The 57,671-nt window shown below is 45.1% G+C and carries 56 protein-coding genes, 3 pseudogenes and 1 riboswitch (1 of these 60 running past the window's edge); of the genes and pseudogenes, 13 read left to right on the plus strand and 46 right to left on the minus strand.

All coding sequences use genetic code 11. The features are described from left to right. The 5 genes and pseudogenes from N6H06_RS18040 to N6H06_RS18060 form a co-directional block, all read right to left on the minus strand. Positions 1–322: pseudogene (locus tag N6H06_RS18040) on the minus strand (T7SS effector LXG polymorphic toxin); the annotation flags it as partial. Further along, a complete protein-coding gene (locus tag N6H06_RS18045) occupies positions 285–548 on the minus strand; it encodes a YwqI/YxiC family protein (RefSeq protein ID WP_263707632.1) in 264 nt (87 codons plus the stop codon). The pseudogene N6H06_RS18040 and the gene N6H06_RS18045, both read right to left, overlap by 38 nt. Positions 549–566: 18 nt before the next feature. Further along, positions 567–950, minus strand: a complete 384-nt coding sequence (locus N6H06_RS18050; RefSeq protein WP_062750105.1) for a DUF5082 domain-containing protein — start codon at positions 948–950, stop codon at positions 567–569. A 503-nt stretch (positions 951–1,453) separates the two neighbouring features. Then, positions 1,454–1,639: a hypothetical protein gene (locus N6H06_RS18055; RefSeq protein ID WP_263707633.1), complete on the minus strand. Its 186-nt coding sequence runs from the start codon at positions 1,637–1,639 to the stop codon at positions 1,454–1,456. Between the two features lie 82 nt (positions 1,640–1,721). After that, a pseudogene (locus N6H06_RS18060) lies at positions 1,722–1,898 on the minus strand (GNAT family N-acetyltransferase); the annotation flags it as partial. A gap of 173 nt (positions 1,899–2,071) precedes the next feature. Between N6H06_RS18060 and N6H06_RS18065 the strand changes: the two are divergent. The 4 genes from N6H06_RS18065 to N6H06_RS18080 all read left to right on the plus strand — a co-directional run bounded on the left by N6H06_RS18065 (position 2,072) and on the right by N6H06_RS18080 (position 5,442). Then, positions 2,072–2,473: a hypothetical protein gene (locus tag N6H06_RS18065; RefSeq protein ID WP_095238088.1), complete on the plus strand. Its 402-nt coding sequence runs from the start codon at positions 2,072–2,074 to the stop codon at positions 2,471–2,473. Between the two features lie 74 nt (positions 2,474–2,547). Beyond that, positions 2,548–3,480 carry a hypothetical protein gene (locus N6H06_RS18070; protein ID WP_263707634.1) on the plus strand — a complete coding sequence of 311 codons (933 nt, stop codon included), beginning with the start codon at positions 2,548–2,550 and terminating at the stop codon, positions 3,478–3,480. 14 nt (positions 3,481–3,494) lie between these two features. Further along, positions 3,495–4,763: an ABC transporter permease gene (locus N6H06_RS18075; protein WP_263707708.1), complete on the plus strand. Its 1,269-nt coding sequence runs from the start codon at positions 3,495–3,497 to the stop codon at positions 4,761–4,763. Between the two features lie 4 nt (positions 4,764–4,767). Beyond that, on the plus strand, positions 4,768–5,442 hold the full coding sequence (locus tag N6H06_RS18080; RefSeq protein ID WP_263707635.1) for an ABC transporter ATP-binding protein: 675 nt from the start codon (positions 4,768–4,770) through the stop codon (positions 5,440–5,442). 856 nt (positions 5,443–6,298) lie between these two features. On the opposite strand, the gene N6H06_RS18085 is transcribed toward N6H06_RS18080, so the two are convergent. The 6 genes from N6H06_RS18085 to N6H06_RS18110 form a co-directional block, all read right to left on the minus strand. Beyond that, positions 6,299–7,357 carry an ABC transporter permease gene (locus N6H06_RS18085; RefSeq protein WP_213029484.1) on the minus strand — a complete coding sequence of 353 codons (1,059 nt, stop codon included), beginning with the start codon at positions 7,355–7,357 and terminating at the stop codon, positions 6,299–6,301. After that, on the minus strand, positions 7,354–8,580 hold the full coding sequence (locus N6H06_RS18090; protein ID WP_263707636.1) for an ABC transporter permease: 1,227 nt from the start codon (positions 8,578–8,580) through the stop codon (positions 7,354–7,356). Before N6H06_RS18090 ends, N6H06_RS18085 begins: the two co-directional genes overlap by 4 nt. 9 nt (positions 8,581–8,589) lie before the next feature. Beyond that, complete coding sequence (locus N6H06_RS18095; protein WP_263707637.1) at positions 8,590–9,519, minus strand: ABC transporter ATP-binding protein; 930 nt, start codon at positions 9,517–9,519, stop codon at positions 8,590–8,592. A 163-nt stretch (positions 9,520–9,682) separates the two neighbouring features. Further along, a complete protein-coding gene (locus N6H06_RS18100; protein WP_263707638.1) occupies positions 9,683–10,315 on the minus strand; it encodes a response regulator transcription factor in 633 nt (210 codons plus the stop codon). Continuing rightward, a complete protein-coding gene (locus N6H06_RS18105) occupies positions 10,293–11,405 on the minus strand; it encodes a sensor histidine kinase (RefSeq protein WP_263707639.1) in 1,113 nt (370 codons plus the stop codon). Before N6H06_RS18105 ends, N6H06_RS18100 begins: the two co-directional genes overlap by 23 nt. Before the next feature lie 16 nt (positions 11,406–11,421). Further along, complete coding sequence (locus tag N6H06_RS18110) at positions 11,422–11,937, minus strand: GNAT family N-acetyltransferase (protein ID WP_062750228.1); 516 nt, start codon at positions 11,935–11,937, stop codon at positions 11,422–11,424. 143 nt (positions 11,938–12,080) lie between these two features. Here N6H06_RS18110 and N6H06_RS18115 point away from each other — a divergent pair, with 143 nt between their 5' ends. Then, the gene (locus N6H06_RS18115; protein WP_263707640.1) at positions 12,081–13,028 is read left to right on the plus strand and encodes an ABC transporter substrate-binding protein; all 948 of its coding nucleotides are present in this window, start codon (positions 12,081–12,083) and stop codon (positions 13,026–13,028) included. A 139-nt stretch (positions 13,029–13,167) separates the two neighbouring features. Here the strand turns inward: N6H06_RS18115 and N6H06_RS18120 are convergent, their stop codons facing one another. The 13 genes from N6H06_RS18120 to purE form a co-directional block, all read right to left on the minus strand. Beyond that, positions 13,168–14,292 (minus strand): M20 family metallopeptidase, encoded by a 1,125-nt coding sequence (locus N6H06_RS18120; RefSeq protein ID WP_263707641.1) that lies wholly within the window; start codon positions 14,290–14,292, stop codon positions 13,168–13,170. A gap of 441 nt (positions 14,293–14,733) precedes the next feature. Continuing rightward, the gene (gene purD, locus N6H06_RS18125) at positions 14,734–15,999 is read right to left on the minus strand and encodes a phosphoribosylamine--glycine ligase (RefSeq protein WP_263707642.1); all 1,266 of its coding nucleotides are present in this window, start codon (positions 15,997–15,999) and stop codon (positions 14,734–14,736) included. Positions 16,000–16,009: 10 nt separating this feature from the next. Then, complete coding sequence (purH, locus tag N6H06_RS18130; protein WP_263707643.1) at positions 16,010–17,545, minus strand: bifunctional phosphoribosylaminoimidazolecarboxamide formyltransferase/IMP cyclohydrolase; 1,536 nt, start codon at positions 17,543–17,545, stop codon at positions 16,010–16,012. After that, complete coding sequence (gene purN / locus N6H06_RS18135; protein WP_062750232.1) at positions 17,542–18,126, minus strand: phosphoribosylglycinamide formyltransferase; 585 nt, start codon at positions 18,124–18,126, stop codon at positions 17,542–17,544. The genes purH and purN overlap by 4 nt, the downstream gene beginning before the upstream one ends. Continuing rightward, positions 18,123–19,160: a phosphoribosylformylglycinamidine cyclo-ligase gene (gene purM, locus N6H06_RS18140; protein WP_062750233.1), complete on the minus strand. Its 1,038-nt coding sequence runs from the start codon at positions 19,158–19,160 to the stop codon at positions 18,123–18,125. The genes purN and purM overlap by 4 nt, the downstream gene beginning before the upstream one ends. Before the next feature lie 23 nt (positions 19,161–19,183). Beyond that, complete coding sequence (gene purF / locus N6H06_RS18145) at positions 19,184–20,596, minus strand: amidophosphoribosyltransferase (protein WP_062750234.1); 1,413 nt, start codon at positions 20,594–20,596, stop codon at positions 19,184–19,186. Continuing rightward, positions 20,572–22,797 carry a phosphoribosylformylglycinamidine synthase subunit PurL gene (purL, locus tag N6H06_RS18150; protein ID WP_263707644.1) on the minus strand — a complete coding sequence of 742 codons (2,226 nt, stop codon included), beginning with the start codon at positions 22,795–22,797 and terminating at the stop codon, positions 20,572–20,574. The genes purF and purL overlap by 25 nt, the downstream gene beginning before the upstream one ends. After that, positions 22,781–23,464: a phosphoribosylformylglycinamidine synthase subunit PurQ gene (gene purQ / locus N6H06_RS18155; protein ID WP_062750236.1), complete on the minus strand. Its 684-nt coding sequence runs from the start codon at positions 23,462–23,464 to the stop codon at positions 22,781–22,783. The genes purL and purQ overlap by 17 nt, the downstream gene beginning before the upstream one ends. After that, complete coding sequence (gene purS, locus N6H06_RS18160; RefSeq protein WP_011245883.1) at positions 23,461–23,712, minus strand: phosphoribosylformylglycinamidine synthase subunit PurS; 252 nt, start codon at positions 23,710–23,712, stop codon at positions 23,461–23,463. The genes purQ and purS overlap by 4 nt, the downstream gene beginning before the upstream one ends. Next, the gene (gene purC, locus N6H06_RS18165; RefSeq protein ID WP_263707645.1) at positions 23,705–24,424 is read right to left on the minus strand and encodes a phosphoribosylaminoimidazolesuccinocarboxamide synthase; all 720 of its coding nucleotides are present in this window, start codon (positions 24,422–24,424) and stop codon (positions 23,705–23,707) included. Before purC ends, purS begins: the two co-directional genes overlap by 8 nt. A gap of 24 nt (positions 24,425–24,448) precedes the next feature. Further along, a complete protein-coding gene (purB, locus tag N6H06_RS18170) occupies positions 24,449–25,747 on the minus strand; it encodes an adenylosuccinate lyase (protein WP_062750238.1) in 1,299 nt (432 codons plus the stop codon). 19 nt (positions 25,748–25,766) lie between these two features. After that, the gene (gene purK, locus N6H06_RS18175; RefSeq protein WP_263707646.1) at positions 25,767–26,897 is read right to left on the minus strand and encodes a 5-(carboxyamino)imidazole ribonucleotide synthase; all 1,131 of its coding nucleotides are present in this window, start codon (positions 26,895–26,897) and stop codon (positions 25,767–25,769) included. Further along, a complete protein-coding gene (gene purE, locus N6H06_RS18180) occupies positions 26,894–27,385 on the minus strand; it encodes a 5-(carboxyamino)imidazole ribonucleotide mutase (RefSeq protein ID WP_062750240.1) in 492 nt (163 codons plus the stop codon). Before purE ends, purK begins: the two co-directional genes overlap by 4 nt. A gap of 113 nt (positions 27,386–27,498) precedes the next feature. Beyond that, positions 27,499–27,600: riboswitch (purine riboswitch) on the minus strand. Between the two features lie 206 nt (positions 27,601–27,806). On the opposite strand from purE, the gene N6H06_RS18185 reads away from it, so the two are divergent. Next, positions 27,807–28,544 (plus strand): hypothetical protein, encoded by a 738-nt coding sequence (locus N6H06_RS18185; protein WP_263707647.1) that lies wholly within the window; start codon positions 27,807–27,809, stop codon positions 28,542–28,544. Between the two features lie 143 nt (positions 28,545–28,687). Here the strand turns inward: N6H06_RS18185 and N6H06_RS18190 are convergent. Beyond that, positions 28,688–29,306: pseudogene (locus tag N6H06_RS18190) on the minus strand (RNA-guided endonuclease InsQ/TnpB family protein); the annotation flags it as partial. 553 nt (positions 29,307–29,859) lie between these two features. Here N6H06_RS18190 and N6H06_RS18195 point away from each other — a divergent pair. Next, a complete protein-coding gene (locus tag N6H06_RS18195) occupies positions 29,860–30,495 on the plus strand; it encodes a helix-turn-helix transcriptional regulator (protein WP_062750242.1) in 636 nt (211 codons plus the stop codon). Positions 30,496–30,611: 116 nt separating this feature from the next. Here N6H06_RS18195 and N6H06_RS18200 read toward each other — a convergent pair whose 3' ends face one another. The 10 genes from N6H06_RS18200 to N6H06_RS18245 all read right to left on the minus strand — a co-directional run bounded on the left by N6H06_RS18200 (position 30,612) and on the right by N6H06_RS18245 (position 38,899). Beyond that, a complete protein-coding gene (locus N6H06_RS18200) occupies positions 30,612–31,244 on the minus strand; it encodes a hypothetical protein (protein WP_213029491.1) in 633 nt (210 codons plus the stop codon). A 284-nt stretch (positions 31,245–31,528) separates the two neighbouring features. Beyond that, positions 31,529–31,894 (minus strand): YybH family protein, encoded by a 366-nt coding sequence (locus tag N6H06_RS18205; RefSeq protein ID WP_062750245.1) that lies wholly within the window; start codon positions 31,892–31,894, stop codon positions 31,529–31,531. A gap of 126 nt (positions 31,895–32,020) precedes the next feature. After that, the gene (locus tag N6H06_RS18210; RefSeq protein ID WP_035204807.1) at positions 32,021–32,227 is read right to left on the minus strand and encodes an NETI motif-containing protein; all 207 of its coding nucleotides are present in this window, start codon (positions 32,225–32,227) and stop codon (positions 32,021–32,023) included. A gap of 359 nt (positions 32,228–32,586) precedes the next feature. Continuing rightward, positions 32,587–32,937, minus strand: a complete 351-nt coding sequence (locus N6H06_RS18215; protein WP_404830363.1) for a type II toxin-antitoxin system death-on-curing family toxin — start codon at positions 32,935–32,937, stop codon at positions 32,587–32,589. Positions 32,938–32,990: 53 nt separating this feature from the next. After that, on the minus strand, positions 32,991–33,224 hold the full coding sequence (locus N6H06_RS18220; RefSeq protein ID WP_011245871.1) for an AbrB/MazE/SpoVT family DNA-binding domain-containing protein: 234 nt from the start codon (positions 33,222–33,224) through the stop codon (positions 32,991–32,993). Between the two features lie 260 nt (positions 33,225–33,484). After that, positions 33,485–34,996 carry a tripartite tricarboxylate transporter permease gene (locus N6H06_RS18225; RefSeq protein WP_213029493.1) on the minus strand — a complete coding sequence of 504 codons (1,512 nt, stop codon included), beginning with the start codon at positions 34,994–34,996 and terminating at the stop codon, positions 33,485–33,487. 12 nt (positions 34,997–35,008) lie between these two features. Continuing rightward, complete coding sequence (locus tag N6H06_RS18230) at positions 35,009–35,467, minus strand: tripartite tricarboxylate transporter TctB family protein (protein WP_062750248.1); 459 nt, start codon at positions 35,465–35,467, stop codon at positions 35,009–35,011. A 12-nt stretch (positions 35,468–35,479) separates the two neighbouring features. Then, a complete protein-coding gene (locus N6H06_RS18235) occupies positions 35,480–36,490 on the minus strand; it encodes a tripartite tricarboxylate transporter substrate binding protein (protein WP_153020569.1) in 1,011 nt (336 codons plus the stop codon). 148 nt (positions 36,491–36,638) lie between these two features. Beyond that, positions 36,639–37,310 carry a response regulator gene (locus N6H06_RS18240; protein ID WP_062750249.1) on the minus strand — a complete coding sequence of 224 codons (672 nt, stop codon included), beginning with the start codon at positions 37,308–37,310 and terminating at the stop codon, positions 36,639–36,641. Next, positions 37,307–38,899, minus strand: coding sequence for an ATP-binding protein (locus tag N6H06_RS18245; protein ID WP_193754530.1), 1,593 nt, complete (start codon positions 38,897–38,899; stop codon positions 37,307–37,309). Before N6H06_RS18245 ends, N6H06_RS18240 begins: the two co-directional genes overlap by 4 nt. Positions 38,900–39,560: 661 nt before the next feature. Between N6H06_RS18245 and N6H06_RS18250 the strand changes: the two genes are divergently transcribed. Continuing rightward, positions 39,561–41,015: a serine hydrolase domain-containing protein gene (locus N6H06_RS18250; protein WP_263707649.1), complete on the plus strand. Its 1,455-nt coding sequence runs from the start codon at positions 39,561–39,563 to the stop codon at positions 41,013–41,015. A 341-nt stretch (positions 41,016–41,356) separates the two neighbouring features. Here the strand turns inward: N6H06_RS18250 and N6H06_RS18255 are convergent, their stop codons facing one another. Beyond that, positions 41,357–43,354: an ABC transporter ATP-binding protein gene (locus N6H06_RS18255; RefSeq protein WP_062750251.1), complete on the minus strand. Its 1,998-nt coding sequence runs from the start codon at positions 43,352–43,354 to the stop codon at positions 41,357–41,359. Continuing rightward, positions 43,351–45,102, minus strand: a complete 1,752-nt coding sequence (locus N6H06_RS18260; RefSeq protein ID WP_263707650.1) for an ABC transporter ATP-binding protein — start codon at positions 45,100–45,102, stop codon at positions 43,351–43,353. Before N6H06_RS18260 ends, N6H06_RS18255 begins: the two co-directional genes overlap by 4 nt. Positions 45,103–45,836: 734 nt before the next feature. Between N6H06_RS18260 and N6H06_RS18265 the strand changes: the two genes are divergently transcribed. The 3 genes from N6H06_RS18265 (at position 45,837) to N6H06_RS18275 (ending at position 48,662) form a co-directional block, all read left to right on the plus strand. Further along, positions 45,837–47,123 (plus strand): MFS transporter, encoded by a 1,287-nt coding sequence (locus N6H06_RS18265; RefSeq protein ID WP_263707651.1) that lies wholly within the window; start codon positions 45,837–45,839, stop codon positions 47,121–47,123. A gap of 353 nt (positions 47,124–47,476) precedes the next feature. Beyond that, complete coding sequence (locus tag N6H06_RS18270; protein WP_062750254.1) at positions 47,477–48,523, plus strand: AimR family lysis-lysogeny pheromone receptor; 1,047 nt, start codon at positions 47,477–47,479, stop codon at positions 48,521–48,523. Between the two features lie 16 nt (positions 48,524–48,539). Further along, positions 48,540–48,662 (plus strand): hypothetical protein, encoded by a 123-nt coding sequence (locus N6H06_RS18275; RefSeq protein WP_263707652.1) that lies wholly within the window; start codon positions 48,540–48,542, stop codon positions 48,660–48,662. Positions 48,663–48,711: 49 nt separating this feature from the next. On the opposite strand, the gene N6H06_RS18280 is transcribed toward N6H06_RS18275, so the two are convergent. Together N6H06_RS18280 and N6H06_RS18285 are read right to left on the minus strand one after the other, a co-directional pair. Then, a complete protein-coding gene (locus N6H06_RS18280; protein ID WP_213029497.1) occupies positions 48,712–49,263 on the minus strand; it encodes an isoprenylcysteine carboxyl methyltransferase family protein in 552 nt (183 codons plus the stop codon). Further along, positions 49,260–50,360, minus strand: a complete 1,101-nt coding sequence (locus tag N6H06_RS18285; RefSeq protein WP_213029498.1) for a type III polyketide synthase — start codon at positions 50,358–50,360, stop codon at positions 49,260–49,262. The genes N6H06_RS18280 and N6H06_RS18285 overlap by 4 nt, the downstream gene beginning before the upstream one ends. A gap of 163 nt (positions 50,361–50,523) precedes the next feature. Between N6H06_RS18285 and N6H06_RS18290 the strand changes: the two genes are divergently transcribed. Next, entirely contained in the window at positions 50,524–51,279 is a 756-nt protein-coding gene (locus N6H06_RS18290; RefSeq protein WP_062750257.1) for a MerR family transcriptional regulator, read from the plus strand. A gap of 165 nt (positions 51,280–51,444) precedes the next feature. Beyond that, positions 51,445–52,071 (plus strand): GNAT family N-acetyltransferase, encoded by a 627-nt coding sequence (locus tag N6H06_RS18295; protein WP_263707654.1) that lies wholly within the window; start codon positions 51,445–51,447, stop codon positions 52,069–52,071. On the opposite strand, the gene uxaC is transcribed toward N6H06_RS18295, so the two are convergent. The 7 genes from uxaC to N6H06_RS18330 all read right to left on the minus strand — a co-directional run. Next, a complete protein-coding gene (uxaC, locus tag N6H06_RS18300; RefSeq protein ID WP_263707655.1) occupies positions 52,028–53,446 on the minus strand; it encodes a glucuronate isomerase in 1,419 nt (472 codons plus the stop codon). The two genes, N6H06_RS18295 and uxaC, sit on opposite strands and share 44 nt — an antisense overlap. Continuing rightward, the gene (kduI, locus tag N6H06_RS18305; RefSeq protein WP_213029502.1) at positions 53,447–54,277 is read right to left on the minus strand and encodes a 5-dehydro-4-deoxy-D-glucuronate isomerase; all 831 of its coding nucleotides are present in this window, start codon (positions 54,275–54,277) and stop codon (positions 53,447–53,449) included. It abuts the gene before it with no gap. Positions 54,278–54,327: 50 nt separating this feature from the next. Then, on the minus strand, positions 54,328–55,080 hold the full coding sequence (gene kduD, locus N6H06_RS18310) for a 2-dehydro-3-deoxy-D-gluconate 5-dehydrogenase KduD (RefSeq protein ID WP_263707656.1): 753 nt from the start codon (positions 55,078–55,080) through the stop codon (positions 54,328–54,330). Positions 55,081–55,179: 99 nt separating this feature from the next. Then, on the minus strand, positions 55,180–55,932 hold the full coding sequence (locus N6H06_RS18315) for a DeoR/GlpR family DNA-binding transcription regulator (RefSeq protein ID WP_213029503.1): 753 nt from the start codon (positions 55,930–55,932) through the stop codon (positions 55,180–55,182). A gap of 103 nt (positions 55,933–56,035) precedes the next feature. Next, entirely contained in the window at positions 56,036–56,575 is a 540-nt protein-coding gene (locus tag N6H06_RS18320) for a chromate transporter (protein WP_062750262.1), read from the minus strand. After that, entirely contained in the window at positions 56,572–57,162 is a 591-nt protein-coding gene (locus N6H06_RS18325; RefSeq protein ID WP_263707657.1) for a chromate transporter, read from the minus strand. The genes N6H06_RS18320 and N6H06_RS18325 overlap by 4 nt, the downstream gene beginning before the upstream one ends. A 54-nt stretch (positions 57,163–57,216) precedes the next feature. Further along, a protein-coding gene (locus tag N6H06_RS18330) for a 1,4-dihydroxy-6-naphthoate synthase (protein WP_062750263.1) crosses the window boundary here: on the minus strand, positions 57,217–57,671 show its 3' portion. Its footprint extends 376 nt past the window's final position; 455 of the gene's 831 nt are visible here — the last part of the coding sequence; the start codon falls outside the window, past its right edge; it ends in the stop codon at positions 57,217–57,219.

The following is a 57,671-nucleotide window of genomic DNA, read 5'->3' on the forward strand; positions in this document are numbered from 1 at the left end:
CTTTCAAAGTTGAGCAAATTCGAACGGATTTGCTTCAATTGTTCGATGTATTGGCCGATGAAAAGCTGGAACGCCGCCAATACAGGGAGATGGAGCGTCGCAAAATGGTCTTTGATTGCTTCGCCCCTTCGCCTTGCAGGGAATCGAGGTGGATGATCTTCTGGATGCTGGCCTGCAAGCGTTCGAGCTGGGCTTGATCGTGAAGCTTTTGTTCCACGATTTCGTCAAGTGCATCGAGTACTTCTTGTACGTCAAGTGTGTTCATCCGTCTGTTCCTTTCTCTATTATCCGCGGCTTGCCAGCATCTTGTCCACGACTCCATACGTTTGAACGAGTTCTTTCGTTTCTGCTTGTACGTTTTTCATGACGTCTAAGTAGCGATTGAATTGGTCGGCATACCCGCATTCTACTTCCAGCAATGAATGGAGAAAGGCCATCGAAGACGTATGGAGCGCAGGCTCGTGGTCCGACACGGAATAGCTGGCCTGTTCCCCCGTTTCGCTTAAAGCGCTGAGCACGGAGCTTTCGTCGATTTTGATTTCCGGCATCGGTTCTCTCCTCCTTTCCTATCTCGCCGCTTTTAACGTTTGGAGCGATTGTTGTTTTGTGTCGATCACGATTTGGCAAGAGGCAATCGTGGTTTGGAGACGGCTCGTTTCCATTTCAATCGCGCGCATCAGTTGTTCTGTTTCGTCTTGTACGTTCGTGTAAGCCAGTTGCATATGGCGGCGAATATCATCGTGCGTCGATTCGGCTTGGCCGCGCCATGCATCATAGTCTAGCTCTGGTTCGCTTCCCCATTTTTTATGATGATGAAGAGAAGCTTGTTCGGAAGCGAGCGCTTGTTTGGCCGCCCGCAACCGCTCCAATTGCGCTTCTGTCTGGAAAAGTTGCGCCCGCATCTGACTGATTTCATAGTGAAGCTTGGCTATTTCTGTCTGATCGGCCATAGGCCATCCTCCCTCCTGGTGGTTTCATCCTTCCGTCTTAAAAAAATGGCTATTCATTCCATTTTATTTTAAAACAACTGTTCGAAATCGTCTATTCAAATTTATAGAAAAAGTGTTTTTATCCATCCATAATTAAATGGGGGACGTTCCGATTGGATTAAAGCAAAAACTCGTACAAACTAGGACCGCATTTCTATAATCTCTCTGAACTAAGAATAATCTCATTGTTTTAGAATAAAGCTTCCGTTCATTTTTACAAATAAATTTGTTAGACTTAAAAAACTTGCTCTTTTTTAACGATACATCGTTCGGGAGGTTCTGTATAACAGTGAAAATAGTAGATTACTTGTTTAGGTTGTTAATTGTAACCTTTTGCTTGTTATCGCTCACTCTTTCAGCTCCTCTAGTCTTAAACGAGAACAGAAAATATCTTGTGTAAATGATGAATAAAAGACAGAAAAAAGGAAGCCTTTTTCTAGTAGAATTGAGTTACCACACCAAATTCACAGAAAAGAGGGCTTCCCAAAGCCGTAAAAGAACCCAATCCAGTAAGAACTGCATAAATTGACGAAGTTGGGGCCATAGCGATTCCCTTTCAAAACATGTCCATGGGCTTCATTGCTTTCTAAAACCAAACCCAACATTTCAGGTTCGGCAAAGATTACAAATTCTCCAATGCCAATATCCATTCTCTTCCTTCGAACATCATAACCGCTTTTCACTTGATCCTTTGCTCGATTTCTAGGGCCTAAAAACCGAGTTTCCCTGTTATTACACGAGCAATTTAGCCATTCGGTATAATGAAATAGCCGGCTTGTTGATTTCGCCCGTAATTTGATAGCCGAATCGCTTATATAGTTTAAAGGCACATTCGTTCTCCTTTTTGACAGTCAGGGAACTTCTAGTAAAACTATGTGAAAGGGCTTGCTCCTCTGCTTTCCGGATAAGTAGAGGCAATCTATTTTTCGGAATAAAAAATATTTACTTTATATTGATACAGTCAGACTATATGGTAATATATATGTAAATATTGTTTAATATGTATTTTGATAGTGTTTGAATAATACTGGGCAAAATGGTTGAAAACCGTTGCCATAAACATTTTATGAGGAGGGTTGATCATGAAAAAATTCTTTTTCTGTTCTACGATTCTAGTAACTGCTTTGTTTTCAGCTTCTGCTGTTCAAGCTGAAACCGGGGCTATAGGTGGATGGAGTGAGGAGGAAGGATACTGGGAGAAAGCGGATGCAGGAACGGATTTTTCCATTAATTCTACAGCAAGCCATAGAGGATGGCATACGTATTCTAATAGGGGTACTGCTACCTATAAAAGGGTACATGGCGAAACAGTATGGACTGGCAGACACTACACAAGGGCTCGCTTTGAAATGAGATTTACCGGTAAAATTTATCATGATTCTGGGCGAAAGTTTAATGTCGGCAATATAAGCAAAGCCAGTTCTACTGGGGAAGTGTTAGATGATGCTCTTGCACCAACAGGTAAGACATACTACGGAAGATAAAACTATCGGTTTTTAAAAATTAAACGCTAGTTATAACTAGCGTTTATACTTTTTTATTTGAATGGGGTTTCTCTATGCTTACTGCTAAACATTCTAGCAAACTGCCGCTTCTTCTGTTCTCTCTGTATATGGTCATTTGTCTAACTGGCCTTTACGTCATTTCTCTGTTCACTTATCTCGACCTTATCAATAATGGCTATATTGATGAAAAGGCTATCACTTTTGACGTACATAACGAAGAAAACATCGAGTTTATTTTTGATCTTGAAAATACAATTATATTGCAACATCATCCATCTTACATGCAAAAAAGAGTTTGGGTTTTAGGTAACATTAAATTACCGCCAATCAACGTAGAAAATGTGGGAATCTCCCATTCTCATGAACAAATTATATTAGGGAAAAATTACAATGGTCCCAAGCCTCCGAAAAGTAAAGTGTTTGGCTATTTTAACACGCCTAATTCCGAGGAACTTAATTCATCCTTATGGATTTTAAAGAACACGAATCGAATAGACTGGGAACAAGGAAACCGGTTTTCCATTCATTCCCCGAACCCTGTTACACGAAAAAACCTAGAAACAATGTTACGTTCATACTCGGGAATAAACGTTATAGAAGAAACAACATTGTCTAATTTAAACACGGTCTCTACCTATATAATTTACGCCACCATTCTTCTATTTACTTGGTTCATTATGGTAATGGAGTTGATTTACCTATTCAAACAAAAAGCACTTATGTCTATCCTCTACTTGTCCGGCATTAGACCTAAAATTATTGCTACATATCTATTAAAGCAGAGAGTACTGGGATATGCTCTATTATCTGCCTTTCTATTCCTTATTGGTATGTTGCTAAATAGAATGGAGATGTTCTCCCTTTGGGATAACAAATGGCTCACTCATTTTGCCTACTTAATTTTTAGCTTATTGAGCTTACTGACAATTAGCACCTTACTTAGCGTTTATAGGTATACAACCTTTAGAGGGGGGAAAAAAGGTTGAGAGAAATAAGAATATTGTTCAAAGCTAACAAAGGAAGCATCATTTCCATATTAACCACGTCTATCATTTTTTTCTCTTTGTTGTTTATTGTACTGGTAGGACTTAACATTAATAAATATCAAAATGACTCATTAGTGACTTTTCATGAAAAAAATATGTTTCAGTTTGTTGACGATTTAGTAGACGACAAAGAAACAGACTTTCTGTCCAATGATTCAAATTATGATACGTTATTCCATCTCTCGCAAATACTTATTGAGGCAGATGACTTCTTGTTTTACATCGTTAATGATCAACCCTTTGGAGTCAAAGATTTCAGAGGAACAGAGTTATTGACTAGTGGTTATGAAGACGGAGAAGAGCCAATTGTTTACAATATAGAAAACGAAGAATATACAGGAGTAAAAGCAGTTCAAGTCAATCAAGCCGTTTTTGATTTAAACCAAATACAACTTAGCGAGGGAGAATTTTTTACAGCTGACGATTACGTTTATGAAGACGGACAAAAACAGGTTCCGATTATTTTAGGTAGTGAATACAAAACAGATTATAAACTAGGTGAGACGTTAACAATTGAGTATTATACGGAAATGTTTGAAGCGAAAATTATCGGTTTTTTAGAGCCTGAACAAACGATTTTAAATTCATACGCTAGTCCTGAATTAATATTAGATAGATACGTTGTGTTGCCTGTTCCCTATCTGAATGAAAAGCCGACTACTTTACTTGGTCGTGGAACAACCGATCAACTGTTTATTCTTTATTCCCTGTTTACTTCAATAAATGGATTAGTATTGACCGATAAAGATGACTTAGAAACGAGGGTCCTATTCGAATCGATAGCCGAAGAAGTCCATTTTAGTGATTTTCAACTAATTGGCGCCAACACGGTAAAGCTGGACAGCTTATTGGCTCTTACCCAATTTCATTCCAGTATTTTTGTGACGGTTGTGATATTAGCAGCCCTTCTTGGCATTATAGCTTTTTTAATTATCATCCTTGTATCGGTTACTAGACACCTTGATACCTTTCTTATTTTCTTAATGGTTGGCCTAACGATAAGGAGAATTCAAAAGCTCATTCTTATTCAATTTTTGATTGTGTCTAGCATTGGTTGCCTGATCACCTATATCATTTTCTACCATTTTCTTGATTTTCAGTTTGCTGGGTACGGTTATGTATTGATTAGTATTCTAACATTATTATGTTTTTCATTCATCGTTTATCAATGGAGCCGCTATGTGTTAAAAAAGATTGATCTGATACAACGATTAAAAGGATGAGATTATGGACAAGTATATTCAATTAAAGAATGTGACAAAGACATTTTCAAGCCGTGTGGTTCTAAACAACATTAATTTGACACTTTCAAAAGGGGACATGGCCATCATAAAAGGAGATAGTGGCGTTGGCAAAAGTACATTGCTTAATATCATTGCCGGACTGGAGATGCCTACAAAAGGGCTTTATACGTTTGGACAAGTCACGATGAGTGCTCTCGGGAAAGGAGAACAAGCAGATATAAGAAATACACATATTGGTTATATCTCTCAGTACGCCCCTATGATTCCTAATTTAACCGCTTTAGAAAACATAAACATCTCTTTAATGTTTGAAGACGACAATGCAGTCATAAAAGAAGCCAATCAACAAATGATGCAGTTATCAAGATTGTTTGGCATTACGGATATTCTTTCCACTAAAGTGAAGAAACTATCCGGCGGCGAAAGGCAACGTGTAGCCATTATCAGAGCTTTAATAAAAAAGCCCGATGTAATTGTCGCTGATGAGCCTACGAATTCATTAAATAACAAGATGGCGGAGATTATCATCGACCATTTCGATCATTTAAGGAAGCAAGGCTGTACAATTATAATGGCCTCCCATAATGACTTAGCCGATCATTGCTGCGACTATCACTATACGTTATCTTCAACTGGATTACATTTGGATAAAAAATGATAGACACAGCTCCCGTAAGTTACTCCCTTCATTCAGGGACAAGCTGAAGGAGCAGAGCGTATATCAAACCCGCTGATACCGTAACCGTCCGCATCGAAAAACTGGGAAGTTTGACGAATCGGTTTGTTTGTAAAGAATAAGGAAATGCCTTCTGAATGTTAGATTTTCCTCTAACATTCGGGAGGTAGCCCTAAAACCGGACTCCTCCCCTGTTACCAATTTGCATTTTTCTTTCAAAAGCCATATCGCCGAAAGGCCATAAACAGAGGTCGTATTCTCTCATTTGAATCCTCCACTTTTCCATACGAGACACGATATAGCTTGATAAGTTTTCCTGCTCAATTTGTACCAATGTTTTTCCTATTTGGGATCCTTTACAATTAGTACTTCATTTAAACTTCTCTCTCTTAAAGTGAACCATTTAAGCACAAACATATTATAGCTGAGTATCGTATGATCTAAGGACCGATCTTCCGTTCATTTTTACAGATAAATTTGTTAGACTTAAAAAACTCGCTCGTTTTGATTTAACGATACATCGTTCGGGAGGTTCTGTATAACAGTGAAAATAGTAGATTACTTGTTTAGGTTGTTAATTGTAACCTTTTGCTTGTTATCGCTTACTCTTTCAACGCCTTTAGCCTCAACCTTCTTTGTGGCGATTTTGTTTTTATATTTTGTGTTCTTGTTTTTTAAGGAAAAGGATCGGAACTGGCGCTATTTGAATTTGGTTTTAAGTTATTTCTTTCTATTTTTGGTGTTGCTTTTCACTTAAAGAACCGCTCTGTCAAAGATATAAAAAAACGGCCTCTTCCTCTTTGCAACAGGATTCAGCCGTTTTTAAACGTATTTTTGCTTAGAGTGCTTTTCTTTCCATAAGCCGAATGCCAATTCCTGTTACGGTTAATCCGATAAACAACAGCACGGATGTCGGCAATAAAAATTCGGCTAGGCTTGCGCCTTGGTATGTGGCTCCTTTCATCATATCTAGCGCATGCCTAATTGGGCTTAGATATGAGAGGGCATGCATCGTTTCTGATTGGACAATTTCTAGTGGCCAGAAGGCGCCACCAATCATAGCAAATACGGTTGCGACAAGGGGAATGACGGCATTTAGCTGCTGGCTTGAACGGACAATGCCGCTAAGCAGTAAGCCAATCGCCATAATCGCAAACACGTATGGGATAAGAACAAGCGACAATTTCCAGAAGCCGCCATAATAGTCGTAACCGAACACAACGTTAAACAGCACGAGTGAAAGGAAGATTTGTACGTAAGCGAGCATAAATGAAAATAAAAGATTGCCGGCATATAAAGCTGTTTTTGAAGCTGGCGCTAAAATAAGCCGGTTCCAAATCCCCTCTTCTTTTTGTCTAAGTAAACTCATGATCGAAAAGCTCATTGTAAAAATAGCAAAGTAGAGTGCAAAACCGAATAGCGCTTGCAACGAACGATCAAAACTCGTTCCTTCTTGCATCGGCTCCGTTTTAATAGCAAAGCTCCCTTCGTCGGCCATATCCGTTACTCCTGCCTTGGCTAAGCGTTTGTTTGCATAATAACGGTTGAGTTCTGCTTGGGCAAAGGGAACAAATGCCGAGCCTTCATAGGCGACATGAAGCGTATAGTCGGTTTCCCCTGCATCAATCACGCCGTCTGCCTGCTGCTTGCTCAGAAGCTGCATCGCCTCTTCTTCGGAAACGATTTGCACATTCCAATTGTATTCTTCCCAATCCGTTGCTAAGTCGTGTAATGCTGGCTTGCTTAATTCCGTTGAAAACACATGCACGACTTGTGCGTTGCTTCCGCTTGTACCGCCTGCAACGAGGGCGAAGATGATCGTGAGGCCTAGCATCGCTAGCAGTTCAACTGGGTTGCGGATGACATCTCGAATCAATTGGTAAAGGACAGCTTTCACGATTCCGCACCTCCTTGCCGCGGGAAAAATAGCCAAGCGATTGCAAAACATAGACATGAAAATCCAGAAAGCATGAGAATAGCTGGTCGTACCTCTTCAAGAGCCGCCCCTTGAGCTGCTTGTAAAAAGGCAGTTAGCGCACGGCCATTTGGCGTCCATTGGCTTAGCTGGGCCAATAAAGGCGACAAGTCGCTAACTGGAAAAAAGCTGCCGCCGACAAACGCAAGAATGGTAAGGATAAAAAACATAAATAGGTTTGCGATTTTCTCAGAGCGAAAGCGAAACTGAATCGCTGTGATAAGCAAAGCGACGCTGGCAACAGCGGTGCCAAGCATGAGTGAAATGAGCAATACAGCGGGCCAATTGCCAATTTCGATTCGAAATAGGGCCAAGTTGACGGCAAAAATTAACGCCAATTGAATGAGCACAAGCAAAACAGTCGTCACGCCTTTGCCAACTAAGTATCCAGCTTGTGAGACATTGGCGAGAATGAGCCGAGCGTAAACGGATGTTTTCTTTTCCATATACGCATGAGAGGCCATAAATCCGGCTGTGTAGAACACAAACATGACGCCCATCGCAAACATGTAATATTCAAATGCGGATATAGGCTGGTTGCCTTGGTAAATAACGTCTCCGATTCCTTCTAACATACTTGATTCAAGACCGGCGTTTGCCAAAGCTGTCTGTGCATAAAATTGGTCGATAAACTGTTTCATAATCGCCTCGACAATGGCTGCTTGCTGCGGCTCGTTTGCATTGGCATAAAAAGTGAACGCGCCAGTCGATTCCCCACCCCCAAGAAATTGCTGTTCCCATATTTGCGCCCGGGAGCCTTCGCCAATATATAGAACGCCAGCATAATCCTTGTCCCTTGCTGCACTGAGCTCATTTTCGTAGTGAAACGTAATGCTGTCCAAGTCTTCTGTGCTCTCAACGGTTTCAATCAATAACTCAGGAACAGACAGTTGTTCAGCTAAGCCTAAAACGGCTGTTTTTTCTTGGGCAGGCCAATCATCCAGCTCGTTAGAAAAGTGCTGGATCGCATCCGCAAGCGTCTCATCTGAAACGACGCCAACGTCGATTTTTTCTGGCATGCCTGTAAACGTGTCCCCTAAGGCAAAACCAAGAATAAGAATAAGCACGAGAGGCATGAACAACATCGTGACAAGCGCGCCTTTGTCCATTAAAAGCTGTTTTGCGTCTTTTCCTATATAAAACATATATGCCTCCTAATCCCGCAACGACCGGCCAGTTAAGTGCAGAAATACATCTTCTAGCGTCGGCTGCTTGATATGGATGCCTTTTACAGTAGTACCGCTGTCTTCAACCATATGCAAAAGCACTGGAAACAAATTGTTTTTTGCTGAAACAATGCGGTAGCCTTCGTCTGTCTCCTTTAATGCCTGCACATGTTCATAGCTGACTAGCTGTTCTTTTAATTCCGCCGTTTTTACGGCAACTGTTAGCTCATAAGTCGATTGAGGGCTTATGATCCGCTTGATTTCCCTTTGCGTGCCTTCTGCAATCACAGAGCCACGGTCGACAATATAAATGCGGTTGCACAAAAACTCGACTTCTTCCATGTAATGGCTTGTATATAAAACGGTCAGCCCTTTATGTTCCTGGAGCTCTTTAATGAAATCCAGCAAATACCGGCGCGAGTGTGGATCAATGCCTACTGTCGGTTCATCTAATATTAAATACTCAGGCTTGTGGATGAGGGCGACGGCTAAATTCAAACGCCGTTTCATTCCCCCTGAGAACGTCCGCACAGGTTCTTTTTTTCGGCTTGTTAACTCCATCAAATCCAGTAATTCGGCTACCCGCTTTTTTAAAGCAGCTTTTTCAAGTTTATAGAGCTTCCCGAAAAACAATAAATTCTCTTCAGCCGATAATTCTTGAAACAGGGCGATTTCCTGAGGCACCACACCAATTCGGTTACGAAATGGCTTCAACTGGTTTGCGACTGGCTTGCCTTCAAACCGGATCTCCCCTGTTGTCGGCTTTGTTAGTGTCGTCAACATGTCAATTAACGTCGATTTGCCCGCTCCGTTTGGACCAAGGAGGCCAACTGCTTCCCCTTGCCGCACATGGAGATGGACATTTTTTACCGCTTCTACTGCGGCAAAGCTCTTTGAAACTCCTTCTAGTTCCAGCATTTCTTTTCCCTCCCTTGTCACCATTATCATACGCCTGCTGCTTCGTCATATCGATTCACTGCAGTCATAAAGTGCTTATCTCCTAGCATGACTTAAGTCATCTTTTTTTTGACAAGGGGCAACAAGCCGTGCTTATGCCCCTTTCGGCTTTTTGCACGGCTTGTTAAATATGATGTTTGACTGCAAAAATGGCTAGCTGCGTCCGGTCACGCACGCCTAGTTTGATAAACAATTGGCTAATGTAATTTTTAACCGTCCCTACACTTAAATAAAGTTTAGCAGCGATTTCCGCATTGTTGCGGCCCTGTCCCACTAGGCGAATGATCTCTTTTTCCCGCTCAGCTAAAGGCGGAATCTGTTCTTTCTCCTGCGGAGCTGAGTGCTGAAGAAGCTTTGGCATTACCTTTGCCGCCACTTGGCCATCTAAGACGAGTTCGCCTAAAAGTGCCTTTTCAATCGTAGCAAACAAACTTTCCATATCCGCATCTTTTAAAATATAGCCCTTTGCTCCAGCTTTAAGTGCTTCAATCGCATAACGTTCATCAATAAACGTCGTTAACATAACGATTTTTACATTTGGATCTCGTTCAATCATCCGCTTTGTCGCCTCAATGCCCGTCATCACTGGCATACGAACATCCATTAGCACGAGATCAATGACATGGCGGCCAGCCAAATCAACAGCCTCTTGTCCATTCTCAGCTTCAATCACTTGATAACGTTGACGATGCTCGATCATCATTTTCAAGCCTTGGCGGACAATTTGTTGGTCTTCAGCTAAAAGAATCGTTTTCAATTGCTGTCGTCCCTCCTATCGGAAAAGCACCTTCTACTATAAACATCCCGTCTTCATTGCTTGCCCGAAACCAGCCATGCAACTGTTCAAATCGATTGCGCAACTGCGTCAGCCCAAATCCTTCACGAACCCCTTCTGGCTTTGCTTCATTTTTTAACGTCGCTACATAGGTCCGTTTGCCGACAACAGCTAAGTGGACATCAATTTCTTTGGCATAGGAATGGCGCATGGCATTCGTCAATCCTTCTTGGACAAATCGGTACAACGCCACGTTCTGTTCCTCTGAGAGCGGCACAGACAGAGCTCCAGCTTCTGTTGTAAACGTGACGCGAACATGGCCCTCTGCCTCTAACTTGCGAATGAGACGAATAATCATCGCTACGCCCCGCTCTTCTTCACTTTCCAGTGCTCTAACTGCATTGCGCATTTCTGCGAGCGCTGTCCGGGCGGTTTGTTTCGCCTCTGCGATCACAGGATCTTGGACCTTCATCTCTGCAACTTGCAGCTGCATCATGAGCGCTGTAAGCTGATGGCCGACGGAGTCATGAACGTCTCTGGCAATTCGTGTTCGTTCCCGCTGCTTCGCGGCATCTTCATGTTCAAGAAAGCGGCGACGCAGTTGTTTCTGCTCGTATTGGAGTTCATCTATTTTTTCTTGTTGCTGGCGGTTTTGCCTTTGCCATAAGGCAAATTGCCACATCAAATAAAACAAAATAATCGCAGTCAGCAACCAGACAAACGTAGCCACTATATCCGTTGGGCTAAATAAAATCGAGGCAGCCACTAAAGCGCTTGGCAAGGCGCCTGTCTGCCATTGCCCACTATTTGTTTGTGCAAATGGATAAACAGCCAGCAATATTGGCACGAGCCACCCTGTGTCCATTCCAGCTAGCAATATGTATACGCACGCTATGGCTGTCAGCAAACGATATAGCCATATGGGGCGTCGCCATAGCGGTTCTGAAAGAAGACCTCCTAATATCAATCCACTTGCGAGCCAAAACAGCGGTTCAACAAGTTGCGTCTTGTCACTGAGCGGCCAAATGACAATTCCAGCAAAAACAAAGGAAACGCGCACCCAGTACGCCATGGCGCACACCTCCTAGTTAATCGCCATTTTTTAAATGCTTGTAGTACAAATTCGTCCCCCGCAAGCCACCATGGGGATTTTCGGCAAATTGGGGAATTGTCCCTGCAAACGTGTAGCCACTTGTTTTATACAATACATTCGAGGGCGCGCCTTCTTCCGTATCCAGGATGAGCAATGTCCGGTTTTGTTCCGTTGCTGCTTCTTCGGCAACGGCTAGCAACGTCCGGCCAATTCCTTGCCGCCTCGCTTTGTTAGCGACCATGAGCTTGGCTATCTCGGCACGGTGGCGGCCATTCGCTTTGTCGACAAGGTGAAGTTGAATCGTTCCAATCACGCTATCATCTGCTAAGGCCACCCACACATGGGTATGCTCTGAGAGTTGAAGCGAGTGCCAATACGCTTCTGCCTCTTGTTTTTCCATAGGGGCGATAAAGCCAATCGAAGCTCCGCCGTCTACAGTTTCTACCATCAATTCAGCCAACTGACCAATATAGGGACCAACACTGTCTAGTTTGATGATTTCAACACTCATCCTACCCCATCCTTCTCTGTTCTTACCGTTATTATAACGTAGCTGCTTCTAATCTGTCTTAAAGATCTCTATTTAAGCTTGACATTGATAACGATTCTCAATATGATACTTTATAGATCGAACAAGAGAGGACGTCTATTAAAATGAAATCCCGCAATCTCGTTACAGCCTGTATGGCTACCGCATTATTGCTTGGCGCCTGCCAAAGCGAAAACGAAAACAATCCCGATGCTGGTTCTGCTTCTGAACCAAAGACGGTGACTGACGGAGTAGGCAATGAAGTCACCATTCCTAATCAGCCTGAGCGCATCATCGGCTCTTACTTAGAGGACCCTCTTGTTACACTTGGAGTGACCCCTGTCGTCCAATGGTCCGTTGCCAGTCGAGAATCCACTCAAGTGTATTTAGAAGAATACCTTGAAGGAATTGATCCAATTGATTCAGTGCTTCCCCTTGAAGCAGTCATGGATGCTGAACCGGATTTGATTTTTGCGCCAGGAGAGACAAGCTTGCAAAGCGGCGATTATGAACAATACAATTCAATTGCGCCTACTTATGTATTAGACCAAAAAACAGCCGATGATTGGCGGGCGGCGCTAACAGAAATCGGCGAAGTACTCGGTTTAGAAGATAAAGCGGCAGAGGCGCTTGCCACTTACGACGCCCGTGTTGCTGAAGTAAAAGAGGCATTAAATGAAAAAACAGGCGACAGCAAAGTTGCTGCCGTCTGGGTTATTGGCGGCGATTATTATGTCGTTGCGCCAGATGTAGCTAGTGGCGCCGTGCTCTTTGAAGACTTGGAGCTAGAACCGGCCAATGCCATCGCTAATCTGCCTGAAGATGCTGGCGCCCACTGGAATCCGATTTCCCTTGAGGCATTGGCTGAACTTGACGCAGACTACCTCTTCCTTGTAGACGGCGATCCAGATACAATCGAATCGTTGAAATCAGAAGCGATCTGGTCCGGCATTCCAGCAGTTGAACAAGGCAACGTGTTTGAAGTTTCAGGTAAGAGCAGCTGGCTTTATAACGGCTACCAAGCCAATATGCAAACAATTGATTCCGTTTATGAACATATTATCGGTGAATAAACTTGAAATGGAAGAAGACTGGACTCTGTTTACCCAACAGAGATCCAGTCTTTTTTGGTGCTTATCAGCATTTGAAAGCAATTTTCTCACTCATAGGAAAAATTGAACTAAAACCTCAGGAACTGTCCGAAACTCCTATTCATTTGGACAATCGAACAAGTGTCCGTTCCAAAAGCAACGATCGCTCCTGAAGGGAATCGATTTCTACATACTCCTCTTCGCTATGAGGATTGCCGCCAACAGGGCCCATCCCGTCAATCGTAGCAATCCCTAATGCCGATGTGAATGAGGCATCTGATCCGCCCCCTGTCGCTGTTTCCGTTAACTGGAGATCGAGTGCTTGGGCTTCCTTTTTAATCAAGTTAAACAGATGGATCGTCTGCTCGTTCCGTTCCATTGGCGGTCTTGTGATCCCGCCTTGTAACTCAACGGCTGTTCCCTCTACGGTAGGAGTCTCGCATATGCTCTGTATTTTTTTCTCCAAAACAGCTGCTTGTTCAAGCTTAGAAATACGGATGTCTATACTTGCTTCCGCATAGTCGGCGATTGTGTTGACGGATGTCCCGCCTTTTATTAGGCCGACATTGACATTCGTGCCCGCTTTTTGGTCAGATAACCCGTGAAGGGCGACAATTTTATGAGCAAGCTCCTCAATCGCGCTTCTCCCATTTTCTGGTTCAATGCCTGCATGGGCAGCTTTTCCGTTCACTTTCATGACATAAGCGCCGCCGCCTCGCCTTGCTGTTACAAGGGAACCGTCTTTTCGTGCTGGCTCCATGACGAGCACTGCTTTTTTGCCTTTTGCTTCAGCTTCAATGATCTTTCTTCCCGATGGCGCGCCAATTTCCTCATCGCTCGTCAGCAAAATGGCGATGTTCTGTAAGGCGGCATCATGGTTTGCCGCTAGCGCAGAAACGGCTGAAAGCAAGGTGACATGGCTAGCTTTCATATCGACTACCCCAGGCCCATAAGCACGGTTACCCTTGATTGAAAAAGGACGTTTAGCTGCTGTACCTTTCGGAAAAACCGTATCTAAGTGGCAAAGCAGCAAAATGTTCGGGTCACGTGCTTCTTGATGGGTGATCGTCATATGGTTCCCATAGGTGCTTTGTTCATGGATAATCGCGGAAAATCCTAATGCTTTGTATTGATCATAAAGAAAAGAGCCTACTCGGTCGATTCCCTCTTTGTCGTAGGAACCGCTATCGATATTTACTAGTTTTTCAAGCAAATCTAGCATGTTTGCTTTGGAATAAGTGCCCACTCGCCGGATTCCTCCCTTACATTACTAACAAATTTGACGATAGGCTGGTAGCCAATACGCCGTCGTGAAACGAAAAACAAACCGTATTTAGACAAGGACAACAGCATCTCATGATCAATCGGTTTGCTGGCCCCTTCGCCTTTACATTTCCATTCAAGCAGCAAGACGTTTTAAAAACGATATGGACTCATTATAGCGAAAATAGAACTGCTACTCTAGCAAAATGAGCACGTTCATTGCTTGTTTGACATAATGACTGAAAAAAAGACCAATGGCACTCATCCCCTAGCGCCATTGGTCAAGTTGTAGGCAAACACTCGGTACGTTGGCGTTTGCACAAGTCTATGCTTTCGAACAATCGTTTCAAAGCAAGAGAACCGCTGTTCTTGAACGCTCGTCCGAGTCGATCACCTACACTCCTCGTCTAACAACGGTACTGTGTTACTTCGCCGCTTCCATCGCTTTTACAGCAATGTCTTTTCGGTAATACAAGCCGTCACTTTTAATTTCTTTCACAGCTTGATAAGCAGCCAATTGGGCATCGGCAATCGTATTTCCAGTGGCAGCAGTCAACAAGACGCGCCCGCCATTGGTTTGCCAAACGTCCCCTTGCTTTGTTGTGCCTGCATGGAACACAAGCCCCTTCGTGGCAGCTGCTTCAATGCCAGCAATGGACACGCCTTTTTCATAGGCGCCAGGGTAACCGACACTCGCGAGCACGACGCCGACTACGGCTTCCTGTTTCCATTCAAGTTTTACAGGGTCTCCGTTTAGCAAACTCACCATTACGTCAATTAAATCAGATTTTAGCCGTGGCAAGACGACTTGTGTTTCTGGATCGCCGAAGCGGGCGTTAAATTCGATTACTTTTGGCCCTTGGGCGGTCATCATCAAGCCAGCGTATAAAATGCCTGTAAATGGCCGGCCTTCTTTGACCATGGCGTCCGCTGCCGGCTGCAATACTTCTGCTACAGCGCGCTCTACATCAGCTTGTTTGAACTGTGGAACAGGCGAATAGGCTCCCATTCCGCCTGTATTCGGGCCTTGATCGCCATCATAGGCGCGTTTATGGTCTTGAGCTCCGACCATTGGCACAACAGTATTGCCGCTCACAAACGCCATAAGCGACAGTTCCTCGCCCTCGAGGTATTCTTCGACGACGACTTGTGCGCCTGCTTCGCCAAATGCGCTTTCGACTAGCACATGGCGGAGGGCAGCGATTGCCTCTTCCTCTGTCAAAGCGACGGTGACGCCTTTGCCAGCAGCTAGACCGTCTGCTTTTACTACAATCGGCGCCCCTTCTTGTTTCACGTACGCTACCGCTTCCTCGTAATCGGAAAACGCTTGGGCTTTGCCAGTTGGAATGCCGTATTTTGTCATGATCTCTTTCGCAAACGACTTCGACCCTTCAAGGAGCGCAGCCCTTTGGCGGGGGCCGAACACAGGCAGCCCTTCCTCTTCAAAACGGTCAACGATCCCTGCCAACAGCGGCGCTTCAGGCCCAACAATCGTTAAGCCAATATCGCTTTGGATCGCAAATTGCACGAGCGCGTCATGGTCTGATTCGGCAAGCCCTATGCATGTAGCGACACCTTCCATTCCTGGGTTTCCTGGGGCTACATAGACGTTGTCGACTTGGCTGCTTTGTTTTGCTTTCCATGCAATCGCATGTTCGCGCCCGCCGCCGCCAATAATAAGCACATTCATAGGTACCTCCTTAATGTTTGAAGTGGCGTACGCCTGTAAAGACCATGGCGATTCCATATTCATCTGCTTTTTCAATCGATTCGTTGTCACGAACGGAGCCGCCTGGCTGAATAATCGCGGTAATGCCCGCTTTTGCGGCTGCTTCTACTGTATCCCCATACGGAAAGAACGCATCCGATGCGAGAGCAGCGCCTTGCGCTCGCTGGCCAGCTTGTTCAATTGCAATCGCCGCTGCACCGACACGGTTCATTTGCCCAGCGCCAATGCCGACTGTCATTTCGCCATTCGTGAGCACAATCGCGTTTGACTTCACATGCTTGACAACTTTCCAGCCGAGCTTCAACGCCGTCCACTCTTCTTCTGTCGGTTCCCGTTTAGTCGGAATGCGGATGTCCCCGTCGTCAAAGCCTAAATGGTCTTCTTCCTGAATGAGCAATCCGCCATGGACGGAGGCAAGCTTTTTCTCCAGCTCGCCTTTGGTGACAGCGACTTCTAGAAGACGGATGTTTTTTTTCTGCTGCAAAATGGCTTTCGCCTCTTCGCTAAATGAAGGGGCGAGAATGACTTCTAAAAAGATCGCCGCCATTTTTTCAGCTGTTTCACGGTCCACTTCTCGGTTCAGAGCTACAATGCCGCCAAAAATCGATTTCGGGTCTGCTTCATAAGCGCGCGTATAGGCTTCGCCAATAGTTGCGCCAGTGCCAACACCGCATGGGTTCATATGTTTGACAGCTACCGCCGCAGGTTCGCTAAATTCTTTTACGATTTCAAGAGCTGCATTGGCGTCATTGATATTGTTGTAAGACAATTCCTTGCCATGAAGTTGTTTTGCTTGGGCAATGGATGATGGCGAACTTGTCCTGCTTTCATAAAAAGCAGCTTTTTGGTGTGGATTTTCCCCGTAACGGAGCGTTTGTTTATGTGTATACGTAACCGTCAAGCTTTCGGGATTTTCCTCGTCAACGGCATCGGTTAGATAGCTGCCGATCATCGCATCATAGGCCGCCGTATGGCGGAATACTTTTGCAGCTAGTTTTTGGCGTAGGGCAAGTTGCTCTTCCTTGCTTGCGCCAAGGGAAGCAAGCACAGCATCATAATCGGCTGGATCTACCACTACCGTTACATCGGCGTGGTTTTTAGCTGCGGAGCGGAGCATGCTGGGACCACCGATATCGATGTTTTCAATTGCATCAGCAAATGACGCCTCTGGGTTGGCAATCGTTTCTGCAAATGGATACAAATTGACGACAACATAATCAATCGGCTGAATGCCAAGTTCTTCTATTTGTTTGATGTGTTCATCGTTATTGCGCATCGCTAATAGGCCGCCATGGATTTTGGGATGGAGTGTTTTGACACGGCCATCTAAAATTTCCGGAAAGCCAGTTACATCTGAAACGTTGACAACAGCGATGCCCGCTTCTTCTAATGCCTGTTTGGTTCCGCCGCCAGTGGATAGGATCTCCACCCCTGCTTCTGCCAGCCCTTTTACAAATGGGATTAAGCCTGTTTTATTTGATACACTAACAAGTGCTCGCTTCGTCATTGCTGTTCCCCCTCAACATGCTCGTTTAAAACTTGTTTTACAACCGCCGGATAGAGCGTGTGCTCGACGGCTTGGATTTTTGCCGTTAACGTCTCCCGCGTCTCTCCTTTGGCAATCACTACTTGCTGTTGGGCGATCACCGGGCCTGTATCCATGCCTGCATCGACATAATGGATGGTTACGCCTGTTGTTTCTGCCTTTGCCTCCAACGCTTGGCCAATTGCGTCCAAACCAGGGAACGCCGGCAAAAGCGATGGATGGATATTAATCATCTTTCCCTGATAGGCATCAAGCAACGTCGGTCCAATCAACCGCATATAGCCTGCTAACACAATAAAACCGATGCCTTCTTTTGTAAGAAGCGCCAAAATTGCTTGTTCATAAGCTGCTTTATTGGAAAAAGATTTTGGCGAAAGATGCTCCGCCTTCACTCCCAAGTTCCGCGCTTTTTCGAGTACTGGAGCATGTTGCTTATCGCTGACGACAAGAGCGATCTCTCCGCCTAGTTCGCCTGTTTTTGCTGCTTTGATGAGCACTTCGGCATTCGTTCCCGTCCCAGAAGCAAAGACCGCGACCTTCATGCACCAATGCCCCCAATCACCGTTCCTTCTGTTGGCGTTACGCGCCCAATAATATAGGCGTCTTCTCCATTAGCTTCAAGAGTGGCAAGCGCTTGTTGGTGTTTGTCCTCAGGTACAGCAAGCACCATGCCAATGCCCATGTTAAACGTCTGAAATAAATCCTGTTCAGATAGGCCGCCTTTCTGCTGGATCAATGAAAAAATCGGCGGTACCGGCCATGAACCGTAGTCAATATGAATGCCTACGCCTTTTGGCAGCATGCGGGGAATGTTTTCGTAAAAGCCGCCTCCTGTAATATGGGCTGCACCAGTAAGCAACCCTTGTTTTAGGCATGCAAGCAACGGTTTTACATAAATTTTTGTCGGTGTCAGGAGCTCTTCTCCAAGCGTCTTTCCAAGTGTGGTACATTCCGTCTGCAACGTCAGGCCTGCGTCTTGCAGCAATACTTTGCGGACAAGAGAAAAGCCATTGCTATGAAGGCCGCTTGATGGGAGTCCAATCAGGACATCCCCTGCTTGAATATGTTCGCCTGTCAGCAAGTCTTTTTTTTCGACTGCCCCGACTGAAAAACCGGCCAAATCGTACTCCTCTTCCCCGTACATGCCAGGCATCTCCGCCGTCTCCCCGCCAATAAGGGCACAGCCTGCTATTTCGCACCCATCGGCGACACCCTTGACAATCGCTTCAATTTTTTCTGGCACTGCTTTTCCACAAGCTAGATAATCCAAAAAATAGAGCGGTTCAGCTCCCTGTACGACGATGTCGTTGACACACATCGCGACTGCATCTTGGCCGATTGTGTCATGCTTATTTGCCATGAAAGCAATCATCAACTTCGTGCCAACGCCGTCGGTTCCTGATACAAGTACAGGCTCTTTTAACCCTAATGATGAAAGGTCAAAATTGCCGCCAAATCCGCCTAAACTGCCAAGTACCCCTTTTCTTGTTGTTCGTTCCACGTGCCGTTTCATTCGGTTTACTGCTTCGTAACCAGCTTGAATATCGACCCCTGCTTCTTTATATGCGTTTGACACGAATGCTCTCCTCCGATCCTTTGCTATACTTTCGCGTGCGGATGCACGGTGTCGGCATAAATCTCCGTTGGGTATTCGCCTGTAAAGCAGGCGAGGCATTGCCCGCAATTATGCATGGCTTCAGAACGGCCAATCCCTACTTTTAAGCCTTCAGTCGACAAAAAAGCAAGTGAATCAGCACCCATGATTTCCCGCATTTCTTCAATTGAGTGGTTGGAAGCAATTAATTCTTCCGTCGTTGACGTATCAATCCCGTAAAAGCACGGATGTTTAATCGGTGGCGATGAAATGCGGACATGAACCTCGGCTGCCCCTGCATCACGAAGCATGTGGACAATGCGGCGGCTAGTCGTTCCCCGTACAATCGAATCGTCAATCATAACGACACGTTTGCCTTCAACGACGCCACGAACAGGGGAAAGCTTCATCTTTACCCCTTGTTCCCGTAGTTCTTGTGAAGGTTGAATAAAGGTACGCCCGACATAGCGATTTTTGATCATGCCCAACTCATAAGGAATGCCAGACTGCTCAGCATAGCCAATTGCTGCGGAAATGCTGGAGTCAGGCACGCCTGTCACCACATCCGCTTCAACTGGCGCTTCAATCGCAAGCTGTTTTCCTAAATTTTTTCTCGCTGTATGAATATTGATTGTATCTACATTTGAATCTGGCCGTGCAAAATAAACGTATTCCATGCTGCAAATCGCCCGGTTCCCTGGAGAAACAAAGCGTTCGCTGCGCAAGCCTGTATCATCAATAATGAGCAATTCACCTGGCATCACTTCACGCTCGTAGGTGGCGCCAATGATGTCGAACGCACATGTCTCTGAAGCAACGACATACGCATCGCCTAAACGTCCGATGGAAAGGGGACGCAACCCATTTGGATCAAGGGCGACTATCAGTTGGCGCTCGTTCATGACAGCAAAGGCATAGGCGCCTTTTAAGGAAGACAGCCCATTTTTCAATTGTTCTTCTAACGTATAGTAGCCACTGCGTTTAATGAGATGGGCAAGCACTTCCGTATCCGATGTAGACTGGAAGATCGACCCTTGGGCTTCAAGCTGGTGTTTTAAGTGATTGGCATTGACAAGATTGCCATTGTGGGCAATCGCAAGACCGCCTTTTTGCGAATTGAAATACAACGGCTGGACATTGGCATAGCCGCCTCCACCTGCCGTCGCATAACGAACATGGCCAATCGCGCCCTTGCCTTGGAGGTTACGCAAGACATCTTGATTAAATACATCATTGACGAGGCCGAGCCCTTTATGGGCAGAGAGCTTGTTTCCGTCGGACACGACAATGCCTGCACCTTCCTGGCCGCGGTGTTGGAGGCTGTGCAACCCATAATACGTGATTTGCGCAGCTTCTTTATGGCCCCAAACAGCAAATACGCCACATTCTTCATTCAAGCCTTTGATTTCAGTAAACATGGAATAGCCCCTTTCCAGGCTTTCACTAATTCATCTTGGCAAAGGTCGATGACAGCATTTCCATTTTCGCTACGAATCGTCAATTTTCTGCTTTCCGTAACAGCCCCAACTGCAACCGCATCACGGACCGTATCTTCAAATCGTTGTTGATCGCTAGGCTTCACGGTGACAATAAAACGTGATTGGCTTTCAGCAAACAGCTCAGCTGCGCTTAGGGATAGACTGACTTCAGCGCCAAACGGGCATTCCATCATTTTTTCCGCTAAGGAAACAGCAAGCCCGCCTTCGGCAACATCATGGGCAGACTGGACAAGGCCTTGTTCGATTGCGCTCAACAATTGCTGTTGGCGGGCTTTCTCTACAGCCAAATCAATTTCCGGCGCTTTCCCCGACAGTTCGCCAGCTAGCATTTTTTGCAGCTCGCTGCCGCCAAACTCTGCTTTGGTTTCACCGATTACATAAATCAGGTCGCCTGCATCTTTAAACGACTGCGTCGTAATATGAGTCACGTCTTCAACCAAGCCAACCATGCCGATGACAGGAGTTGGATAAACAGCACCGCCAGACCGTTCATTATAAAGGGACACGTTGCCGCCAATGACAGGCGTCCCTAGCTCCCGGCATGCTTCGCTTAAGCCATCGGTCGATTTTTCTAGCTGCCAGAAAATTTCTGGCTTTTCCGGATTGCCGTAGTTCAAGCAGTCTGTTACACCAAGTGGCTTCGCTCCTGAACAAACGAGATTCCGCGCCGCTTCCGCAATCGCAATTTTGCCGCCCATTTCTGGATCTACATACAAATAGCGGGAATTGCAATCGGTTGTCATTGCTAATGCTTTATTCGTGCCGCGGATGCGAATCACCGCAGCGTCTGAGCCAGGCTCAACAACGGTATTCGTTTGCACCATATAATCATATTGCTCATACACCCATTCTTTGCTGGCAATCGTTGGCTGAGCCAAAAGCTTCAGAAGCGTTTCATTCGCGTCTGTGATTTCAGGAAGATAAGGAGCCTGTTGTTGAAAAACATCAAAATAGGCAGGCACTTTTGACGGCTTATGGTAAACAGGGGCGTCTTCTGCCAGAGCATCAACGGGCACATCCGCAACGATTTCGCCTTTATGGGTTAAACGGAGCCGGCGATCATCTGTGACAACACCGACTTCCACAGCATGGAGGTTCCACCGTTCAAAAATCGCTTTGATTTCGGGTTCTCGCCCTTTTTCGACAACGAGCAACATCCGTTCTTGGGATTCGGACAGCATCATTTCATACGGTGTCATCCCTGCTTCACGCTGTGGCACCAAATCCAAGTTCATTTCGATCCCTGAACCTGCTTTGCTCGCCATTTCGGCTGAAGAAGAAACGAGGCCAGCGGCACCCATATCTTGAATGCCAATAAGCGCATCCGATTGAACCGCTTCTAGGCATGCTTCCAACAACAGCTTTTCCATAAACGGGTCGCCGACTTGGACGGCTGGCCGTTTGGCATCAGAGGCTTCGCTTAACTCTTCTGAGGCAAAAGTTGCGCCATGAATGCCATCACGGCCTGTGCTTGCGCCGACATACATAACGGTATTGCCGACACCTTTTGCTTGGCCTTTTTGAATGTCTTTATGGTCGATTAAACCGACGCACATTGCGTTGACAAGGGGGTTCGCTTCGTAGCACGGGTCAAATTGCACTTCTCCGCCGACCGTTGGCACACCGACACAATTGCCGTATCCAGCAATCCCGGCCACAACTTCTTCAAACAAGTACTTCACTTTTTTTGATTCGAGTTCGCCAAAGCGGAGCGAGTTTAACAATGCAACAGGACGGGCACCCATCGAAAAGACATCGCGCAAAATGCCGCCGACGCCAGTTGCAGCGCCTTGGTACGGCTCAATCGCAGACGGGTGGTTATGGCTTTCAATTTTAAACACAACCGCCTGTTCGTCTTTAATGTCGATAATGCCTGCCCCTTCACCTGGGCCTTGGAGCACGTTCTCGCCGTCAGTGGGAAACTTTTTCAACAGTACTTTTGAATTTTTATAGCTGCAATGCTCAGACCACATGACGGAAAACAAGCCTGTTTCTGTGAAATTCAAAGGCCTGCCGACCATTTTTTCAGCCAGTGCAAATTCATCATCCGTCAAGCCCATTTCTCGATATAACCGCTCGGCTTTAATCGTTTCAGCGCTTGGCTCAAGAAGCTGTGACATGAGATTCCCTCCAGTTGCGTAAGATCGATGTAAAAACAGCCAATCCTTGATCGTTTCCGAGCAATGTTTCCGTTGCTCGTTCTGGGTGCGGCATCATGCCAAGCACGTTACCCCGTTCATTGGTAATGCCAGCAATGTCGCCTTTGGAGCCATTGACATGCTCATTGTAACGAAAGACAATTTGCTTGTTTTCATGAAGCTTTGCTAACGTTTCGTCATCACATTCATAATTGCCTTCGCCATGAGCGACAGGAATGCGAATCGTTTGCCCTTGTTCATAGCCAGAAGAAAACATCGTTTCGTTGTTTTCGACAACCAATTCGACTGTACGACACACAAATTTCAAATCGATATTGCGCTTCATTGCCCCAGGAAGCAAACCGGCTTCAAGCAGTACTTGGAATCCGTTGCAAACGCCAAGTACAGGCTTGCCTGCCTCAGCCGCTTGGATGACTGCTGGCATAATTGGCGCAAAGCGGGCGATTGCTCCAGAACGCAAGTAATCGCCATGGGAAAAGCCGCCTGGAAGAAGCACAGCATCAAAACCGTCTAAAGACGTTTCCGTATGGAAGACATATTCTACTTCCTCGCCCAGCCCGTCTTTAATGGCATGATACATGTCTGCATCGCAATTGGAGCCTGGAAACACGATGACCGCAAACTTCATGATGGGACAACCTCCTCCACTTCAAAGCGGTAGTCTTCAATAACGGTATTGGCAAGCAATTTCTCACACATCTCTTTGACGCGCTCTTCAAGCTTTTCAGTAGATTCAAGCTGCAATTCCATGTACTTGCCGATGCGGACATCTGTAACTTCCTGGTAATCCATCGCGTGGAGCGCACTTTTGACAGCGCCTCCTTGGGGATCTAACACACTTTCTCTCAGGGTGACATAGACTTTCACTTTATACATGGTAAAGCCCTCCTAGCCGGGATAAAATTTCTTGATAGCCTTCTTGTAAGTTTCCTAGATTTCTGCGAAAAAGATCCTTATCAAAACGTTCCTTTGTGTCTTTATCCCATAGCCGGCACGTATCTGGCGATATTTCATCGGCAAGGAGCAACTCCCCTGCTTGCGTGCGGCCAAACTCAAGCTTAAAGTCAATTAATTGCACACCGACTGTGGCAAACAACTCGATTAACTCATTATTCACGGCAGCGGCCATTTGTTTTAATTGCGCTACTTCCTCTGCAGTAGCGACGTCTAAAATGCCGATGTGGTCCTCGGTCACCAATGGGTCACCGAGGGCATCGTCTTTATAATAAAACTCCACAAGAGGCTTTTTCAGCGCCGTTCCTTCTTCAATGCCAAGACGTTTAGCCATGCTGCCAGCGACAACATTGCGGACCACTACTTCAAGAGGAATGATGTCTACTTGTTTGACTAGTTGTTCCGTGTCAGATAATCTCCGTATAAAGTGCGACGGAATCCCCTTTTTTGCAAGCGTGGCAAAGATGAGAGAAGAAATTTCATTATTGAGCCGTGCTTTGCCTGCAAGCGTCTCTTTCTTTTCCCCGTTGAAAGCTGTGGCATCATCTTTATATTCGACCCACAGTACTCCTTCTTCGCCGCTGCGGTAAATCCGTTTGGCTTTGCCTTCGTAAAGCAATTCCCCTTTAACCATTGCTTGCTCAGCCCCTTATGGATATTAGTCGTTTAAACCAAGACGTGTAAAAATTGTATCGACATGCTTCATATGGTGTTCATAGTTAAAGCACTCATTTAATTCCTTTGGCGACAGCACATTCGTAATGCGTGGCTCTCCTTCCACCAGTTCACGGAATTGAACGCCTTCCTCCCACGCTTGTGTCGCTTTCGGCTGGACAAGATCATATGCTTCTTCACGGACCATGCCTTTGTCGATTAAGCTAAGGAGCACACGCTGTGAATAAATGAGCCCGTACGTCCGGGTCATATTACGCTTCATGTTTTCAGGGAAAACCGTTAAATGTTTAACAATGTTGCCGAACCGGTTCAGCATGTAATTGAGCACAATCGTTGCATCTGGCAAAATGACACGCTCGGCCGATGAATGGGAAATGTCCCGTTCATGCCACAAGACCACATTGTCATAAGCCGTGTTCATGTAACCACGCATCAGACGGGCAAGGCCTGTCATGTTTTCAGAGCCAATGGGGTTGCGTTTATGAGGCATCGCAGAGGAGCCCTTTTGCCCTTTTGCAAAATATTCCTCGACTTCGCGGAGCTCGCTTTTTTGCAGGCCGCGGATTTCGACGGCAAATTTCTCAATCGATGTCGCGATTAACGCCAAGCTTGCCATGTATTCGGCGTGGCGGTCACGCTGGAGCGTTTGCGTGGAAATCGGCGCTGGGTTTAAGCCAAGCTTTTCGCACACGATTTGCTCGACGCGTGGGTCAATATTGGCATATGTGCCTACTGCCCCTGAAAGCTTGCCAAAGCGGATGCCTTCAGCCGCATGTTGGAAGCGTTCAATGTTTCGTTTCATTTCTTCGTACCAAAGGGCGAGCTTTAAGCCAAATGTCGTTGGTTCTGCGTGCACGCCGTGTGTGCGCCCCATCATGATTGTATATTTATGTTCTTGCGCTTTTGTTTTAATTATGTCTAAAAAGCGGTTTAAGTCTTCTGCCAGAATCGCGTTTGCTTGTTTCAGCAAATACGACAGCGCCGTATCAACGACGTCTGTTGACGTTAAGCCGTAATGAACCCATTTCCGCTCTTCGCCAAGCGTTTCTGAAACGGCCCGCGTGAAGGCGACCACATCATGGCGCGTTTCTTCTTCAATTTCCAAAATACGCTCGACACGAAAGCTTGCGTTCTCGCGAATTTTCGCAACATCTTCTTTCGGAATTTCGCCTAGCTCCGCCCAAGCTTCACAAGCGACAATTTCTACTTCAAGCCACGCCTTATAGCGGTTTTCATCTGTCCAAATAGCACCCATTTCTGGGCGTGTGTACCGTTCAATCATTCGTTGTTTCCTCCAACAATTAATGTAAAGTCGTTTGTAGCCACAATTCATCCAGCAAGCGTAAGCAATGATCGGCATCGTTTCCAAGCGCCGTTACGTGCCCCATTTTCCGCTTTGGTTTCGCGTCTTTCTTTCCATAAAGGTGCAACGAAACGGAGCCGAGACGGTCAAGGCGGCCAAGCAATGGGCCAATATCCTCTCCAAGTATGTTTTCCATTGCCGCGGCGGCCAACAATTCAGTCGAGCCGAGTGGCAATCCGCACACAGCGCGGATATGTTGCTCAAACTGGGAAGTGCGGCACGCTTCTATTGTATAATGCCCCGAATTATGGGGTCTAGGGGCGAGTTCGTTGACAAGCAACGACCCATCTTCGTTGACGAACATTTCTACCGCTAACAGCCCGACTGCCTGCAAACCATTCACTATTTTCACAGCCAACTCAAGCGCTTGTTCTTCTGTTTCGCTTTTAATGCGGGCCGGAACGATCGTACGATGGAGAATGTTGTCTTTATGTTCATTTTCTGCTACAGGAAAGGTCTTCACTTCGCCATTGCGCGATTTGGCGACAATAACCGATATCTCCCGTTCAAAGGGAATCATTGCTTCGAGCACAAGCTCCCCTGAGGCAAGAAGCGTTTTTACGGCTGCTTCTAATTCCGCTTTCGTGTGTACAACCGCTTGGCCTTTGCCATCGTAGCCGCCGCGGCAAGTTTTCAAAACCGCTGGCAAGCCTACTTTTTTGAGTGCTTCTTCGATATCGGCTTCCTCATAAATAGGAGCGAAAGGGGCGACTGGCACCCCTAAAGCAGAAATGGCCTGTTTTTCTTTAAGACGATGCTGTGTTGTCCCTAGCACTTTAAACCCTTGGGGAAAGTCGCTTAACTCTGTGATTTTTTTAGCTGCTTTTTCATCTATGTTTTCAAACTCATATGTGATGACATCACTTACATCGGCAAGTTGTTTGCACGCTTCTCCATCATCATAGGCGGCCGTAAACACATGGTCCGCGATTTGTGCACACGGGGCGTCAGGAGTCGGGTCAAGCACAGCAATCCGGTACCCCATTTGCCTAGCCGATAACGCCATCATCCGGCCCAGTTGGCCGCCGCCAATAATGCCGATCGTGCTCCCTGGCTTTACTTCGTTCATACGAGTTCACCACTGCTTTCTAGAACGGTCTTTTTGATGCGTTCACGGCGCTTTGCCAATCGTTGTTGCAACGCCTGGTCCGTTGTTGCAATCATTTGCGCTGCCAAAAGCCCAGCATTAGTCGCACCTGCTTTGCCGATTGCAACCGTGGCCACAGGCACTCCCCCTGGCATTTGTACAATCGACAACAAGGAGTCCAACCCTTTTAATGCACGTGATTCAACAGGAACGCCAATGACCGGGAGAAGCGTCTTTGCCGCAACCATTCCTGGCAAGTGGGCCGCTCCCCCTGCCCCTGCAATAATGACACGAAGCCCCCGCTCTTCCGCTTGTTCCGCGTATTCAAACATATAATCAGGAGTACGGTGGGCGGACACCACTTTTTTTTCATAAGGAACGCCAAGTTCTTCTAAAATCTCACTGGCATGGCGCATGGTTTCCCAATCAGAAGTACTGCCCATAATGATGCCGACGATCGGCTGTTTCATGTCACATCCCCCACTCTTGTCTTTTTTGCAAACAGAAAAAGCATAGAACCGCTTTCTTTCCAGATACTCCATGAGAGAAAGTTCGCAAATCCTATGCCGAAAAGGCTAATATGCGCGTAATGACTTCCCCTCATAGTCCGGCAATTTACGGTTGCCGGGTAGAAACGTTCGAGCCATATTCCCGAGTATATATGAGGCGTTTTCGTTTTTAACTTGCTTTTCCCCTTTTAGTTTACGCATCCTCCTCGTAAGTGTCAATAAATAGTCGAACATTTTATTAAAAGTATTTTACATTGTTCGTTTTTATCTTTTTTAGGTACTGCTGAAACAAATGCCCAATTGCTGCATAGCATAATGTACATTGATTCAATGATACTCCATTTAATTTCATGATTGTCATTGTTGATAAGGAGGACAGACGATGAGCGCTTTTGAACAACGAACCAAACGCCTCTTTCTGTTTATTGTTTTTGGCATTGCCTGGGGATGCGCCGCACTCGCGCTTGCCGTCCCGGAAACACCGGTTTTATACCTTGCTATTTTTGCCGCAGCAAGCCCGCTATTTGCTGCTTATACGTTGCATCTATCAAACTATAGCGACTCGTTCTTTGCCCATGTTTTCCTTTCAGGGAAACCAAACGTCTGGTGGATTGTTGCCGTTTTCGTCCCGCTTTTCTTTTGTTTTGTCCTGTTGTCTTCTTTTACGCTTATCGCGCCTGCACTGATGACGAATCCGTTTATTTGGCTGCTCGTTTTTTTCGCTGCCCTATTGCAAGAGGTCGGTTGGCGTGGTTTTTTTCAAAAAGAGTTTACTAGATTGACTTTTTGGCAATCCTCGCTCATTGTCGGTGCCATTATCACCTGTTGGCACATCCCCGTTATTCTTGTATTTTTCCAAGGCAGCGATTGGCACGTTTTGCTTTTGGCTGCTTACTTTTTGCTAGCAAGCGCGCCCCTTTCTTTTTTGACGGCGACAAGCAAATCGTTAATAGCGGCAGCGCTTATGCAAACTGGGTTATTCATGGTGTTTTGGCTTAGTGTTCCTTACCTGCAAGCTGTGATTGTCGTTTTCGCTTTGCTTCTCATGCTTAATGGCCTTGTGATGCTCGCCAATGCTGTCTATCCAGCGTTATACCGCAATGCGTTTGTCATTAAGTAAGCATTGGCTTTTCTCATCCCCCTTGCTATACTAGATGAATCTTAAAAGGGGGGAAGAGACTTGTTTACGCTTGAGCTCGACGATCACAGCTACGTGTACTACCCACCACTTACTACCCTTACAGGCTGCTTGAAGTGGGGGCTTCTTGGGTAATCGCCACTTTTAGTAGCTGACGAACTGGACCAAGCGAACCATTTTGTTCCAAGAGTGAATCCAACCACCATTTTAATTTCCTTACTCTCAATCTCCTTCTCATACTCTGTAAGAATGGAAATATCATATTTCCCGGATGAAGTTATCGAAATCGTGCACGATTTGATTTAGTGTCCTGAAGGGATTTCTCGATGTTGTCTGATTTTGACCCTTTTTACTTTAGGTCATTTGATATGACCACCCAACAACTGAATATTCCCATTTACAACATTCGTTGTGTAGCTTTGCTTGTGCCGCTTCCTTTTCGGGAACTTAGCCTTTCCTTTGAAGAATGCTTTATATGCCTTATCCAAATGAAGTTGTGCGTTCGCTAACGATAATGAGTCTACTTCTTTCAACCACTCATACTCTTTTTTGTATTTGGCAGGAGTAGGGGCTTCGCTTTTTTGAAGGCATCTTTATCCTTTTTCAGTAACGCATAGTCTCTTTTCGTTCCGCTAACATCTTGTTATAGACATAGCGAACACATCCGAACGTTTTACGTATAAGCAAAGCCTGTTTATCTGTTGGATACAATCTGAACGTATACGCTTTATTTCGTTTGGCCATATCAAATCGCCTCATTTAACCGAATGTACGTTCCTGTTATATCATATGAAAAGCTTTTCGGCTATCGTCCAACCGGTATCCATCTCCCCTTACCGTTGGGCTAAAGCCCTTCACACGCTTGAAGAGGGAGACTTCTTTCGGAAATACGTTAAACAATGAATGGCAAGCAAATGCAGAGTAATCGGACAACGAAAACATCCCCAGGCTAGTTGCGCTAACTAGCCTATAGAATATGTACCCCTGTTTTTCTATCTTCCCCCACCACCCATTCTCACGATTAAGCTCACACTTAGCCGATCGCTGAGCAGGCTTGCTTTTCCTCCTTAAAGTTCAAGCAACCCAGGACCCGCCGCTCCTCCATAACGCTATCCCGATAACTGGGCATTCGCTTATCTGGCCAAGATGACGGACGAACCGCCAACCACAGAAGCAGCCACTTCCAACTCATTCAGTGCATTGTTAATACAGATCTTGATTGAGTTTAAAAATCATAAAATGTATAATGAAGACAAATTATTTTTTAGTCAAAAAAATTTTGTGAAAGGGTGTAGAGATGGAAAGCATACACGACGAGCTTCCTCTTCTTTCTTCTATTATTAAAGGAATTGCTGCTCAGTTCGGTCCCAACTGTGAAGTTGTTTTGCACGATCTGACAAAAGGGTATGAAAGTACGATTGTCCTCATTGAAAACGCCCATGTTACTGGCAGAAGGGTCGGCGATTGCGGGAGTAATTTAGGGCTAGAAGTATTACGAGGCAGCACCAACGAAGGGGACCGTTATAACTACATCACCCATACACGGGATGGAAAAGTTGTCCGTTCTTCCTCTATCTATCTTAAAAATAGCAAACAAGAAGTAATCGGCAGTATTTGTATCAATATGGACATTTCCGATTTGATGATTGCCGAGAATGCAATTAAATCACTAACGTTGCACGACTCCGAGGAGAAAGTCGACGAAGTATTTGTAAGTGACGTCAATGAACTTCTTGATCATTTAATAGGAGAATGCCAAAAAGAAATCGGCAAGCCTGTTTCCCACATGTCGAAAGATGAAAAACTAAAAGCACTAAAGTATCTTGATGAAAAAGGGGCTTTTCTCATTAAAAAAGCTGGTGATCGTGTTTGTGAGTTTTTCGGGATTTCAAAGTTCACGTTGTACAATTATTTAGACGAGGTCCGATCATAAAGATCAATAAAAGTAGGGGGATTTCATACTAGCTAGATTCTTTACACTTTTACACGCGCATCTCTAGACGCCACGTTGTATCCTTTATTCGTGGCTTTCATGGAAGAAGATGAACCTTATGCCATACTGTTTACAAGATTCCATAGCTCCTCCTCTGCTATGTTTCCGGCTACTCCTGGTTTATCGCGCAAATACGTGACGATCTCCCCTTGCTGCAATCCTACATAGACATACAGCCCTTTTACAATCATCCTTAAGTACTCAAAGGATGGTGCATGGAACGGTACTTCCTTTTTCCACTTTGCCGTAAATGTAAAAATGGGAAACCCTTCCTCTTCCCCGGCGTAAAGCACTGTGCCGTACCAAGAAGGAAGTACCGTTTTCCTCCCTCTTTGCTTCACTTCGCCGATGTCGATTGAAAAAGCGAGTCCATTATTTTCCTGTTTCACGACATCTTCAAATTGCTCTTTTGTAATTAAATACTTCCGGCTATATGTATAAGCTCCCGCTAAAGGAGTCAAGCCAATAAAAGCCACACCCTTCTTTTGCCAACGGTTTGAGTTTTGAGCAAAATAAAGCGGGAAAGGCAGTCGATGCGCACTTTCCTTTATTGGGTGGGCAGGATCCGAACAACCAACTTCTTCGATCTCTGCTCCCTCTGGTTGACCGCCTTTTATATAACAAAGAAACCGCTCCCTGTTCATATTCGATCCATAGCTGGCATACCAGACATACGTAGCGTTATCCATTCGATTCTCCCCCTATTTTAATCTTAAGCCTCTCCTTTCATTGTTATAAAATCAGCCCTATTCTATTCTAACTTTATGTAGAGGGAGTTTGTTCTCCCTTTAAAGATTGACTGACTTCATCAGCACTAATCCTTTGTCAACTGATGTTTCTATATAACCAATGATTTGATCGGATTGTAACAACCAATCATACGGTAAAGATGCCTCTACACCGAGACACATCACTGATCTTTTTCGTTCACGTTCATTGGGCAGACACAAAAGGAGTGGTTCAAAACCACTCCTTATACACTCCCGCTTAAATGTTCATGTATCAATTTCCATTCGCCGTCATAAACGGTGAAAACATTCGTTGCCCTGCCGCTGCCTGAAACAAACGCGCCATTATGGTATCCTTCATACTGGTACGTATAAATGCATGTAGCGACCTTCTCATCGGCAGCTAGCCAGTGAACATTTGTCGCAGCGTAAACTTCCTCTTTAATGACTTGCCAGGCGTGTTGGAAGTAGTTTCCGATTTCCTCCAAAGACGTACACGTTTTATCTGTAAACCAGTACACCGCCTCAGGATGCAGCAACTTTTTTACTTCATTAAAATCATGGGTATTTGTTGCGTGAATGTATGCCTCTAATGCTTTCTGATATTCCATAGTGTCCTCCTGAATGATCATGCTTTTCCATCCTTAAAGCTTTATGGACGTCTTAGCCTTTGCCGGGTAACGAACTAAAAGAGGAAAAACGGATGTCAACAATTTCCCAACGAAACGAACGAGCCGTTACGCAAAATCATTGCCATCTGTTCGAATGCCTTCAAATACAATGCGCTGCCGAACATACTCAGGCTCCGCTTTGCTGTTTTTCTGGGCAAAAACGGGCTTCTCGATCCGCCTTACTGGCCGGTAGCCTTCCCGCTCCATCCGCGCCAAGCAATCGCTAATCGTTTCATTGGCCCCGACTTCAAATGTTTGTTTTTTCGGTTTCACTTTTTCCTCCTGCCATTAAAGCTAGTTTCCTTACAGCGATTTTACCACAAGTCACTCTATTCGCCTCACCTACATAAGTTCCTTTTTAGCTAGAAAGTTTTAAGAAACATTGAACGGCCAATCCCCGATTCGTACCGAGAAAAGGCTGTAACTTAGGAGCATTTTATAACCAAGTCTATTTTCGCTATTAGTGATTCGTTTTTAGAATGGAGGCACATTAGTATACTTTTAAAAGGCCTGCCAGCTATAAAGGAACCATCTACATTCGGTTTCAAAACTACTTATCATAAAAAAAGAAGCCGACATTTCCAGCTCAATAAGCTAAAAATAGGCTTCTATACTTAATAAAATGGTACAGTTTATCCTTTATGCTCTTGAAGAGAACTGTGCTTGCGAAGCCATTTGCTAATATCTGCAACCTCTAAATGATCAGTCGCAATTGCTACTGTAAATCGTTCGAGCTCAACTTGATTATTTGTCAATTCATAGCCGTTCATAACAAGGAAGTATTCAACCGACCATAAGGCCGTTCGTTTATTAGCATTATAAAAACAATGATTCTGCACCAATGATTGAAACAAAGCTGCGGCTTTCTCATAAATAGTAGGGTATGCATCTTTTCCAAGCACTGATTGTTTTGGACGATTTAGAGCCGATTCCAGTAAGTTCATTTCCTTTACGCCAATTTGTTCATCAGGTGAGTATTTCATAATCACATAATGATTAATCCTAATGACTTCTTGCACACTTGGATATTTCATTTTTACCGGTCAACCAAGTTTCGTGTCACAGTCTCAAATTTCTTATCTGTTTTTTTTAAGAAATCGATAAACGCTTGGTCAACTCCTTCGTCTTTTTTCACTGGCTTCACAATCATTGCCCCATCTTTGACCTCAATTTCCACCTCAGAACCGTTTTCAATTCCTAATACTTTACGTACATGGGATGGGACCGGTACAGCACTGCTATTTCCCCAGGGATGGACTTTGAAGGACATATTCTTACCTCCTCTTTGTTCTTTCATTATACTACCGCTCCTTCTTTGATGTATATACATTAGTATATATTAGTTTATGTCATTATTCCCTAAATGCAACCGGTTAAAACGATAGGCCTAATTAGCATGCCTTTGTTTGGTATTTACCGGCTTCTAACTAGCTTGTCTTGAGCAATACTATACCATCCCACCCCCAAACTACTGTCCAGAAATGTGGTCTTTAGCAAAATGAAAGAAACCGCCCATTTCGGGCGGCTTGCCTACATCCCAATCGTACGATTGGTGTCTTGTTTTCGGTTTGCTCTTCTTTTCCGCCATTCTGGGAAAATTAACGCAATAAGCGTTAAGGCAAATAGCGATACAGCGAGTGGGCTTTGCAGAAAAATCATGAACGATCCATCTGAAATCGTTAATGATTGGCGCAACATCTGTTCCATCATTCCTCCAAGAATAAAGGCAAGGATAAAAGGGGCTGCCGGGAAAGCAAAGATCCGCATTAAATAGCCGAGTATTCCAAATAAAACGAGTAAATAAAGGTCAAATGTGCTAAAGCTGACCGCGTATACGCCGACCATGCTAAACACGATAACGAGTGAAATAAGCAAAGGCCGTGGGACCGCCAATATTTTTACGAAGTAAGGAATAAGCGGCAAGTTTAAAATTAACAAGAAGACATTGCCGATATACATACTGGCGATAACCCCCCAAAACACAGTTGGATTTTCAGTCATTAACAATGGGCCAGGTTGGACGCCTAGCACGAGAAACGCTCCAAGCATGACAGCTGTTGTTCCCGAACCAGGAATGCCGAGGCTGAGCAATGGCACAAATGCGCCGCTTGTTGCCGCATTGTTCGCTGTCTCGGGGGCGGCAAGTCCTTTAATCGAGCCTTTGCCGAATTCTTCTGGTTTTTTCGCAAGCTTTTTTTCAGAAATGTAGGCAATAAACGATGAAATGGTTGCTCCTGCTCCTGGCAAAATACCAAGGAGAAAGCCTAGGAAAGACTGCCTTGTCATTGGTCCTGTCATTTCCTTAAAATCCGATTTGCTTAATTTTAGACTGCCGATGTTTTTAAAGGCACTCATTGATTCTTTCCGGTTTAAAATAAGAAAACAAACTTCAGCCAAGGCGAAGACACCAAGGGCAACAATGAGAAAATCGATGCCATCAAGCAGATTGACGCTGCCAAATGTAAAACGGGTTGTCCCCGTTTGTGAATCAATGCCGATCGTCACAACCATAAACCCAAGCACCGCAGATGTGAGCGCTTTCAATGTTGAGCCGTCGCTTAAACTAGCGATAGCTGTCAAACCAAGAAGCATAAGGGCAAAGTATTCTGGCGGCCCAAAGTAGATCGCGACGCTTGCCAACATTGGCGCAAACAACATTAACAACACAACGCTGACTGTACCGCCAATAAACGAGCAAATGGCCGATATCGCGAGGGCTTTCCCCGCCTTGCCCTGTTTCGCCATCGGGTAACCGTCAAACGCAGCGGCGACTGTCCCAGCAACACCCGGGGCATTCAACAAAATCGACGACGTCGAGCCCCCATACATCGACCCATAATAGACGCCGGCCATCATCACAAGTGCAATCGTCGGATTCATGCCATAGGTAATCGGGATCATAATCGCAATCGCGCTAATTGGCCCAAGTCCGGGGATCATCCCAATGATGGTGCCAAAAAGCACGCCAATAAAAACAAAAATAATTCCTTCCCAGCTGAATGCAACTTGAAAGCCTTGCAACAGCCCTTCAAATGAGCCCATGTTCTCCCTCCTTTAAAACGGCAAAATGCCTGCTGGCAGCCGAATGGCTAACCCGTAATTAAACAACCAATAAACGCCGACTGAAAAGGCAATCGATGTAATCGCATTAACAAGCCACTTTCGATATCCTAAAAATCGTGAACATACGAGAATGAATAACGTGGTCATTATCACGAAGCCAAGTACTTCAAGTACAGTAATGTAAATAAGAATGAGCCCCATTACAGTAAGGAGCATCCAAACTTCCTTTTTGGGAATCGTCCGCTTTTTCTTTTGCTCTTCCGTATCAGGGTCTTTCACAAAGAAAAAACAAATTCCTAGAACAAGCAAACTAGCTCCAAGCATTTTCGGCACTAAGTCCGAATCAACGGGAACAAACGCGTATTTTGGCAATTGGAATGCCATCACTAAATAAACAACTGCAATCCCAATCAACACAAGCGAAATCCCTCGATTGACAGTAAGTCTCATGTGATCCCTCCTTTAGTCACGGCGGAAGCCTAGCTCATCCAAAATTTGTTCTAAATCTTCTGATTGTTCCCCTAAGAATGCACGAAACGTCTCAGAATCCATGTACATTTCATCCCACCCATACGCCTCGCGCACTTCCGCAAACGCTTCAGACTCGGAAGCTTGTTTAAAGATCGACTCATAATAAGCAAGTTGTTCATCGGTCATATCCGGCGGCCCAAAAATGCCTCGCCACACGACAAATTCTGCATCAATGCCCTGTTCCTTCCCTGTTGGCAACGTTGATAAAAACTCGCCTTCCAACCGTTCAGGAGCTGTGATGCCAAGAACTTTCATTTTGCCTGCACGAGCCTGTTCCGCTGCTTCTGACACGCCTGTTGAGACAACGTCGACGCTGCCATTTAAAACAGAAGTCATCGCCCCGCCTTCCTGATCGGAAACATAACGGATTTTTGTAATGTCGACACCAGCCGCATCAGCAAATAAGACAAACTGCATATGGTCCATACTTCCTGGAGATGACACGCCAATTGTTGTCACTTGGCTCGGATCTTCGCGCATATCGGCAAATAATTCATCAAGTGTATCCCACTTTGCATCTGCTCTCACAGCGAATGCCCCGTAATCGGCAATTAAATTGGCAATTGGCGTAAAGTCTTCGTAGCCATATGGAGACTGCCCAGCCAAGGCGACAAAATGCAACGGTGGCGAGGAGATAAAGATATTATGGGGATCGTTTCGCTTATGGATGTATGCCCAAGCAACTGCCCCGCCACCGCCAGGTTTATTGACAACGCCAAAACTATGATCAGCAATCTTTTCTTCATCAATCGTCTTGGCAAGCATTCTTGCGGTTGTGTCCCAGCCGCCTCCAGCTGCCGCAGGAGCAATAAACTCAATGGGGCGGTCCGGCTCCCATTCCCCTTCTGCGTTAACGGATCCGCTTTGAACCGGCAATGAACAGCCACTAATTAGTAAAGCAACACCTATGCCCACGGTCCATATGCCTTTTTTTATGAACACCCTACTCTCTCCTTTCGTTTTATTTTTCTTATCTTACTGAGTTTTTTTCATAATGTAACCGTTTTCAAAATAACGTTCATTAAGTGCATATTATTTATTTTGTTCATAAAGTTCACGAAAAAAGGGCAAGAGACACCCTCTTGCCTTATTACGTTGCCCAGTACTTTCGCTCCGGTCTGCCAACAATGCCATATTCCAGCTCTGCTTTTGCTTCATTAGTTGAAATTAAATACTCTAAATAACGCCGTGAAGTTGTCCGTGAAGCGCCAAATTTCCGCCCTAATGCTTCAGCTGTTACCCCTTCCGATTGTTGACGCAGCAATGTGCGCACTTTTTCAAGCGTCAACTGGTCAATTCCTTTTGGCAATGCCACTGGTGGCGTATGTTTGGTTTTGGCGCCTTGGAAAAATTGGTCCGCTGCTTGCTGATCTATCGGCTGGCTATCCTGGAGCCACTTACGCAAGCTTTTGGCTTTATCGACCGACTGTTGCAAACGCTCAAACGCAATTGGTTTCACCAAGTAGTCAACAACGCCATTTCGCAACGCTTTATGGAAGATTGTTTTTTCAGTCGCCGCGGTAATCAAGATGATTTGCATATCGGAGCACGCTTGGTGCAGCTCTGGCAAAACGTCTACGCCGAGGCGATCTGGCAAGTACACATCCAGCAGCAGCACATCAGGCTGGTGCATTTTTGCAAGTGAAACAGCCTCTGTCGCATTTTGCGCTTTTGCGACAACGTCTATATTTTTCATTTTCCTTAAAAACTGTTCGTGAATTTCAGCCACTCGATAATCATCTTCGGCGATCATTATTTTCATGTTGTTCCCCCTTCCTTTACCTTCGGAATATACAAACTAATGATCGTCCCCGTCGGCTTATTCGCCTCAATTTCAAGAAAGCCACCTAGTTCTTTTAATGCCGCTTGCACGAGAGAGAGCCCAAAACCGCGATGTCCCCCTTCTTTTGTAGTAAACCCTTGCTCAAAAAGACGTTCAACGACATCAGGATCAATGCCAGTGCCATTATCGGCAATTTCAATGACAAGCTCTGTGCCGATGTCCGTCAAAAACACATCGACTTCTGGCGTTTTTGTTTCCAATACGGCATCAAATGCATTATCAATCACATTCCCAATAATTGTAACTAACGAAGCAGTCACTTGCGCCGGCCATATAAATGACACCGCGCTTTCTGGATTGATGGCTAGTGTGACTTTCTTTTCTGATGCCTTGGAAAGCTTGCCAAGCAATACGGCCTGAATCGTTGGATCAGCAATTTGCTCAAAAATGACTTTTTCATGGCGCGTATGTACGCCCGATTCTTCGTGGATAAATTCAAGCGCTTTGTCACTATAGCCAAGCTGAAGCCAGCCGGAAATGGCATACAGCTTATTGGTGAACTCATGTGCTTGCGCCCTAAGATCCTGGGAGTACTGCTGCATTTCAGACAGAGCATTAATCAGCTCGTATAGTTCAGAACGGTCTTGAAAACTAGCAACTTTCCCGCCATACTCACCGTTCTCTTCAATTGTTTTGTAATGGACAATCAACCGTTTATTGCGAAAAATTGCTTCGTGTGGCCCTCTGCGGTGCTGCTCTTTTAAAACCGCTGCCATCTCTGATTGTGTAAGCACCGCTTCGACTGGTTTCCCGACCGCATCATCTTCAATTTGCAACAAATCTTTCGCCGACTGATTGACAAGGGTCACGATCCCTTTTTGGTCCGTTGCGATCAATCCTTCTTTTATCGATTGGAACACCGCTTGTCGTTCTTTATAGAGTCTGGCAATTTGGTAAGGTTCAAGCCCGAACGTGTCGTTGCGGATGCTTCGTGCCAATGCCGTGCTTCCTGCGATTCCGACTAAAAAAATCAACAGCAGCCAAATCAAAAATACAACCACACCCTGTTTAAAGATGGAATCGATATAGCCGATCATAAATCCTACTGATACAACGCCAATGACGCCGCCTTCTTCATTAAAAACAGGCGTTTTCCCCCGCACCGCAGTGCCAAGGGAACCATCCGCCAACGAAATATAGCTTTTTCCGTAGACTAGCGCCTGTTCATTGTCTCCGCCTACCATTGGCATGCCGATTTTTTCATGGTCCGGATGGGTTAAGCGGATGCCATTCTCATCACCAACCACAATATATTCTGCACCTGCCCGTTTTTGGATAGCAGCAATCAACTCCTGAAGCTCGACTGTGCTCGCCCCCGCTTCCAGCGCTTTTTTTACGTCTGGAATTTCCGCAACAGCTTGGGCAGTCGTCAACGCTTGTTCACCAATAAGCTGGCGCGCCTGGTCTCGTTCTAAATAGACATATACCGCTGTGACGAGCACCATTATCAGTGTGATGAGCCCGCCTACGTATACGATAAACTTCTTTTCAAGCGACCGCTTTTTCACGTCACGCTTCCCCTCTCTTGTTGTCTAGTATAACGTTTTCAAAGAGTCTGGAAAAGGGGGCGATGGGATGGCGTTTTTTATTTATTTGTACTGGCTAATTTCCCTAGAGTGAAACGACACGCCCAAAAAGGGAACGAACTTCTACTTTTGCTATACTTAATAGCTGAGTGGGAAGGACAGGTTAGGACAACTTATAAAAATACTTGCTTCCAACGTGCTTGTTGTTTTATGGTTAGCAAATTATTTCCACTTAAAAAAGCGAAGTGACAGACTCATACATATCACTGTAAGTACAATCATCACGACCACGGGAATGATAACACTATCCATTGGCATGTCAAGTGAAGCAGCTCTCAACATGTGTCAACGGCAATATATCGGCCACTTTTTGAAGTGCCGCAGGCATAACTTCAAATAATAGCTTTTCTACGCTCACTAGTAATGATAGAATGTTGCTACTTATCAGCTCAACCATAAAAACTATATGCATGACCGTGGCTTCAATAGCAAATGGAACAAAGGATTTTGAACAATGGGGCGTTTATGATAGAGATGAGCGTTACTGCAGACACCTTCACAAATACGCTTGGTGCGGTAAACTTGCCAAATTATGCAGTTATCAGGGTTTTAGACCACTCATTATTCGAAAAAGGGAGATCTTATGAAAAAAACACTTGTTTCTATGATAACGGTACTTCTATTGTTTTCAGTACTCCCGCAAAGAAGCTATGCGATGTCAGATGCGCAGGCGGAGGCCATACAGGCGCTGCTGGACGATGCTTCTCGTATATCCGGTGTGCCGGGCTTGTCAGTCTCAATTCTGGCCGATGAGAAAGAATTCTATTACTCCTCCGGTTATGCAGACCTTAAAAAAGGAATACCCGCAAGTGAAAACACATTATACGAGCTGGCCTCGGTCAGTAAAGCCTTTACCGGCATAGGGATACTGTTGCTGGAGGAGCAAGGACTTTTATCTATGACCGACTCAATTCACGACTATTTACCCTGGCTTACGCTAAAATATCAAGGAAAACCTGTTGATATGCAGAGCCTTACTCTTAATAATTTTCTCCATCATACAAGCGGTCTGACCAATAATAAACATGCCCAGCTTATCCCTCAAGGCAATACGCCCGATATGCTGCAAAAGACGGTGGAAGTACTGGTGGATGCTGATTTATCCTTTCCTCCTGGCAAACAATATACGTATGGAACCATTAATTATGATGTATTAGGTCTGGTTATCGAGCAAGTATCGGGTCAAAGCTACGAAAGCTTTATGAGCGAACAGGTATTCCAGCCGTTAGGCCTTAACCAGACATTCGTCTATAAAGAGGATGCCATGGCTACTGGACAGCTGGCACAAGGTTATCGTTCTTCTTTTTTTATAACAACCCCGTATAACGCGCCGGATTATTCCGGAAATAAACCCGCAGGCTATATCATCTCTTCTACAAAAGATATGGCGCGCTGGATGGGCATTCAGATGGGAATTGTGAAAAATATACCAGAAATATTTCACAACGCTATTCAAAAATCGCATCAGGGGGATAGATCCGTTCTGGCTGTTGACACGATGTATTATGCAGCAGGCTGGATGGTAAACACCGACCAAACGATTATCGAGCACTCAGGAGAAAACCCAAACTTCAGAACCCAAGTGGTGATATTAACCAATGAACGAACAGCCATCTGCTTATTGGCCAACGGCGCCAATATCAATATCAACATAGTATTTAAAATCAAAGATATATTAGACGGCAATTTGTCGCAAACCTATGAAATTAGTAGCGCACAGCTTTTGGATATTCTTTTGTCCATTGTCACTATTACTTGTTGCTTGTTAACTGTTTTGTTTGTCGTTTTCGGATTCCGAAGGCGAAAATTAAATAAAAAGCAGCCAATAACAAAAAAAAGAAAAATTGCATCCTTCATTTTATTACTAGTTACAGTGGCTCTAAGTATAACAGGCTTTGCCCTTGAGTGGTCGATCATACTTGTTTGGGAAACCTATAGTATTCTTACTGCCCTCACTTCGGTAACACTATTAACAGCAAGCCTTGCATGGTTTGTATACTCTGGCCGAGATAACCGTCCGCTCAAAAACATCCATTAGGGTAAGCAATAAACGCTGTTTTCCTTAAAATACGGGACCTATTGACCCAGTTATATTAGGAAAACAAACTGCCTTTTTATTAGCGGTCTGTTAAACTGTTTCGAATCGAGTGTTCACTTCCGTATAATCCATTATAGGGAAGTAGATCTTAAACGTAACAGTGATGTTGCCATTTTCGTGTACCTTGATAGGCTCTACAAGCGGCCCTGTACCATATCCCCGATCTAAAGACGGTTATTATGGCATAGCTATACCACGCCAAACAACGCCACGCGCATGAAAAAAGACGCGAACAGATAAGATTTCGCGTCTTTTTTTTGTTTAATTGGTAGGACTCCAACTTACACGGCTTGCCCTTGCTGTAAGTAGTACATGTGGGCATACGTCCCGCCTGCAGCTAACAGTTCTTCATGAGTGCCTTTTTCTAAAATCGTACCACGGTCGAGCACAATGATTTGGTCAGCATCTTTAATGGTAGACAATCGATGGGCAATCACAAACGTCGTCCGGTTCGCCTTTAACGATTCTAACCCGCGTTGAATGATCATTTCCGTTTCCGTGTCAATGCTCGACGTGGCTTCATCCAAAACAAGAATGGCTGGATCAGCGACTAGAGCGCGGGCAAAGCTGACAAGCTGCCGCTGCCCACTTGATAAGGTACTGCCCTTTTCCGATACTTCTTCATCTAAGCCATTCGTCAGTTTGGCAAACACGTCCTCTCCGCCAACAAGGCGAACGGCTTCCTCAATTTCAGCCCGTGTCGCATCAGGCCGCCCATAGGCGATGTTTTCGGCAATGGTACCTGAAAACAAGTACGGTTCTTGGAGGACAATGCCCATATGCGCCCGCATTGCTTGAGGTGGTAGTGTCTTCGTATTGACACCATCGATCGAAATCGTGCCAGTCTGGGGATCATAGAAGCGGAAAAGCAAGTTGATAATCGAACTTTTTCCAGACCCCGTATGACCAACAAGAGCAACGGTATCCCCAGGTTTTGCGCGAAACGACAGGCCTTTTAGGACAGGCTCGCCGTCTTTGTAAGAAAAGTGGACATCCGTAAACGCTACTTCGCCTTTAAAGCGCGGAATTTCACTATCATCCACGTCTCTTCCTTCTTCATCCATTAGTTCAAATACCCGTGTACCTGCTGCACGGGCTTGCTCCAAATTAGCAAGCTGATTAATAATTTGGTTAACTGGCTCAAACAGACGGTTAATATAATCCACAAACGCATACAACACACCGAGTGTTAAAAAGCCTGCTGTTCCGCCGCTAATCCACCAAATCAGCCCAACAAACACCACATTTTTGACAACAAACGTCAAATTGTGGGATGTTAATGAATTGAGTTTAAGCAGTTTTGCTTGATACGTATAATGTTCTTCGTTTAACTTTTCAAACGCGGCTTCCGTTTTTGGTTCTTGGCGAAATGCTTGGATAATGCTCATGCCTTGGACTGCTTCGTTCATTGCAGCGTTAATTTCCGCATTTTTTGCGCGGATTTTCCGGTTATAGCCTGCAGCAAATTTACGGTACACTTTAAACCAGGCATACAAAATCGGCAATAGCACAAGCGCCATTAGCGCCAGGCGCCAATCAAGGATAAACAAAGCAACATAAATGCCGGCAATGTAGATGCCGCTTGAGAAAAAGTTGGCGAGCACGGTCATATACAACTCACGGATCGCTTCGGTGTCATTCGTAATGCGGGCAACGATTTTCCCGGCAGGCTGATGGTCAAAAAAGCGTACAGGTACTCGGGAAAGCTGACCAAATACATCGACCCGCATCCGCTGGATAATGCGGTGCGCCGCTTTCTTTAAATAGTAACTTTGGCCGTAGCGGAAGAAGGAAGCGACAAACACAATCCCTAGGTAAAGCAACAGCCAGTTGATAATAAGCGGGATTTCCGGCGAATAAAACGCAAGAACTTCGGAAGTCGACAACGGTACCGCTTCCGCCGTATAAACGTCTCCCCCTACCTCAATCCTCAGCTCTCCGTCTTGAAAAGAACGACTTCCGTCAGCAGGAAGTGGCTCTTCCGTAAAGTAAAACGACGTGCCGATTTGCATAATTTGTACAGGTTCGCCTTGGATTTGGCTGCTATCGGCGTAAGCTTCCCGTGTGTAATAGGCACCATTATACGAGACTGCCTGGCTGCCTGCTTCGGTCTCATACCATGGCTCTTCAATTCCTGAAATATGGCGGTCAATCACTGTTTTTGCAATAAAAGGCCCCGTCAACTCTGCTGCTACAGCGACGGCTAACATAAGCAAAGCAGCGATAATCGTCCACTTGCTTGTTAACGCATAACGAACGAGCCGTTTTTCCGTACTCATACATTCACCTCCTCTTCACCAAGCGATTGGTTCCTAACTTGTTCTGCATACCAGCCGCCTTCTTCCATTAATTGCGCATGGGTGCCCCGCTCTACTACTTTTCCGTCTTCAAGGACAATGATTTGATCGGCATGTTCAACCGCGGACATCCGGTGCGTTGTAATAATCGTTGTTTGGCCAGCACGTTCCTTTTGGATGTTGGCGACAATCTTCGCCTCCGTTTTAGCATCGACAGCAGACAACGAATCATCCAAAATTAACAGTTCCGGCTTTGTCACGAGCGCGCGTGCAATCGAAATCCGTTGCTTTTGGCCACCAGATAAAGACACGCCATTCTCGCCAACGAGCGTATCAAGCCCCTCCGGCAAAAAAGCGAGGTCTTGGGCGAAAGCCGAAGCTTCGATTGCTTCGTTTAACTGAGCCTCTGTAACATCTTCAGCAGCAAATAGAATGTTCTCACGTACTGATTTGGAAAAGAGCACATGGTCTTGAGGCACATAACCGATCGCACCGCGAATTTCTTCTTGTGGCAAATCGGCGATCGACACACCGGCAAAAGAAATGTCCCCACTTAGTCCTGGATAATACTTCATTAATTGTTTCACAAGCGTCGACTTGCCGCTCCCCGTCTTTCCTACAATTCCAATCGTTTCCCCTTTGTTGATTGTCAGTGAGACGTTTTCCAACTGATTTCCTTTTGCGCCTGGGTATGAAAAGCTCACCTTTTCATACCGGATCGGCAAATGGTCGCCAAGGCCTTCAACTGGCACATCCGGCGCTTGAACCGCTTTTTCAACCGTTAAAGTATCGTTGACACGGTCATAAGAAGCGCCTCCACGCTGCATAATGTTAACCAATTCGCCAATCGCAAACATTGGCCAAATCAACATCCCTAAGTACATGTTAAATGTGACGATTTGTCCAAGTGTCACTTGTTGGTGGAACACCAAATAAGCGCCATAGCCAAGTCCGATCACATAACTTAAGCCAACGACCATGTTGACAACAGGGTCAAAAAACGACTCGACACGCGCCACTTGCATGTACCGCTTGTATACATCGTTGCTCTTTTTGGCAAATAATGTCTCGTCACGACGCTCGCTCCGAAAGGCCCGGATGACGCGCATCCCTGCCACCGACTCAAGCACACGGTTGTTCAAATCACCAAACGCTTCCTGCGCTTTTGAAAAACGGGAATGGATCATACTCCCTAAAATAGTGACGACTAACGCAATCAGCGGCAACGGCGCAACCGCCGCCAGCGTCAGACGCCAATCAATTAAAAGAACCATCGCAGCAAGCAAGATCCCCATAAATAGGACTGAATCCAACAACGTCAGAATGCCAAATCCAGCAGTCATCGAAATCGCCTTCATGTCATTCGTCCCACGAGCAAGCAAGTCGCCTGTTTTCCGTTTCTCGAAAAACGGCGGATCCATCGCAAACAAATGGCGCATAAAACGGGAACGCAATTTCCGTTCCAAAATAAAAGCGCCGCCAAACAATTGCTGCATCCAAATAAAACTAATCCAATAACTGGCTATAATGATAACAACCAACAGCGCTATTATGCTAAAAGCATACGAATAAGACAATGCACCGCGCTGGAATGCGTCCACCGCTTCCCCAATTAATAAAGCGGGCATCAAATCAACAACGCTGACCACAAGTAGCAATACAACCGCTACTGTGTACCGTTTTTTTTGCTCTTTGAAAAACCAAGCCAATTGCTTCAATACACGAAACATTTTCTCTCACTTCTCTCTATTCAAACTTTGATCATTGCTTTGCTATCCACCCTCTAGTTCTCCTAAATCAAGCAAAAGTGGAATTCGGTCCATCAACCTACTCACATGTTGTTCCTCCTTTTTTGTTTCCTTTTATTCCCAAACATTTTGCCTACAAAAAAGACGTTGCGGCATGCCGCAACGTCACTTATGTAAGCATATACGTGTGCAAAGGCGCGCTGATAGACGCAGCCTCGTTCTGAAAGGCGCAACCTACCGATGAAAAGGCAGCTCGCCGACGAGACAAACGCGGTATTCCGTTTTTAACCGTGCAGTACCAAAAACGTTACGTGTCATCTGTCTCATCCCCTTTCAAAAAAGTAAAAAGCTGTTTATAGCTTACCTGATTTATCTGATAAAAAGCAAGAGGTTTTTGCAAGGTGTTTTGTTAAGTTGGGTCTTCAATTGATGCCGTAATAAAATCGGTTCAACAGCAATAGAAGTGTCTCTTACATTCTTATTTGATTGATTCAATTCAGATGAAGAAAAGGATGCGACGACAACTTAATCATGCAGACGAGGAGGACTCTCTTTGTAAAAAGTTCAAAAATAGGTTGAAAAATTCAAAAATAAAATTTACGATAAACACAATGCCTTATTAAAAGGAAATACCGCAATGTTGACAAGTAAGTTTTTGAGATTTTTAGACTGAAAAGTGGGGATATCCTATATAACGAAATCAAAGAGGGGATTTTTTGAAACGTAAATTCGCTCGTTTATTTGAAAACTATATACCCATTTGGGGTAATAAAGACTATTTGTGGTTTCTATTAGTCTCTATGTTTTCATTGGCTGGAGATCTGGTTGCTTGGGTGATCACAACTTGGGTTTTAACAACTCAATTCGACCATCCTGCCATTTACTTAACCACACTCGTCATACTCACTCAATCTGCTTACGCGATTATGTCTCCTTATATGGGGCATTTAGTAGACAAATGGGGACCGTTTACTAGCTTAATCTCTAGTACCGGAATTCGAACGGTTATTTTAACATTTTTATTTATATCGCTATTATATATCGAAGAGGGAATTAGCCCGTGGGTGATTGTAGGACTGATGACTTTAGAATACATATTTGTTCCACTTAGCAAACAATCGGAATTCGTCATGATAAAGGTCTTAGTAAGAGAAGAAGAGCAGCTCATTCCGGCCAATGCTTTGCAAGGCATTCAATTTGATGCGTCTTACATTATCGGGCCTTTGATAGGTGGCTTATTTGTATCTACAATTGGCATTTATTACGGCCTCGTTCTTAACATGGCTTCCTTTCTTTTTCTCGGTATTGTCATGCTAATCATTGCTCAGAGAAACAAGGATTATAAAGACTACTATAAAATTGAACAAAACAATGACGAACAAACAAAACCAAAAACATTTATAAACTCCCTAAAAACAGGGGTTTTGTTTATTGTAAAGACACCCCCTATGCTATCCATCTTGCTTATAGGATTTTTGTGGAATTTATTTGTATTTGGGCCGATTGAAGTACTTTACCCTATTTTCACCGTTGACGTTCTCGAAAGTAACGGATTTGTTTATGGATTACTAATGTCTGTAAACTCAGTAGGCTTTATATTAGGCTTATTTTTGGCGGGCAATATTAAATGGAAAGTTCCTTTTGCTATGACGATGGGGATATTGATAGGTCTACATGGCCTCCTATATTTCTTTATAGGAATCGTACCGAATGTCGTTTTCGTATGTGTCATTCTTTTTTTAGGCGGTATTGTCATTGCACCTACCGATATTTTCTCCAAAACGATACGCCAAAAAATGATTCCTTTTCATATGCTTGCTGGAATCAGTTCGGTGATTGCTTTTTTCAGCTTTATAAGCAAGCCTATCGGTGCTTTCCTTGTAGGCTCATTAATAAACGCTTATGGGAATGAATACTCCGGTTACATCATGGCGTGCCTCGGTTTTATTTTGTTCATAGTTTGTATGATCATTTCATTCAGGCCAGTTATGAAAAAGATTTAATGTCCGCATTAAAAAAAACAGCTTAAAAACAAAAGCTGTTTTTTATTTCGATTGCCGTCTGGTGGATTGTTTTTAATGTACGCTTGGATACTCACGGTCCCCTTACCCAAAGCACTACCTTCCACTTCCATTTAAACAATCATTTCTCCCCCTCAAAAGACAAAAAGCAACTTCATTCCTCGTTATTTCTACAGAAACGACAAAAATTAACTAGCTGCGTATTGGGAAAATCAGAAATTAGCAGAAAGTTGTTGATTTGTGTCATTTGCTGTACTACCATTTAAATAAGCCAAACCACAAAAGGAGGGAAGATCATTCAACAACCTGTAATTGCAATTGCCAATAACGGTGTATTGCAGAAAGAACAAATTACAGAACAATTGATGAAAGACCTCGCAAACAACCATCCAGAACTTTCATTTGAACAAGTGTTGACAATGATGAAGAAAACGCTGCCGAATGATTACGTTCCTTTAATGAATATTTATGCCTTACACGTTAAAAGACTCCGACATGTGCAAGATGCATTTGAGTACGCGAACTTGTTTAGGCAAGTTGACACATTAGGAAAAATGATCCAGATCCATGAAAATGATGATTTATTGCAAGAATGGGTCCAAGTCTATCGGTTCTTCTATGATTTTTTGCCCCATTTAAAAATCGATGATGTTTTGATCCGTAATATCCGAAATTTATTCGGCTTAGTCAAACATCCCCAATTGCGAATGAGATTAGAGATTGCTGAACTAAATTATTTTGACAATCACGGTAGCATCAATAATTTAACACCCATGATGAAACAATTTAAAGAACAATTTAAAACGATGCCTAGTGGATTTTTCAAAAGTGCACTTGCAGCACGGGTGACTTTGCTTGCAGGCAATGCTAGCTTATTCGGCGATGGAGACTATGAGGAAGCAGAACGTTGTTATTTAGCCGCCACAGTAATAGAGGCCATTCCCGATGTACTTCTGGTCACTGCTTATCATGGCCTTGGGCTTGTGTATTTAAAAGACAACAGGCAACAATGCTTAGATGCACATCAAAAAGCTCTTTTTTACGCACAACGCTCTAAGTTGGATCATTATCATCAGAACTTGGAGTATGACTATATCCCGTTTGTGAAAAATATGCTCGGCGAAATTTTCGACATTGACCATGTGATGCCGAAAGAACAAGCACATCAATATGTGGTTAGGGGCGAAACCCGAAAAGCTTTAGAAATCATTTCCCAACTAGAGACGCCTGGAAAAAAAGACGCACATTTGCTGTTTTATAAAGCAAAAGCACTTAAAAGTATTCCCTTGTTTTTCGAGGCGATTAAAGCTTTTTCGTCGGAGGGATACACCCATATGATTGGATTTGCGGAAAAAGAAATTAAAAAAATCAAATTTTTTTAAGAAGGAGTTAATTTACATGAAAAAATGGTTTGTAATATCTTCAACTCTTGTCGTTCTTTTTTCCTTTTCTCTTGGATCATTCCCTACTGAACAAAGCTCTGAAATTACCACACAGGCTAAACCAGGACAGCTCCTTTAAAATTTATGTGCCCCAAACCTTCTTCAAGGCTTGGGGTTTCTATTCGTTCTCACACCAACCAAAACCGCTTCTTCTCCTTAAATCGTTCGCCGTAGTCTGTCTCTCCTTGCAAGGCTGCCTCTTCGATGGGAATCCGGATCGTCAGCATGACCGCATTTAATAGACTAAACACAATAGCCGTCCAATACGCTTGAAACAGCAATGGGACAAAAGCGATTTCGGCCACTACGACCATGTAATTGGGATGGCGCAAAAAGCGATAGGGCCCTTTTTCAATGACTGGCGCTTCTGGCAACACGATGATTTTCGTGTTCCAATATTTACCGAGGGAGGAAAGCGCCCAGATGCGTATGATTTGGGCAAGGACGATAATGACAAGGGGAATCGCGCTCCAACGCGAAAACCCTATATTGGATAATGTCACTTCGATCAGCAGCGAAATAAAAAAACCACAATGCAGCGCAACCATCCATGGATAGTGGGCTGTCCCCGCTTCAACGCCCCCTTGTGCTTTCAGCCAACGTTCGTTTCCTCTCGCTACCCTTACTTCCACGAGGCGTTGAATGATAATCAGTGCAATCACAATATAGGCCCATGTCAATGGAGGCCACCTGCCCATTCAAGCACCAACATTTCTGAACAAAATCCGGGGCCCAGCGCAGCGACGAGGCCGACATCGCCATGCTTATGCGTTTCTCCCATTGATTCCTTTAGCACGTAAAGGACTGTGGGGGAAGACATATTGCCATGCTCTTTTAGCACTTTGCGGGAAAGCAGCGTCATTTCTTCTGGAAAACCTAGTGCTATTTCATACGCTTCCAACACCTTTTTTCCGCCAGGATGGGCGATAAAAGCATTGATCTCCCCGATCTCTTTCCCTTCTTGGCGAAGCAGCTCCTCAACGTTTGGCTTTAGCCATTGGGCCACTAACGTTGGAATATGCCTGGAAAAGATCACATTTAAACCATTGTCCCGTACATCCCAGCCCATAACGTCTTCTGAATCAGGCATCAGTACCGATTGGGTCGCACGGATTACTGGGCGATAGGCTTGGGCGGCGTCTGCGAGCAGAGGTGAGGCATGCCCAGCAACAAGGGCACATGCGACGCCATCAGCAAAGAGCGACGTGCCAATTAAATTGCTTTTCGATTGGTCTTCTTTTTGGAAAGTGAGTCCGCATAGCTCTGCACAGACGACTAAAACGGCTTTTTTCGGATGGGCGAGGCAATAGTCGTAAGCACGGCTTAAGCCCGCAGCTCCTCCCGCGCAGCCAAGTCCCCAAATAGGCAACCGTTTTGTTTCAGGACGGAAAGGCAGTTTGTTCATGATGCGAGCGTCTATCGATGGTGTCGCCATGCCTGACGAGGACACAAAAATAATCGCATCGATTTCTTCGGGAGCGATTGTTCTTGACAAAAAATGGCCATTGTCCAAACATCTATTTACTGCTTCTACACTATAGTCCGTTGCTTTTTCAATGAAGAGGTCGTTCCGCTCTCCTAGACGGTGGCTAGTTTGAAACCACTCCAACGGCACGGAAAAATGGCGCTTTTCAATTTCCCCATTGGCAAAAACGTTTAATAATCGTTCGATGTCTGAAAAACTTTCAGCAAATAGTTCCCGGGCAAACTCCACTGTCTGTTCCTGTTTGAGTGGATGGGGTGGATCATATGTACTAACCGATAAAATCGTAGGCACTATCGCTCACCTCTACGTTAGAATGCCTATAGCATGCCCGATCCTTTCCTTGTGCATGCATCCGCTTCTATAGAGGGAACCTAATCGCAAGAAAAAATGTTCTTTTTTTGTATTGACATTAACGTTACGTAAACCTTTATTGTTAACTCAAGGGGGAGTTGAAATGGAGTATACGGTCAAAAAACTGGCTCAATTAGCAGGCGTCAGTGCACGGACGCTTCGTTATTATGATGAAATTGGTTTGCTTAAGCCAGAACGGGTCAATTCGTCAGGTTATCGGATATATGGCCAAAAACAAGTCGACCTGTTGCAGCAAATTTTATTTTACCGTGAGCTTGATGTTGACCTTGAAACGATTATGCAGCTCGTGACCGATGATTCCTTTGATCCTATCACGGCACTCTATGAGCACCGTGCCCAACTCCTAAATAAACGCGCCCGTCTTGACCGCATTATCGACACGGTTGAGCGGACGATTGCCTCAAAGAAAGGAGCAGAATCGATGAGTGACAAAGAAAAATTTGACGCATTGAAAGAAAAGCGAATTGCAGACAATGAAAAAGCGTATGGAGAAGAAATTCGCCAAAAATACGGTGACAAGACGGTTGATGAGTCTAATGCCAAATTTCGTGGCCTCTCGAAAGAGCAATACGACGCCATGCAAGCAAAAGAACAGGAAGTCTTTGCCTTGTTAAAAGAAGCACTGGCAACGAACGACCCTACTTCTGAAACAGCCCGAAAACTGGCCCAGACCCATAAAGAGTGGCTCCAGTTCTCGTGGGCATCTTACTCGAAAGAGGCACACGCTGGCGTTGCCCAAATGTATGTAGACGATGAGCGCTTTGCTGCTTACTACAACAAAGCAGTCCCTGGAGGAGCCGTCTTCTTGCGCGATGCTATATTGGCTTATCTTCAATGATTTGACGAAAGTGTGCGGATGGAACCCAGTTTGAAGTTCTCTTCAACTGGGTTATTCCTAGTAAGCTTGCTCCTCCAAGCTGCTCGCCATTATTCATAAACCAGCCTTTTTTCCCATACATTGAATTAATGCTAGATTCCATATGAAAGGAAAAGAGGCGTTTTGATGTATCGGCCCCATTCGCAAGCGTCAACTGAGCTTTTGACTAAACGGTTATTCCTTAGGCTGCCACTGCCTGGCGACGGGTTTGCTTTGTATCAAGCGCTCCAGGCTTCCAGAAAAGAATTGATACCCTGGATTCCATGGGTGGAGAGAATGTCATCGCCAGAGCAAGCTGAACAAGGTGTACAGCAAGCACATGTTGATTTTTTGCAAAAAAAAGCGTTTCATTTCCACTTATTTGAGCAGCGTTCCGGCACTTTTGTCGGCTCCTGCGGACTCCATCATATTAACTGGGATGTCCCGCGTATGGAAATGGGGTATTGGATCGATAGCCGATTTGCTGGAAAAGGCTATATGACCGAAGCGGCAAAAGCGCTTATGTCCTATGCCTTCTTTACACACTATACCCACCGCCTTGAGATTCGCTGTGATCGAAACAACAAAAAAAGCCGGGCGATTCCTGAGAAGCTCGGCTTTATGCTTGAAGCGACATTGCTAGAAAACGAACGGAGCCCACATACAGGAGAACTGATGGATACGTGCATTTATACAGCTTTTCATCCGTCTGTCTCCCGGCCACCTGAGTCTATTTCGGGAAAGCAAAATAGCGCTTTGCATTATAGTAGCTAATGTCTTCGACAATCTTGGCGAGCCATTTTTCGTCTGCTGGCCATTCGCCCCGCTCAACCCATTCACCGATGCGATTGCAAAGAATGCGGCGAAAATATTCGTGGCGCGTGTATGAAAGGAAGCTACGGGAATCCGTAAGCATACCGACAAACAAACTTATCAAACCGTTGTTTGCCAAGTCGGTCATTTGTTTTTCCATGCCATCTTTCGTATCGTTAAACCACCAGCCTGAACCGAACTGGATTTTTCCAGGTATGCCGCCTCCTTGGAAGTTGCCAATCGCAGTCGCGATCACCTCGTTATAAATCGGGTTTAATGTATATAAAATCGTCTTTGGCAGCTCATTCGTCCGCTCTAGCTCGTTTAAAAAACGGTTTAATGATTCAGCAAAACGGTCATCACCCATAGAATCAAAACCTGAGTCTGGTCCAACTTGCTCAGCCATCCGCGAATTATTGTTTCGCAATGCCCCTAGATGAAATTGCATGGTCCAGCCGAGTTTGTTGTACAGCCGTGCCAAAAACAACAATACGTATGTTTGGTATTTTTCTTCCTCTTGCGGCGTAAGCGTTTCTTGGTTTAGCGCTTTTTGAAACGCCGCTTCTGCTTCTTTTTCGGTCGTATCTATAAACGGGAGTGTGCGAAGCCCATGGTCAGAAAGAACACAGCCTTCCTCGGCAAAGAACGTTGCCCGTTTTTCCAGTGCCTCCAATAAAGAGCGGAGCGATGAAATGTCCACTTCTGCTGCAGTCCCTAACGTTTCTAAATAAGAGACAAAGCTAGGCGCTGAAGCAAACAGGGCTTTGTCTGGGCGAAAGGCAGGGTACACCGCTGCTTGGCACGCTCCACCTGTTTTAATTTGCTGATGGGCTTCTAAATGGTCACTCGGATCGTCTGTTGTGCAAATTACTTCGACATTCGATTGCTTGATGATGCCTTGGACTGACCGCTCTGGTTCTGCCAGTTGTTCTTTCGTGGCGCTCCAGATGGCTTCGGCTGTATCACTGCTTAACAGCTCGTCAATGCCAAAATAACGTTTCAATTCCAAGTGCGTCCAATGGTAGAGAGGATTGCCCATTGTATAAGGGACCGTTTCCGCCCATTTAAGAAACTTCTCTTTATCATCCCCATCGCCTGTAATAAACGTTTCCTCGACGCCGACAGCACGCATCGCCCGCCATTTGTAATGGTCGCCATGGAGCCAAATTTCGCTAATGTTGTTAAATTGGCGGTTTTCGGCAATTTCTTGTGGGGGGACATGGCAATGGTAGTCTATGATCGGCAGCGTTTTTGCATAAGTATGGTAAAGTGTTTCTGCTGTCTTATTTTGCAGCATGAAATTTTCGTGAATGAATGCTTTTCTTGTTGAGATCATTTATTTCAGCTCCTCCATCGCTACTGTGTCCATATCCGTAAACGTATAATTTTCGCCAGCCATCGCCCAAATAAATGTGTAATTGCTTGTGCCGACGCCTGAATGAATCGACCATGGCGGCGAAATGACAGCCTGTTCATTTTTGATCACTAAATGGCGCGTTTCCTGCGGCTGCCCCATAAAGTGGAACACACGGGTATCTTCTTCCATATCAAAATACAAATAGGCTTCCATTCGCCTGTCATGGAGGTGGGCAGGCATTGTATTCCACATGTTGTTTGGCTCGAGCAGCGTCATGCCTACCATTAACTGGCAGCTTTCAATCCCGTCTTTATGGACATACTTGTAAATCGTCCGGTTATTTGATTCAGCATCTGAGCCTAGTTTCGTCGGTTGCGCTTCTCCGATCGGTGCCAGTTTCGTCGGATATGTTTGATGGGCAGTGGCTGACACTAAATAAAATCGGGCTGGTTGTTGTGGATCGTTGCTTGTGAATTCGACATGTTCATTGCCTTTACCGACATAGAGGCAGTCACGCTTTGCCAACTTGTATGTGTCTTTTCCGACCGTTACCGTCCCTTCGCCACCGATATTGATAACAGCCAACTCGCGCCGTTCAAGAAAATAATCGGTCTTCAAAGCATCGCCTGCGTCTAGGACAATCGCCTCACGGCTTGGCACAGCGCCGCCAATAATGAGTCGATCATAGTGGGAATAGCTTAAATGGAGTGCACCCTCTTCAAACAGCGATTCGACTAGGAAAGCATCTCTCATTTCCTCTGTTGTATACGTTTTAAAATCTCTTGGCCCTACTTCATAACGAATATCCATTTCCATTTCCCCTTTTCACGTTTTCGTTTGTTAGAGACACAATGGTTCGTTTACGCACTTAACCAACCGCCATCAACAGCTAGAATATGGCCATTCACATAGTTTGACGCCTCCGATGCGAGAAAAACAACAGGGCCTTTCAAATCATCAGGGAGCCCCCATTCGCCTTTCGGAATCCGCGAGCTAATGTAGGCATAACGGCTTTCATCTGTACGAATCCCTTCTGTATTGTCTGTAACCATATACCCTGGGGCAATCGCATTGACGCGCACCCCTTTTTTGGCCCATTCGTTGGCAAGGGCTTTCGTCAAACCAGCAACGGCATGTTTGCTTGCTGTATAGGCGGCAACGCGCAAACCGCCTTGGAACGACAGCATCGAGGCCACGTTAATGATCGATCCTGATCCCTTTTCAAGCATATGTGCGCCAATTTCCCGAGAGAGTGTAAATACGGCATCCACATTGACGTGCAATACTTCCCGCCACGACGCATCATCCAACACGTTCGCATCAGCCCGCTTAATGATGCCAGCATTATTGACCAAAATGTGAACGCTTTCAACATGATCCAAAACTTTAGCGGCCAGTTCTTTTGCCCCATCAGGCTGAGATAAGTCCGCTTTTATTCCATAAAAGCGCCCGCCAAGTTCCTCTATTTTTTGTTTTGTTTCCGTCATATCGCTAATTCCTGCACCAATGATGTTAGCACCCGCTTCGGCAAGTCCGAGCGCCATCCCTTGGCCAAGCCCTCGGCTAGCGCCAGTGACGACGGCTGTTTTTCCTGCAAGCGAAAACATCTCCATCCCCATTCCTCCTTATGTGTTTGTTTTGGTTCATTTACGTTTGATCATATCACAGCTTGAAACGGCTTACAACCAAGGCAGCGTTTTTTACTGCATTTGTTAATAAACGTTGATGCTGTATTCCTCCAAAACGCTTCGTGTTTCATTGTCTAACAGGTCATCGCTGACAAGTTCATCAATTTCTGTGATGTCTGCAAATCGCATTAAACCAACTTGGCCAAACTTGCTTGAATCAGACAGCAAGATCGTTTTTCGTCCACAATGGATTGCCGCTCTTTTCCATTCATAGTGAAAACTGTTTAGGATCGATAAGCCATGCTCAACAGAGACGCCAGTCGCCCCTAAAAATACTTTTTGCACATACAACGACTTGAGCATCGCCGTCGTTTGCTGGCTATACAGTGCGGAAGAAGTGCCTAGGCGTGTTCCCCCGAGCAAAATAAGCTGGATTGCTTCTTTTTCATAAAGGGCATTCGCGATCCGGATGTCATTGGTAATGACCGTCATCGGCTTGTCGCCAAGGCGCTCAGCAAGAGCAAGTGTCGTGCTGCCGCCATCCAGCAAAATCACGTCATTCTCACAAATCAACGATTTTGCTTTTTCAGCAATATCGTGCTTTTCCTTTTCATTTCTTTGCTCCCGTTCCTGAATCGGAAACAAGCTTGTGTCGGTTTCCATTAATACGGCACCGCCATGAACGCGCTTGAGCAGCTTTTTTTCTTCAAGCCGCTCTAAATCTAGGCGGATTGTTTTTTCCGTAACACCAAGCCATTCGCTCGCTTGGGAAACGCGTATCGATTTATGTTTCGCCAAATAGGCAAGCAGTTTTTCGTGCCGTTCCAATGTGAACATGATTCTTCACCTCCGTTCCATTATCACACATAAACGAACATAAATAAACACAAAAAACAGGCAGCTTTTTGTGAAACTGCCTGTTGACTACCTAACCGGCTGCCTACCCTAGAAATGGAATGACAAGCCCCCCGTAAACAAATGAGGCGACAATCACTAACGCCGGATGGACTTTTGCCTTTGTCAATAGTAGAAAAGCAACCGCTGCAATTGCCAATGACTGAAGCCAACCAATCTCGGCAGCGGCATCGCCAATGATATCGAATGTCAACACTACCATCAATATACAAATAACAGGCTGGACAGCAAGGGAAATGCCTTTGACCACATTTGATTGGCGGTACTTTCGCAAAACACGCATCAACAAAATCATGGCCAGCGCTGATGGAACAATGGTCGCTGCATGGGCAACGATAAAACCTGACCAGCCCCCGGCAGCAAACCCAACATACGCAGCAATTTTTGTTGCGATCGGCCCTGGCAGAGCATTTGCCAAGGCAAGGACATTGGAAAACTCATCGCTCGTCAACCAGTGATAGCGGTTGACAACTTCTTCAAACATAAGCGGAATGGAAGCCGGGCCACCACCATAGCCTAGCAAGTTAGCAAGAAAAAATGCGATAAATAAATATAATAAAATCATGACGACTCTCCTTTTTGCCTGCTCCGCCATTTATCCACCAGTTTATAATGAAATACACCGTAAATAATAAAGGCAATAATCACAAAACCAGGGTGGACGTCAAACCCTTGCAAAGCGGCAAAGGCAATGAGAAAAGTGAGGATGCCAAAAACCCAGCCGAAGCCTTTAACCGTCTTCTTGCCAAAATCATACGCCATTTGTGCGAGCAAAACGGCGATAACAGGCGTAACTGCCCCTATCATGCCAGCAACAACCTCAGAACCACTAATGGCATCAACAAGCGAAAAAAGCAACACCATCGCTACACTTGTAGGAAAAATATGCCACAACGTTGCCCAACAAGCGCCAGTCCAGCCCTTCAATCGATAACCTAAATAGGCCGCCATTTTCGTTGCCACGGGGCCTGGCAACGTATTGGCAATCGCCAACGTCTCGCCAAATTCCTCATTGTCCATCCATTTATACGTATCAACAGCTTCCACCCGAAACAGTGGCATGACAGACGGGCCGCCGCCAAACCCAAACAGCCCTGTCCGCAGCATCGCCAGTGCTAGCTGCCTATATTGCGTCACGGTCTCTTTCTCCACTGCGGTTATCCCTCTTTTCTCTATTCATTCTAGTTTACAAAGCTCCGCTTAGCGCTATAACCGAATTTTAGCGATGTCGAAGTTAGGCACAAGCCCTTGTTCCATCGCGCGGCCTAACAAGTTCTCAACCGCTTGATAGCCGTCTTCTCCAAGTGACTTCGTAAACTCATTTACATAAAGTTCAATATGGGCATTGGCGACTTCTTCTGAAAGCTCTTGGGCATGTGAAAGCACATAGTCGCTTGTCTCCTCAGCGTGTGCCCATGCATACTCAACCGATTGTTGGGCCCACTTCGCCAATTGCTCTTTATCGAGGGAGCGCTTGGCAATAATCGCGCCTAATGGGATCGGAAAACCTGTATCTTGTTCCCACCATTCGCCTAAATCTTGCAACAGGGACAGGCCATACGTTTGGTATGTAAAGCGTGCTTCGTGGATGACGAGCCCTGCATCGACTTCCCCTTTTGCGACTGCAGGCATAATACGGTCGAACGGCATCACCTTTATAA

It is taken from the genome of Shouchella tritolerans (assembly GCF_025770735.1).
In the GTDB taxonomy this organism is placed as follows: Bacteria; Bacillota; Bacilli; order Bacillales; family Bacillaceae_D; genus Shouchella; species Shouchella tritolerans.

What these genes read in the sequence shown, in the direction of transcription:
- N6H06_RS18045 (WP_263707632.1), bottom strand. Translation starts at nt 548, where the DNA reads ATGCCGGAAATCAAAATCGACGAAAGCTCCGTGCTCAGCGCTTTAAGC.
- N6H06_RS18050 (WP_062750105.1), bottom strand. Translation starts at nt 950, where the DNA reads ATGGCCGATCAGACAGAAATAGCCAAGCTTCACTATGAAATCAGTCAG.
- N6H06_RS18055 (WP_263707633.1), bottom strand. Translation starts at nt 1,639, where the DNA reads ATGGATATTGGCATTGGAGAATTTGTAATCTTTGCCGAACCTGAAATG.
- N6H06_RS18065 (WP_095238088.1), top strand. Translation starts at nt 2,072, where the DNA reads ATGAAAAAATTCTTTTTCTGTTCTACGATTCTAGTAACTGCTTTGTTT.
- N6H06_RS18070 (WP_263707634.1), top strand. Translation starts at nt 2,548, where the DNA reads ATGCTTACTGCTAAACATTCTAGCAAACTGCCGCTTCTTCTGTTCTCT.
- N6H06_RS18080 (WP_263707635.1), top strand. Translation starts at nt 4,768, where the DNA reads ATGGACAAGTATATTCAATTAAAGAATGTGACAAAGACATTTTCAAGC.
- N6H06_RS18090 (WP_263707636.1), bottom strand. Translation starts at nt 8,580, where the DNA reads ATGTTTTATATAGGAAAAGACGCAAAACAGCTTTTAATGGACAAAGGC.
- N6H06_RS18095 (WP_263707637.1), bottom strand. Translation starts at nt 9,519, where the DNA reads ATGCTGGAACTAGAAGGAGTTTCAAAGAGCTTTGCCGCAGTAGAAGCG.
- N6H06_RS18105 (WP_263707639.1), bottom strand. Translation starts at nt 11,405, where the DNA reads ATGGCGTACTGGGTGCGCGTTTCCTTTGTTTTTGCTGGAATTGTCATT.
- N6H06_RS18110 (WP_062750228.1), bottom strand. Translation starts at nt 11,937, where the DNA reads ATGAGTGTTGAAATCATCAAACTAGACAGTGTTGGTCCCTATATTGGT.
- N6H06_RS18115 (WP_263707640.1), top strand. Translation starts at nt 12,081, where the DNA reads ATGAAATCCCGCAATCTCGTTACAGCCTGTATGGCTACCGCATTATTG.
- purD (WP_263707642.1), bottom strand. Translation starts at nt 15,999, where the DNA reads ATGAATGTGCTTATTATTGGCGGCGGCGGGCGCGAACATGCGATTGCA.
- purH (WP_263707643.1), bottom strand. Translation starts at nt 17,545, where the DNA reads ATGACGAAGCGAGCACTTGTTAGTGTATCAAATAAAACAGGCTTAATC.
- purN (WP_062750232.1), bottom strand. Translation starts at nt 18,126, where the DNA reads ATGAAGGTCGCGGTCTTTGCTTCTGGGACGGGAACGAATGCCGAAGTG.
- purF (WP_062750234.1), bottom strand. Translation starts at nt 20,596, where the DNA reads ATGTTTACTGAAATCAAAGGCTTGAATGAAGAATGTGGCGTATTTGCT.
- purL (WP_263707644.1), bottom strand. Translation starts at nt 22,797, where the DNA reads ATGTCACAGCTTCTTGAGCCAAGCGCTGAAACGATTAAAGCCGAGCGG.
- purQ (WP_062750236.1), bottom strand. Translation starts at nt 23,464, where the DNA reads ATGAAGTTTGCGGTCATCGTGTTTCCAGGCTCCAATTGCGATGCAGAC.
- purS (WP_011245883.1), bottom strand. Translation starts at nt 23,712, where the DNA reads ATGTATAAAGTGAAAGTCTATGTCACCCTGAGAGAAAGTGTGTTAGAT.
- purC (WP_263707645.1), bottom strand. Translation starts at nt 24,424, where the DNA reads ATGGTTAAAGGGGAATTGCTTTACGAAGGCAAAGCCAAACGGATTTAC.
- purB (WP_062750238.1), bottom strand. Translation starts at nt 25,747, where the DNA reads ATGATTGAACGGTACACACGCCCAGAAATGGGTGCTATTTGGACAGAT.
- purK (WP_263707646.1), bottom strand. Translation starts at nt 26,897, where the DNA reads ATGAACGAAGTAAAGCCAGGGAGCACGATCGGCATTATTGGCGGCGGC.
- purE (WP_062750240.1), bottom strand. Translation starts at nt 27,385, where the DNA reads ATGAAACAGCCGATCGTCGGCATCATTATGGGCAGTACTTCTGATTGG.
- N6H06_RS18185 (WP_263707647.1), top strand. Translation starts at nt 27,807, where the DNA reads ATGAGCGCTTTTGAACAACGAACCAAACGCCTCTTTCTGTTTATTGTT.
- N6H06_RS18195 (WP_062750242.1), top strand. Translation starts at nt 29,860, where the DNA reads ATGGAAAGCATACACGACGAGCTTCCTCTTCTTTCTTCTATTATTAAA.
- N6H06_RS18200 (WP_213029491.1), bottom strand. Translation starts at nt 31,244, where the DNA reads ATGGATAACGCTACGTATGTCTGGTATGCCAGCTATGGATCGAATATG.
- N6H06_RS18205 (WP_062750245.1), bottom strand. Translation starts at nt 31,894, where the DNA reads ATGGAATATCAGAAAGCATTAGAGGCATACATTCACGCAACAAATACC.
- N6H06_RS18215 (WP_404830363.1), bottom strand. Translation starts at nt 32,937, where the DNA reads ATGAAATACTCACCTGATGAACAAATTGGCGTAAAGGAAATGAACTTA.
- N6H06_RS18220 (WP_011245871.1), bottom strand. Translation starts at nt 33,224, where the DNA reads ATGTCCTTCAAAGTCCATCCCTGGGGAAATAGCAGTGCTGTACCGGTC.
- N6H06_RS18225 (WP_213029493.1), bottom strand. Translation starts at nt 34,996, where the DNA reads ATGGGCTCATTTGAAGGGCTGTTGCAAGGCTTTCAAGTTGCATTCAGC.
- N6H06_RS18230 (WP_062750248.1), bottom strand. Translation starts at nt 35,467, where the DNA reads ATGAGACTTACTGTCAATCGAGGGATTTCGCTTGTGTTGATTGGGATT.
- N6H06_RS18240 (WP_062750249.1), bottom strand. Translation starts at nt 37,310, where the DNA reads ATGAAAATAATGATCGCCGAAGATGATTATCGAGTGGCTGAAATTCAC.
- N6H06_RS18250 (WP_263707649.1), top strand. Translation starts at nt 39,561, where the DNA reads ATGAAAAAAACACTTGTTTCTATGATAACGGTACTTCTATTGTTTTCA.
- N6H06_RS18255 (WP_062750251.1), bottom strand. Translation starts at nt 43,354, where the DNA reads ATGAGTACGGAAAAACGGCTCGTTCGTTATGCGTTAACAAGCAAGTGG.
- N6H06_RS18260 (WP_263707650.1), bottom strand. Translation starts at nt 45,102, where the DNA reads ATGTTTCGTGTATTGAAGCAATTGGCTTGGTTTTTCAAAGAGCAAAAA.
- N6H06_RS18275 (WP_263707652.1), top strand. Translation starts at nt 48,540, where the DNA reads ATGAAAAAATGGTTTGTAATATCTTCAACTCTTGTCGTTCTTTTTTCC.
- N6H06_RS18290 (WP_062750257.1), top strand. Translation starts at nt 50,524, where the DNA reads ATGGAGTATACGGTCAAAAAACTGGCTCAATTAGCAGGCGTCAGTGCA.
- N6H06_RS18295 (WP_263707654.1), top strand. Translation starts at nt 51,445, where the DNA reads ATGTATCGGCCCCATTCGCAAGCGTCAACTGAGCTTTTGACTAAACGG.
- uxaC (WP_263707655.1), bottom strand. Translation starts at nt 53,446, where the DNA reads ATGATCTCAACAAGAAAAGCATTCATTCACGAAAATTTCATGCTGCAA.
- kduI (WP_213029502.1), bottom strand. Translation starts at nt 54,277, where the DNA reads ATGGATATTCGTTATGAAGTAGGGCCAAGAGATTTTAAAACGTATACA.
- kduD (WP_263707656.1), bottom strand. Translation starts at nt 55,080, where the DNA reads ATGGAGATGTTTTCGCTTGCAGGAAAAACAGCCGTCGTCACTGGCGCT.
- N6H06_RS18315 (WP_213029503.1), bottom strand. Translation starts at nt 55,932, where the DNA reads ATGTTCACATTGGAACGGCACGAAAAACTGCTTGCCTATTTGGCGAAA.
- N6H06_RS18320 (WP_062750262.1), bottom strand. Translation starts at nt 56,575, where the DNA reads ATGATTTTATTATATTTATTTATCGCATTTTTTCTTGCTAACTTGCTA.